We start from the raw sequence: 57,301 nt of genomic DNA, 5'->3' as shown, positions 1-57,301 counted from the left end.
ACAGCAGCAGACGCCCGAGGTGTGACCCCGGGGTTGGTGGTGGCCGGGTTGTGGGTCAGACTTCAGTCAGCACCTCCGAACGAGCCACCCCCCGAGGCTTGACCAGGACAGCGAGGAGTCGCGTCGCGTGACCGGAATGAAGCGGACCACCGAGAAGAACCTGATGGTCTTCAGCGGCCGGGCGCACCCCGACCTCGCCACGGAGGTCGCCGACCTCCTCGAGTGCGGGCTCGTGCCCCAGGACGCGCGGGCGTTCGCCAACGGCGAGCTCTACGTGCGCTACGAGGAGTCCGTCCGGGGGTGCGACGCCTTCGTGATCCAGAGCCACACCGCTCCGATCAACGAGTGGATCATGGAGCACCTGATCATGGTCGACGCGCTCAAGCGCGCGTCCGCCAAGCGGATCACCGTGGTCATGCCGTTCTACGGCTACGCCCGCCAGGACAAGAAGCACCGCGGCCGCGAGCCGATCTCGGCCCGCCTCGTCGCCGACCTGTTCAAGACCGCCGGCGCCGACCGGCTGATCACCGTCGACCTGCACGCCGACCAGATCCAGGGCTTCTTCGACGGCCCCGTCGACCACCTGATGGCGCTGCCGATCCTCACCGACTACGTCAAGCAGAAGTACGGCGACCAGCAGCTCGCCGTCGTCTCGCCCGACGCCGGCCGGATCAAGGTCGCCGAGCGCTGGTCCGCCCGCCTCGGCGGCGTCCCGCTGGCCTTCATCCACAAGACGCGACGCACCGACGTCGCCAACGAGGTCGTCGCCAACCGCGTCGTCGGCGAGGTCGAGGGCAAGATCTGCATCCTGACCGACGACATGGTCGACACCGGCGGCACGATCGTGAAGGCCGCCGAGGCGTGCGTGGAGGCAGGAGCCGCGGGCGTCATCATCGCGGCCACCCACCCGATCCTGTCCGACCCCGCCGTCGACCGGCTGAAGAACTCCTCCGCCGTCGAGGTCGTCGTCACCAACACGCTCCCGGTCCCGGCCGACAAGCAGTTCGACAAGCTGACCACGCTCTCGATCGCCCCGCTCATCGCCCGCGCGATCCGCGAGGTCTTCGAGGACGGCTCGGTTACCTCCATGTTCGACGGCCACGCCTGACCAGCGTCGCCCGTCACGCACACTGGCTGCGTTGTCGTCGGTCGACGGCCCGCTCCGCTCAAAGGCCGCCTTCCCTCCTCCGCCTTGCCATTGCACGCGCCGGACGACGCTGATACGGCGTGGTCCGCACGCAAGCGGGTGTGCGCCGAGGAAGAGCCTGACAACTTCAGGAATCCCCGGCCATCCGGCGGTTCCTGAACATGTCGGCCCGGGCACGGCCTGACATGTTCAGCGATCCCCGGCCAGCCGGGGATCGCCGAAGATGTCAGGCAGTTCAGAGCGTCCGGTCGAGGTCGTCGAGCGAGTCGTTCCACGAGCGGGCGAGGACCGTCGGGACGTCACCCTCGAGGGCGTTGGCGACCGCGGCGCGCAGCTCACGGCGTACGTCGACCGGGAGCGGCAGCACCGGGAACGCGTCGCCGATCACGTCGCCCATCGCCTGGCCGGAGCGGCGGGCGAGGTCGAGGCCGTCGGTGACGTAGCGCTGCAGGTAGGGGCGGACGAGGTCGGCCTGGCCCCAGCCCCAGAACCCGGCGCCGACCGCATCGAACTCGTGGCTGCCCAGCTCGCCGCCCATCAGCTGCGCCCAGGCGGCGGCCTTGGCCTCCGGCGTGGGGACGGCGGCGCGTGCGGTGAGCGCGGCGTGGTGGCCGGAGACCGACCTGTCGCGTTGCTCCTCGGGGCCGATCCACGAGTCGTCCCCGAGCTCGGCGAGCCGGTGAACCGCCGCCCACCGGACGGCCTGGTCGACGTCGTCCCGACCGAGCCAGCCGACCAGGAAGTCGCGGTCCGCGCTGGTCCGGGCGAGCACCCGCGAGGCGCCGGGTGCCAGCACCGGGTCCCCGCCCTCGACCGCGCCGCGGGCGATGTCCGCGACGACGGCGAGGTGGTCGGCCGCGTCGGCGGGTGAGGCGTAGCGGCGGGTGACCGACTGCAGCCCGCGCATCACGCCCTCGAAGACCAGCGGGTGGGTCTCCGGGCGCAGGTGCCGGTCGGCGAGGTCGACGAGCTCGTCGACGCCGATGACCTGCGACTCGCAGAGGTCGATCGCGGTCCACCACAGCATCGCCCGGGTCAGCTGCGACTCGACCGCCGAGAGCCCGGCGGTGATCGCGGCCCACGACTGCTCGTCGGGCCGGACGACCGCGAAGGTCTCGTCACCGGAGTTGGGCACCACGACCCTGCCGGCGAGCTCCTCGAGCCGCACCGGCTCGTCGCCGAGGTGCACGTCGCGGGAGTCCACGAGCCGCATCGCGTCGTCGTACGCCGACACGGTGAGGCGGTGCGACCGCGAGCCCTCGCGTGACAGGACGGGCACGCCGTCGTCGTCGCGCGTCACGCGCAGGGTGTCGAAGCCGGTCGAGCGCAGCCACGCCTCGGCCCAGCCGCGCACGTCCTTGTCGGTGGCCGCGTCGAGGGAGTCGAGGAAGGCGGCCAGGTCGGCGTTGCCGAAGGCGTGGGTGGTGAGGTGCTTGTTGACGCCGGCCAGGAAGTCCTCGTCGCCGAGCCAGTGGCCGAGCTGCGCGAGCGCGGCGTTGCCCTTGGCGTAGGTGATCATGTCGAAGTTGGCGAAGGCGGTGTCGACGTCGACGATCTTGTCGGTGTCCTCCGCGATCGGGTGCGTCGAGCGACGGCGGTCGGCGCGGTAGCCGGCAGGTTTGCGGGTGATGGCCGCCGAGGTCCAGGCGTCGGGGTAGCCCGCCGCGACGCCGGCGACGTCGTAGCCCATGAAGTCGGCGAACGACTCGTTGAGCCACGAGTCCTCCCACCACCTCATCGTCACCAGGTCGCCGAACCACATGTGCGCCATCTCGTGGGCGATCGTCGAGGCCAGCCACTGGCGCTCGAGCTCGGTCGGCGTGCCCTGCGTGAGCGCCTGGTCGCGGAAGACCACGCACCCGGGGAACTCCATCGCGCCCCAGTTGAGGCCGGGAGCGAAGACCTGCTGGTAGTCGGCGTAGGGGTACTCCGGCTCGAAGACCGTCGTGTAGTGCTGGAAGCAGGCGCTGGTGATGCGCCTGAGCTCGTCGGCGTCGCGCTGCAGCTCGCGGCCCTGCGACGCCCGCGCGTGCCAGCCGAACGGCAGCGTGCCGCCCGGCGCGGGCGCGTAGGGCTCGTCCCACGTGACGGAGACCCAGGGGCCGCCGACGAGGGTGAAGAGGTACGACGAGAACGGCGGGGTGGTGCCGAAGGCCCAGGTGTCGGCGCCGTCACCCGACGTGCGCCCCTCGAGCGGCCCGTTGGCCAGGACCGTCCAGTGCGACGGTGCCGTGACGCTCACGGTGAAGGTCGTCTTGATGTCGGGCTGGTCGAAGCACGGCACGACCTTCTGCGCGATGTCCATCGAGGTGTGGGCGCAGACGTAGCGCTCGCCGTCGGCCGGGTCGACGGTCACGGTCATGCCGTCGCCGTCGGTGACGTAGGGCATCCGGGCCGTGACGCGGACCGTGTTGCTCTCGCCCAGGTCGGTCAGCGCGATCCGCCCGTCGGAGTACGGCGCCGGCGTGCCGTCGAGCGTCACGTCGGTGCCGCCGTTGAGCTCGAGGAACGTCGACGCCCCGGGTTGCGTGCAGCCGAAGGAGATCGTCGCCTCGACGCCGAAGTCCTCGGTCGAGGTCAGGTCGAGGTGGAGCTCGGTGTGGACGTCGGTCAGCAGGACGGCGCGCTCGCGCGCCTCGGGGAGCATCAGGGGCACCGGGACACCCTAGTTGCCCCCTCCGTGCCGCCCGGCTGCGCAGATTCGACCTCGCGCGCCACCCAGTCTAGAGTTCACGGGTTGCCTCGGCGAGGGAGCCCGCACGACGGGACTCCGTGATCGACTGGGCCGGACCGCACCCGCTGCGCCGCGCCCCCGATCCGGAGCGCGGCGTTCGTCGTCTCCGGCCCGAGGCCCCCGAACCCCACCACGTACGGAGAAAATCATGTCTGCCCCCGAGAAGATCACCGCTGAGTCCCGCACCGAGTTCGGCAAGGGTGCCGCCCGCCGCATCCGCCGCGAGGACAAGATCCCCGCCGTCATCTACGGCCACGGCAACGAGCCGGTCCACGTCATCCTCCCCGGCCACCAGACGATGATGGCCCTCAAGCACGGCGGCGCCAACGCGCTCCTCGCGCTCGACGTCGAGGGCTCCGAGCAGCTCGCCCTCACCAAGGACGTGCAGATCGACCCGATCCGCCGCGTCATCGAGCACGTCGACTTCGTCGCGGTCACGCGCGGCGAAAAGGTCACCGTCGACGTCCCGATCCACGTCGTGGGCGAGGCCGGCCCCGACACGCTGGTCGTCAACGAGAACACCGTCGTCTCCGTCGAGGCCGAGGCCACCCACATCCCCGAGTTCTTCGAGGTCTCGGTCGAGGGCCTGCCCGCCGGCACCCAGATCCACGCCAAGGAGCTCGACCTCCCGTCGGGCACGACGCTGCTCGCCGACGAGGAGCTGCTCATCGTCAACGTGACCGAGCAGATGTCCGCCGAGGCCCTCGAGGCCGAGCTGGAGGAGGCCGAGGCCGAGGCCGGCATCGAGCACGACGTCTCCGACGAGGAGATCGCCGAGGCGCAGGAGGAGGCCAAGGCCGAGGACGCCGCTGCCGAGGGCTCCGACTCCGAGTGACCCCCTGAGCAAGACCCCTGAGCGGGCGATTCCTGCCCGTCTCCACCGCCGACCGGGCGGTTCCTGCCCGATACACGGGCAGGAACCGCCCGGTCGATGCGCGTGACGGGCAGGAAGCGCCCGATCGGCGATGGAAGGATGAGGACGTGACGACAGACCAGACCGGCGGGCCGAGCGACGTGTGGCTGGTCGTGGGCCTCGGCAACCCCGGTCCGGCCTACGCCGGTCACCGGCACAACATCGGCTACCTGGTCGCCGACGAGCTGGCGGCCCGGATGGGCTCGAAGTTCCGCGCCCACAAGACCGGCCGCGCCGACGTCGTCGAGGGTCGGCTGTCCCTCGGCGGCCCGCGCGTCGTGCTGGCCCGTGGCCGCGGCTACATGAACGAGCTGGGTGGTCCGGTCAAGGCCCTCGCCACCTTCTACAAGGTCGACCCGGCGCACATCATCGCGATCCACGACGAGCTCGACATCGCCTTCGGCACCCTGCGGATCAAGCTCGGCGGCGGCGACAACGGCCACAACGGGCTGAAGTCGATGCGGTCCTCGCTCGGCACGGGCGACTTCCACCGCGTGCGCGCCGGCATCGGCCGGCCGCCCGGACGCCAGGACGTCGCCGACTTCGTGCTGTCCAACTACTCCACCGTCGAGCGCAGGGAGCTGCCGTTCCAGGTCTCCGACGCCGCCGACGCGGTCGAGTCGCTCATCACCGACGGCCTCGAGAAGACCCAGCAGCGCTTCAACTCCTAGCCACGACCCGGCTGCACCGTCCCCCGTTTGGGGCATGAGGTCACCCCTCGAGGCCGCCTAGCGTCGGAGCACGGGACGGACGGGGGACTTCGATGGCACGTGCCGGACCTTCCGGTCTGGGCCGACGCCCGCGGTTGCGCCGCCTGCTGGCGGTCACCGCGCTGCTGGGCGCGCTCGGCGTGGCCGCGGCCGTGGGCCTCAACCTCCACCTCGTCAGCGGGATGGGACGCATCGACGGTGCCTTCGACGGCCTGGATGAGCGACCACCCCCGGCGCCGGGTGAGACGATCCTGATGGTCGGCACCCGCCCCGGTGGCAGCGGGGACGTGTCGTGGCTGCCGGGACAGCAGTCGGTCGAGTCGGTGATGCTCGTCGAGGTGGACCCCGACGGGCGCAGCGCGCGGGTGGAGTCGGTCCCGGTGCCGTACGACGACCTGGCGGACCTGGGTGCCCGGCCGGCGAGCGCCGCGGTGGCGGCGGCGGAGACGACCGCGGGTCGCCACGTCGACCACGTGCTGGCGATCGACTGGCAGACCTTCGCCGAGCTCGCCGCCGAGAACGACGTCGACGCCACCTACCGCTACGGGTCCGCGCCCGTGGACCAGCACGACTACCTCCGCCTGGTCCTGGAGGGCACGTTGCACGCCGAGCTGCGCAAGCAACCCCTCGCGCTCTACCGCGCCCTGCGTACCACCGCCTCCGGCGTCGCGATCGACGACACCTGGTCGGTGGCCGAGCTCGACCTCCTCGTCCTCCACCTGCGCGACCTGCGCTCCGCCGACATCAGCTTCGCCGCGGGCGCCCGGTAGGGCTCCCCAAAATGGGCGAAAGCCCCCGTGCACGGTCCGTCCGGGTGGTCGCGGTCCACAAGATCGGAGCGTGTCGGGCGTGGGGCCCACACGCGAGCCGGGGGAGTGAGATGGCTGTCGCCAGCGTCGTCATACCCGCCCACAACGAGGCGGCCACGATCGGGCGCAACCTGCGTGCGCTGCGCCAGGGCACCGGGGACGACCTCGACGTGGTCGTGGTCTGCAACGGCTGCACCGACCGCACCGCCGACGTGGCCCGTGCCGCCGATCCCGGTGCCCGCGTGATCGAGATCCCGCAGCCCTCGAAGGTCGAGGCCGTCCGCGTCGGCAACGCCGCCACCGACGTCTTCCCGCGCATCCACCTCGACGCCGACATCGAGCTCGACGGCGCTGCCGCGCTCCGCCTCATCGAGCCGATCGCCCGCGAGGAGGTCCTCGCCACCGCACCGCGTCGCGACGTGCCCCGCGCGGGGTGCTCGCGCTGGGTGCGGTGGTACTACGACGTCTGGGAGGCGCTGCCCCAGGTCGAGTCCGGCCTCTTCGGTCGCGGCGTCGTCGTCCTCTCCGAGCAGGGGCAGGCGCGGGTCACCGCGCTCCCGCAGATGATGAGCGACGACCTCGGCATGTCCGACTCGTTCACCCACGACGAGCGTCGCGTCGTGCCGAGCGCCGTCGCGGTCGTGCACCCGCCGCGCACCGTGCGCGACCTCGTACGCCGGCGCATCCGCATCGCGACCGGCAACACCCAGGCCGCCCAGCTCGGCGTACGCCGCCCCGCTTCGCGCACCAGTGCGCGCACCCTGCTCAGCCTCGCCGTCACCCGGCCCGGCCTGGCCCTCCGACTCCCGGTGTTCGTGGCAGTCCACGTCGCCGCCCGGCTCGGCGCCCGCGGGGCGCTGAGGTCCGGTGACTTCACCACCTGGCAACGAGACGAAAGCTCACGCACATGACCTCAGTGTCCAACGCACGTCCCCGGTCCAAGGACCGCGCCCTCGTCGCGCCCACTGCCACCGTCGAGGACGGCGCCCGCGTCGGTCCCGGTGCGCAGGTGTGGGACCAGACCGTCGTCCGCGCGGGGGCGCAGGTCGGCGACGGCACGATCCTCGGGCGCGGCGTCTACGTCGGCCCGGGCGCGCGCATCGGCGAGCGCTGCAAGGTGCAGAACCAGGCGCTGGTCTACGAGCCGGCCGTCCTGGGTGACGGCGTGTTCATCGGCCCCGCGGTCGTGCTCACCAACGACACCTACCCCCGCGCCGTCACGACCGACGGCCGGCGCAAGGGCGCTGAGGACTGGGAACCCGTCGGGGTGACCATCGAGGAGGGGGCGTCCGTCGGGGCACGCGCGGTGTGCGTCGCCCCGGTGCGGATCGGCCGGTGGGCCAGCGTGGGAGCGGGCTCGGTCGTCACCCGTGACGTGCCCGCGCACGCCCTCGTCGTCGGCTCGCCCGCGCGGCGGATCGGCTGGGTGGGCCGCAGCGGCGTCCCGCTCGTCTCGGACAACCGCGACCGGTGGATCTGCCCGGTCACCGGGGAGATCTACGTGGAGGCTGACGGCCGACTGGAGGAAGCACGATGAGCACCCGCACTCCCGGCCCGCTGGGCATCGCCGTGATCGGCGCCGGCTACTGGGGCCCCAACCTGGTCCGCAACTTCGGGGGGTCCCCCGACTGGAGCCTCGAGCTGGTCTGCGACCTCGACCTCGAGCGGGCGCGCCGCGTGGCCGGGCCGCACGTCGAGGTCACCGACAGCGTGGAGCGGGTCCTCGACGACCCGCGGATCGACGCGGTCGCCATCGCCACCCCGGCCCGGACGCACCACGGCCTGGCACTGCAGGCGCTGAGCGCGGGCAAGCACGTGCTCGTCGAGAAGCCGCTGGCCGACAGCGTGACCCGCGGTCGCACCATGGTGGACCTCGCGGACGCGCAGGGCCTGGTCCTGATGACCGACCACACCTACTGCTACACGCCGGCCGTGCAGAAGATGCGCGACCTCGTCGGCAGCGGCGAGCTCGGCCAGGTGCACTTCGTCGACTCGGTGCGCATCAACCTCGGGCTGGTGCAGCCCGACATCGACGTGCTCTGGGACCTCGCGCCGCACGACCTCGCGATCCTCGACTTCGTGCTGCCGGGTGGTCTCCCGACCACGGGCATCGGCGCGACCGGCGCCGACCCCATCGGCGCCGGCCGCGCCTGTGTCGGCCACCTGACGCTGCCGCTCCCGGACGACGGCCTCGCGCACGTGCACGTCAACTGGCTCAGCCCGACCAAGATCCGCCAGATGGTGATCGGCGGCTCGCGCCGCACGCTCGTGTGGGACGACCTCAACCCGCAGCAGCGGCTCAGCATCTACGACCGCGGCGTCGACCTGGCGCGTACGTCGGTCGCCGGGGCCGACCGCGCCGCGTCCACCGTCTCCTACCGGCTGGGCGACACCTGGTCCCCGGCGCTGCCCGAGCGCGAGGCGCTCGGGTCGATGGCCACCGAGTTCGCCGCGGCGATCCGCGAGGACCGTCCGGCGCTGACCGACGGCCGGTCCGGTCTGCGCGTCCTCGAGGTGCTCGAGGCCGCCTCGCAGCGGCTCGCCGACCGCACCCCGACGTCGTACGACGCCCCGCTGCCGGTCCCGGCCGGCCCGCCGCCGGTGCCGCGCCAGGCCGGTGCGGCCACCCCCGAGACCGTGGCCGAGCCCGTGATGGGGGGCGCGCGATGACCGCGCTGGCAGGAGCCACCGCGTTGGTGACCGGCGGTGCGGGCACGATCGGCTCGACGCTCGTCGACCAGCTCTTCGACGCCGGGGCCGCCCAGGTGCGGGTCCTCGACAACTTCGTCCGCGGGCGCGAGGCCAACCTCGCCGACGCCCTCGGGCGCGACGGGGCCGACCTGGTCCTCGTGCGCGGCGACATCCGCGACCGCGACCTGGTGCACGACCTGACCAGCGGCTGCGACGTCGTCTTCCACCAGGCCGCGATCCGGATCACCCAGTGCGCCGAGGAGCCCCGGTTGGCCCTCGAGGTGCTCGTGGACGGGACCTTCAACGTCATCGAGGCCGCGGCGACGACGTCCGGCGTCGACAAGGTGGTGGCGGCGTCCTCGGCGTCGGTCTACGGGCTGGCCGAGGAGTTCCCGACCCCCGAGCGCCAGCACCCCTACGACAACGACACGTTCTACGGCGCCGCCAAGACCTTCAACGAGGGCATGCTGCGCAGCTTCCGGGCGATGAACGGCCTCGACTACGTCGCGCTGCGCTACTTCAACGTCTACGGCCCCCGGATGGACGTGCACGGCCTCTACACCGAGGTCCTGGTCCGGTGGATGGAGCGGATCGACGACGGCCTGCCGCCGCTGATCTTCGGCGACGGCCGTCAGACCATGGACTTCGTCTTCACCACCGACATCGCGCGCGCCAACGTGCTGGCGGCGTCGAGCGGCGTGGTCGAGGGCACCTACAACGTCGCCCGCGGCGAGGAGACCAGCCTGCTGGGGCTCGCCGAGACCCTGCTGCGGGTGATGGGCTCCGACCTGCCGGTCGAGCACGGGCCCGAGCGCGGCGTCAACGGTGTCGTACGCCGCCTCGCCGACACGCGCGCCGCCGAGCGCGACCTCGGCTTCACCGCCACCACCGGCCTCGAGGACGGCCTGCGCCGGCTCGTGGAGTGGTGGCGGCCGCAGCGCGAGCAGATCGCCGCGGGACGTGCCGTGGCGGTGGCGCGATGAGCATCGACCACCGGGCGGAGCAGCAGCTCACGCGCATCAACGTGATGCAGCCGTGGCTCGGTGAGGAGGAGGTCGCGGCCGTCTCCGAGGTGCTGCGCTCCGGCTGGGTCGCGCAGGGACCGCGGGTGGCCGAGTTCGAGGCCGCCTTCGCGGAGTCCCAGCAGGTCTCCCACGCGGTCGCGCTGAGCAGCTGCACGACGGCGCTGCACCTGGCCCTCGTCGTCGCCGGCATCGGTCCCGGCGACGAGGTCGTCGTGCCGTCGTTCTCCTTCGTCGCCACCACCAACGCGCCGACCTACGTCGGAGCCACGCCGGTCTTCGCCGACGTCGATCCCGTCACCGGCAACCTCACGCCCGCCACCATCGCCACGGTGGTCACCCCGCGGACGCGCGCGGTGATCGCCGTGGACCAGGGCGGCGTCCCCCTCGACCTGCGGGCGATCCGTGCCTGGTGTGACCCGCTCGGCATCACGGTCGTCGAAGACGCGGCCTGCGCGGCCGGGTCCACGGCGCACGGCCGACCGGTCGGGGCGGAGGCGGAGATCGCCACCTGGTCCTTCCACCCCCGCAAGCTGCTCACCACCGGTGAGGGCGGGATGCTCACCACCTCACGGGCCGACTGGGCCGACCGCGCCCGCCGCCTGCGGGAGCACGCGATGAGCGTCTCGGCCGCCGACCGGCACGCGAGCGTCCTCGCGCCGCCCGAGAGCTTCGACGAGGTCGGGTTCAACTTCCGGATGACCGACCTGCAGGCCGCGGTCGGGCTGGTCCAGCTGGGCCGGCTCCCTGCGATGGTCGCGCGTCGCCGCGAGCTCGCCGCGAGGTACGCCGACGCGGTGGCCGACCTGCCCGGCCTCCGGCTGGTCGGGGACCCGGCCTGGGGGACCACCAACTTCCAGTCCTGCTGGGTCGAGGTCCTTCCCGAGCACCCTCTGGACCGCGAGCAGGTGATGGAGCACCTCGCCGCCGCCGGCATCTCGGCGCGACGCGGGATCATGGCGGCCCACCACCAGCCGGCGCACGCCGAGCGTCCCCACGCCCCGCTCCCGGTCACCGAACGGCTCACCGACACGACGCTGGTGCTGCCGCTGTTCCACCAGATGAGCGACGCCGAGCACCAGCGGGTGTGCGACGCGCTCGGGTCGGCGTGGCGGCCGTGAGCGGGCTCGTCCTGGTCGGCGCCAGCGGTCTGGCCCGGGAGGCGACCGCGGTCGCCGTCCTCGTCCAGCACGACGGGCCCGTCCAGGTCGTCGACGACGACCACGCGCGCTGGGGCACCCTGCACGGCCTCGCGCCGGTGCTCGGGGGCGTCGACCTGGTCCCCGGGCTGGTCGACCACGAGGTCGTCCTCACGCTCGGCAAGGGACGGATCCGCCGCCGGGTCGCGACGCGCCTGTCGATGCTCGGCCTCGACGCGTCGCGCTACGCCACCCTGCTCCACCCGCGCCTGGTGCTGCCCGGCAGCTGCCACGTCGGTCGTGGCTCGGTCGCCCTCGACGGGGTCGTGCTGACCGCGGACGTGGAGGTCGGCGAGCACGTGGTCCTGATGCCCCAGGTGACGCTCACGCACGGCTGCACCGTCGCCGACTACGCCACGCTCTGCGCCGGGGTGTCCCTCGGCGGCGACGTCGAGGTCGGCGAGGCCGCCTACCTCGGCATGAACGCCTCCGTGCGCGAGGGCGTGCGCATCGGGGCGGACGCCACCGTCGGGATGGGCTCGGTGGTCCTCGACGACGTACCCGCAGGAGAGACCTGGGTGGGAGTCCCCGCCCGACCCATCCGGACAGGAGTCCATGCATGAGCAGCCCGAAGAACACCCAGGTCCCCTTCGTCGACCTCGGCTCGCAGCACGCGGAGATCGCGGCCGAGGTGGAGGCCGGGATCGCCGCGGTCTTCTCGGCCACGGCGTTCGTCGACGGCCCGCCCGTCGCCGACTTCGAGCACCAGTACGCCTCGTTCGTCGGCGTGGACCACTGCGTCGGCGTCGCCAACGGCACCGACGCGCTCGAGCTCGCGCTGCGAGCGGTGGGGGTCGCGCCGGGGGGCGAGGTCGTCATCCCGGCCAACACCTTCATCGCGACCGCCGAGGCGGTCTCGCGGATCGGTGCCGTGCCGGTGCTCGTGGACTGCGACGACGAGCGGCTCCTCATCGACCCCGACCAGGTCGAGGACGCGATCACCGACCGCACCCAGGCCGTGGTGGCCGTGCACCTCTTCGGCCAGCTCGCGCCGATGGAGCGGCTCGCACGGATCTGCGGTGACGCAGGGGTCCCGCTCGTCGAGGACGCCGCCCAGTCCCAGGGTGCCCGGCTCGGCGGTCGCGGCGCCGGTGCGCTCGGCACGGTCGCGGCGACCAGCTTCTACCCCGGCAAGAACCTCGGCGCAGCCGGCGACGCCGGGGCGGTCACCACCGACGACGCGACGATCGCGGCCGAGGTGCGGCGCCTGCGCAACCACGGCTCCTCGACGCGCTACGTGCACGACGTGATCGGGATGAACTCCCGGCTCGACACCGTGCAGGCGGTCTACCTGCGCGCCAAGCTCGACCGCCTCGAGAAGTGGAACGAGCTGCGGGTGCGCGCCGCCACCCGCTACGACCGGCTGCTGGCCGACGTGGACGGCGTACGTCGCCCGCTCCTCGGTGCGGAGGGGCAGCACGTGTGGCACCTCTACGTCGTCCGCGTCGCCGAGCGCGACAGGGTGCTGGCCGAGCTCGGACGAGCCGGGGTCGGTGCGGGCATCCACTACCCCTACCCGGTCCACCGGACCGGCGCCTACGCGCACCTCGGGCTCGGCCCCGGAGCGGCGCCCGTCGCCGAGACCGCCGCCGGGGAGATCCTCTCCCTGCCGATGCACCCGCACCTGACCGAGGAGCAGCAGGACCGCGTGGTCGAGGTGCTCGCCGACGCGGTGGCGGGTGGCCGGTCGTGACCACGCTCCTCGTCGCCAACGACGGCGGCCACCTGATGCAGCTGCACACCCTGCGGCCGCGGCTCGGCGTGGGCGACGACGTGGTGTGGGTGACCCCCCGCACCCCGCAGACCGAGTCGCTGCTGGCGGGGGAGCGGGTCCACTGGGCGCAGCCGTGCCCGCCGCGCGACACCCGGGCGCTCGCGCGCAACGCGATGGCGTGCCGCACGTTGTTCACCGACCACGACGTGTCCCTGGTGGTCAGCACCGGCGCGGCGCTCGCGCTGGCGGTGCTTCCGCAGGCGCGCCTGCGCGGCATCGAGACGGTCTACATCGAGAGCGCCACCCGGCTCGACGCACCGTCCCTGTCCGGCCGCGCGCTGTCGATGGTCCCGGGCATCACCACCTTCAGCCAGTCCAGCGCGCTCGCGCGGGGGCACTGGCAGTTCCTCGCCTCACCCTGGGAGCTCTACGAGACGGCTCCGACCATCGACCGGCCGATCCGGTCGATGGTGGTGAGCCTCGGCACCCAGGACGGCTACGGCTTCCGCCGGCTGCTCGACCGGCTCGTGCCCCTGGTCCCGGCGGACGCCGAGGTGATGTGGCAGACCGGCGGCACCGACACCACCGGCCTCGGCATCGAGGGTCGCGTGCGGGTGCCGTCGGAGGAGATGGCGGCCGCGATCCGGGCGGCCGACGTCGTCGTCGCGCACGCCGGCACCGGCATCGCGCTGATGGCGCTGGAGAACGGCAAGTGCCCGATCCTGGTGCCCCGTCGCGCGATGCACGGCGAGCACGTCGACGACCACCAGCTGACGATCGCGCTCGAGCTCGCGCTGCGCGACCTCTGCGTCTCCCGCGACGCCGACAGCCTCAAGGCGCGCGACCTCGTGACCGCGGCCAGCCGCACGGTCACCAAGGTCACCGACCCGCCCCCGCTGCACATCAGCGGGATGCGGATCCCGCGCCAGCGCTCGCGCGGACTGGGAGTGGGTGCCGTGGCCGCGGAGCTCTGACGTCGTATTCCAAATGGGGGATATCGCCCCGCTCGCTGCCCACTCGGGGTGCCGCGACAACAGGATCAGGACCGTGGCGCCCCGTGGCGCTCTGTGAAGGGTGGGGTGGAGATGGCCAGCACTGCTGGAGACCGCAGGCGAGGCCTCGGGCGCAGGTGGACGTTGAAGGTCGTGGTGCTGGCGCTCGTCGCCGCACTCAACGCGCTGGTGGGGCCGGCGCTCCTGGGCGGGCCCACCGCGGCCAACGCCGCGGACCCGTGCGGTCCCTCGGGCAACAAGGTGGCCTGTGAGAACTCCAAGCCCGGCACCGACCCGGACGTCTGGGAGATCAACGGCGCGGGCGACCCCGAGATCCAGGGGTTCGCGACCGACATCTCGGTCAACGTCGGCGAGCGGATCGACTTCAAGATCGACACGGGTGCGTCGTCGTACACCATCGACATCTACCGCATGGGCTACTACCAGGGCCTCGGCGCCCGCAAGATCACCTCCGTGGCACCGAGTGCCTCCCTTCCCCAGAACCAGCCCAACTGCATCACCGACGTGCAGACCGACCTCGTCGACTGCGGCAACTGGGGCGTCTCCGCCTCGTGGAACGTCCCTTCCACGGCCGTCTCGGGCGTCTACATCGCTCACATCAAGCGCTCGTCCGGGGACGGAAGCCACATCACGTTCATCGTGCGCGACGACTCCAGCCGGTCAGATGTCGTCTTCCAGACCGCCGACCCCACCTGGCAGGCCTACAACACCTACGGCGGCGCCTACTTCTACGGCGGCGGCTCGCACGGCCGCGCCTACAAGGTCAGCTACAACCGGCCGGTGCTCACGCGTGGCCGCGAGAACGGCCGCGACTTCTTCATGTCCGCCGAGTACGCGATGGTCCGCTTCATGGAGCGCAACGGCTACGACGTCAGCTACATCGCCGGCGTCGACACCGATCGCCGCGGCCAGCTGCTCACCAACCACAAGGTCTTCCTCTCCGTCGGGCACGACGAGTACTGGAGCAAGGCGCAGCGGTCCAACGTCGAGGCCGCCCGTGACGCAGGGGTGAACCTCCAGTTCCTCAGCGGCAACGAGGTGTACTGGAAGACGCGCTACGAGCCCTCGATCGATGGGACGGGAACCGCCCACCGGACCCTGGTCTCGTACAAGGAGACGTGGGGCAACGACAAGATCGACCCGGACCCCGAGTGGACCGGGACCTGGCGCGACCCGCGGTTCGCCCCGACCTCGCGCGGTGCAGGCGTGCCGGAGAACGCGCTGGTCGGCACGCAGTACCAGGTGAACTTCAGCGACCTCGCGGTGCGCGTGAGCGCGGAGGAGGGAAAGCTCCGGCTGTGGCGCAACACCTCGCTCGCGTCCATGAGCAGCGGGTCGGCCGCCCTCGCTCCGCACACCGTGGGCTACGAGTCGAACGAGGACGTCGACAACGGGCACCGACCGGACGGACTGATCCGGCTGTCCACGACGACCGGGGCGGTCCCCGAGTACCTCCAGGACTTCGGCAACACGGTCGCTGCTGGGACCACCACGCATCACCTCACCCTCTACAAGGCGCCCAGCGGCGCGCTGGTCTTCAGCGCCGGCTCGGTCCAGTGGGCGTGGGGCCTCGACGGGGTGCACGACTCCGCCTACGCGCCCGAGCCGGCGGATGCCCGCATGCAGCAGGCACAAGTCAACCTGTTCGCCGACATGGGCGCGCAGCCAGCGACCCTGATGACCGGGTTGGTCGCGGCCGCGAAGTCCACCGACACCACCGGTCCGACGGTGTCGATCAGCAGCCCCTCGGCCGGCGTCAGCGTCTCCAATGGCCAGGCGATGACCGTCACCGGCACCGCCAGCGACACCGGAGGCGGCCGGGTCGCCGGCGTCGAGGTGTCCACCGACGAAGGACAGACCTGGCACGCCGCCACCGGCACCACGTCCTGGTCCTACTCGTTCGTCCAGCACGGCCTGGGGTCGACGCCGGTGCGGGTGCGGGCGATGGACGACTCCGCCAACATCGGGGCTGTCGCCACCCGGTCGTTCAACGTCCAGTGCCCCTGCAGCATCTTCGGGTCCGAGGCCCCGAAGATCGCCGCGGTGGACGACCCGTACGCCGTCGAGCTCGGCGTCCGATTCGTGCCCCTCAACGACGGCTTCGTGACCGGCGTCCGCTTCTACAAGGGGGCCGGCAACACCGGCACCCACGTCGGCTCCCTGTGGAGCACGAGCGGCGAGCGCCTGGCCCAGGCGACCTTCGGCACCGAGACTGCCACCGGGTGGCAGAGCGTCGCGTTCGCCACGCCCGTCGCGGTCGCCGCCGGACAGCCGTACGTCGCGTCGTACACCGCCCCCAGGGGCAGCTACGCGCTCGAGAGCTGGGGCTTCGCTGCCGGGTCGAAGGAGTCCGGACCGCTGATGGTGGAGGGCGGGTACGGCGCGCCCGCCGGGGGTCTGTTCGCGGCGCCCGGGGCCTACCCGAGCTCGAGCCACCAGAACGCCAACTACTTCGTGGACGTCTCCTTCACCACCACCGACAGCTCCGAGCTGATCGCCATGAGCCAGTCACCGCTGGCCGGTTCGTCGAGCGTACCGACGACGACCACGGTGAGCGCGCGGTACTCCAAGCCGCTGCAGCCGGGCACCGCTGCGCTGACCCTGAAGGACGCCAACGGCGCCGTCGTGGCCGGCTCCACCTCGTACGACGCCACCACCCGCACGGTGACCTTCACGCCCACTGCACCGCTCGCGGGTTTCGTGAAGCACACCGCGACGGTCACCGGCCGGGACACCAGCGGCAACCCTGTGGCCAACGGCGGCACCTGGTCGTTCACGACCGTCAGGCCGCCGAACCCGCCCGGGGTCTGCCCGTGCACGCTGTTCGACGACTCGCTCGTTCCCGCCGTCCTCGAGGCGGCGGACCGGGATGCGGTGACGCTGGGCGTCCGCGTCACCCCGGACACCAACGGCCAGGTGACCGGCATCCGGTTCTACAAGGGCGTCAACAACACCGGAAGCCACACGGGCACCCTGTGGGCCGCGGACGGCACGGTGCTGGCCACCGGTACCTTCACCGACGAGTCGACGACGGGCTGGCAGACGCTGACCTTCCCGACGCCGGTGACGGTCCGCAAGGACACCACGTACGTCGCGTCCTACCGCACGACCGTGGGTCGCTACTCCGCCACTCTGGGCGCGTTCGCGGCCGCCGACCTGTCGCGGCCCCCGCTCCGGGTGACCTCGACGGCAGGCGCGTACACCTACGGCACCGGCTTCCCGAACAACACCACATCGACCAGCTACCTCGTGGACGTGGTGTTCGAGAAGGTGCCCCCGACGATCGCCGTCGCGAGCCGCACGCCGGCGCCGGGAGCCATCGGCGTGCCGCGCGGCACCACGGTCCGCGCCGACTTCACCGCGCCGGTCGCACCTGGCTGGTCACTCGGGATCACCGCCAACGGCTCCGCCGTCACGGGCACGGCCTCGCTCAGCGGTGACGGCACGTCGCTGGTGTGGACGCCGTCGACGCTGCTGCCGCCCGACACCGATGTCGCCGTGACCTTGGCCGGTGTGGTCTCCCAGGACGGCGCCACGCTGCCCACCCAGACATGGACGTTCCGGACCAGGGGTCCGGAGACCGTGGACCAGCAGACCCTCTTCGGGGACATCGTGCCCCGGATCGAGTCGGCGGACGACGGTGCACCGGTGGAGCTCGGGATCGTCCTGGAGCCCAGCCGCAACGGGCTCGTCACCGCGATCCGCTTCTACAAGGGTCCCGGCAACGGTGGCACCCACACCGGCTCGCTGTGGAGCGCCACCGGTGCCCGCCTGGCCGAGGTGACCTTCACGGACGAGACGGCCTCCGGCTGGCAGACGGCCGTGCTGTCGACGCCTGTCGCCGTCCAGGCAGGACAGCGGTACGTCGCCTCCTACCTCGCGCCGACCGGTCACTACTCCTACACGCCGGACTTCTTCACCGGCCCGTGGACCAGCGGTGACCTCACGGCCCCGGCTGCCGGAAACGGGCGCTACCTGTACGGCGCGGCAGGCGGCTTCCCGACGTACTCGTGGGGCAGCGCGAACTACTTCGTCGACGTCGTCTTCCAGCGCACCCCGCCCACCATCGCCGTCCAGACGCGCACACCCGAACCGGGGGCGAGCGGAGTGACGGTCACGACGAGACCGTCGATCACGCTCTCGGCGCCCCTGGCATCCGGCTGGACGATGGGCGTCGAGCGCGCCGGGACTGCCGTGGCCGGTGACGCGGCCCTGGGCGGCGACGGGTCGACGATCACCTTCACCCCGACCAGCTCACTGCTGCCCGACACGGAGTACACGGTGACCGTCTCGGGCGCGACCTCGACTGAGGGTGCGGTGCTCCCGACGCAGACCTGGACCTTCCGCACGGCCGCCGTCGTGTCGGCCTCGCTCCTCGAAGGAGTCGTGCCGACCGTGTCGTCGGTGAACGACCCCGACCCGGTCGAGCTCGGCACCGTGTTCACGCCGTCGCAGAACGGCACCGTCACGGCCGTGAAGTTCTACAAGGGCGCCGGCAACACCGGCACCCACACCGGTTCGGTGTGGAGCACCGATGGCACGCGACTGGGTCAGGTGACCTTCACCGGCGAGAGCGCGAGCGGATGGCAGACCGCTGAGTTCGCGACGCCCGTGCCGGTCGCGGCCGGGACGCCGTACGTCGTGTCCTACTACGCACCGAACGGGCACTACTCCGCCACACCGGCCTACTTCAGCACTCCGCGGACCGTCGGCCCGCTGACGGCACCCGCCGGGGACAACGGTCGCTACCGGTACGGCAGCGGCGGCGGGTTCCCCAACGGGTCGTGGAACTCCACCAACTACTTCGTCGACGTCGTGTTCGCGGCATCGCCCTAGGAGGACGGAAGCACATGACGGTGCAGGGGGCGCCGCCGACGGTTGTCGGAGCAGAACCGCACGCCGAGGGGCCGGAGCAGCGGACCGACGCGCAGGCGCTGCGTCGCGACATCGGCCGTGGTGTGATCTGGGCAGCGGCCAGCAACATCCTGATGCGGATCGGTGGCATCAGCGTCACCGCCGTGGTGGCGAGGATCCTGTCACCCGAGGAGTTCGGCGTCTTCGCCATCGCCCTCGCTGTCTTCGTCGTGGTGACCAGCCTGGCCGAGCTCGGCATGGCGTCAGCGGTGGCCCGCTCGGTCCTGGAGCCCGACGACATCGCCGGCACCGTCACGTCCATCTCGCTGATCGTCAGCACGAGTCTGGCGATCCTGATGGCCCTCTCGGCCGGCCCCCTGGCGACTGTGCTCGGCGTGCCGGAGGCGGCCGGTCCGATCCGGGTGATGTCGATCTGCCTGGTGCTGACCGGCATCTTCGCCGTCCCGGGAGCCCAGCTCGTGCGCAACTTCCGGCAGGACCGGATCCTCCTGGGCACCGTCGCCGGATTCGTTCCGGCCAACGTGGTGCTCATCGTGATGGCCCTGGCCGGACAGGGGGCGATGGCGTTCTCGTGGTCGCGCGTCGTCGGTCAGGTCGTCACCGGACTCGTCTTCGTGGCCTGCGTCAACCGGCGCTACCGGCCCCAGTGGCGGCGCGAGCTGGTCGGTCCGCTTCTCCGCTTCGGCCTGCCGCTGTCGCTGGCGAACCTCATCAACTGGACCTTGCTGAACGCCGACTACCTCGTCATGGGCCGCATGGTGAGCGCCGAGCAGATCGGCGTCTACATGATCGCCTTCACCGTGGCCAACTGGTCCACCGCCGTGCTGGGCTCGGTCCTCAACGGGGTCGTGCTGCCTGCCTTCGGTCGGGTCAGCCACGACACGGAGCGATTGGTGGAGTCGCTCGTGTCCGCCACCCGGCTGGTGGGACTCGTCGCCCTCCCGATGGCAGCGACCACCGTGGCCCTCGCCCCAGGACTGGTCCGCACGGTCTTCGGCGAGACGTGGGCCGGAGCAGCGCCCGTGCTGGCGGTCCTGGCCGTCTACGGCGCCTCCTTCGCCTTCACCCTTCTCTACGTCAACGTGCTGGTCGCCATCGGTGCGACGACCAAGCTCCTCGTGGTGCAGGTCGCCTGGGTGAGCGCCCTGGTGCCAGCCATGGTCTGGGGCATCCAGGTCGGAGGTCTGGTCGGGGCTGCATGGGCGCACGTGGTCGTCGTGCTCGTGGTCTCGCTCCCTGGCTACCTGTGGGCCCTGCGTTCCCACCTGGGGCCGCTGCCGGCCACCCTCGGGACGACGCTGCTGCGGCCAGTCGGCGCGGCCGCACTGGCGGGCGGGTCCGCCTGGATCGTGGACAGGTGGATCGGCGGCGTCGTGCTCGGCTTCCTCGCTGGAGGCGTCGTGGCGGTGGTGGTCTACCTCGTCGCGGCCTGGTCGATGATCGAGCAGGACCTACCGGAGGTGGGGAGGTTGGTGCGCAAGGTGCTCCCTGGCCGACGGGGGTTCGCGTCTCTTGACGCGTCCGAGCGCCCGCTCCGCGTGGGGATCGCCCTGGAAGGGCTCGCATTGGGCGGGTGCCCCATCAACGCCATCGACCTTGCACGCACGCTCCGCTCGCGCGGTCACCACGTGGTCGTCATCGCGGTGGATGAGGTGGTGCAGGTGTCGGTGTTGCCCTACGCCGAGGCGGCCGGGTTCGATGTCGTACGCATTCCGGCCGGCGGTGGCCTGTTCCGGCGTGCGCTCCACCTGCGTCGCGAGGTACGCCGTCACGACCTCGACATCCTCCACGTGTTCGCGGCCTGGCTGGGTCGCAGTGCGGTCCTCGCCTGCGGCCCGAGTCGGCGCCGCGCGGTCGTCGTGCTGAACTGGTTGATGGACAGCGAGTTCCCCACCACGGGTCGTACGTCCCTGGTGGTGGGGACCGGCAGTCTGCACGCGGACGCGCTCGACCGGCACGGCCCTCGCTCGTACCTCCTCGAACCGCCGGTCGACCTGGCCCGTGACCGTCCCGACCAGAAGGCGGCGACGGTGTTCCGCCGTGCCCATGACCTCGCCACCGATGACATCCTCCTGGTGCTCGTCGGACGAGTCGACGTGCTGACGGCCGCCCAGGAGGTTCACGGAGTCGCGAAGCTGCCCGGGATCCTGCTCGCGATGGACGCGCTCCTCGAGCGCGACGACCCGTCGCTGCGCCTCGTCGTGGTCGGCGACGGCAGCGGGATGGCGCAGGTGCGCGAGCGTGCTGAGCAGGTCAACGCCTCGCTCGGCCGGTCGGCCGTGGTGCTCACCGGTGCGCTGGCCGACCCCCACCCGGCCTACGCGGCCGCCGACATCGGCCTGGGGATGGGCGGCTCGGCCCTGCGCGTGATGGCCCACGCCAAGCCTCTGGTGGTGCTGGGTGCCGCCGGCTTCAGCCAGCTCTGCTCGCCCGCTACCGTGGAGCAGTTCCTCGGCGACGGCTACTACGGCACGCGGGCCCCGGGTCGGCCGGTGGCCGAGCTCCTCGGCCACCTCGACTCCCTGGCCGACCCGGTCGCTCGGCGCCGGTTGGGAGACTGGGGCCTCGACTTCGTGACCGAGAGGTACGGATTGGAGGCCGGGGCCGATCGGCTGGAGACGATCTACCGCGACAGCCTGGCCCACGACGACTCCTGGTTCGAGCGTCTCGGTGACATGGGACATCTCGCCGGGCGGAGCCTCCTCGGCAGCCTCCGGCGGCGGCTCGCGCAGAGACTGCGAGCACGGTCGTGACCAGGGTGCTGCTGGTCTCGCACGAGGCCTCACTGACAGGTGCCCCGCGTATCGCGGCCCTCGTCGGCCGGGCACTGGTCGGCAGGGGATGCGAGGTCGACATCCTCCTCCAGAGGCCCGGGCCACTCGGCGAGGAGTTCGCCGAGGTCGCGCCCACGCGAGTGGCGCGGTTCTGGCGGGTGTCGCGGTGGTTGTGGGCCCACCCCGGGGTCGTGCGGTCCCGCGCTGCCGCCCTCCTCGAGCTCCTGACCGCTGTGGTCGTCGTCGCGCTGCGGCGCCCCGACCTGGTCTACGTGAACTCGAGCTCGTCGGCTGCCTTCGTGCGGGCTGCCCAGCTGCTCGGCCGCCGCTCGGTGCTGCACGTCCACGAGTCCGGGCCCGTGCTGAGCCACTTCCTCGCGCGGGTCGGCATCGAGGACGTGACCGGGACGGGCGCTCGACTCGTCGCCTGCTCCCCGAGCGTCGCGGACGATCTCGCGCTGTTGGGGACGCCACCCGACGACATCGTCCTCATCCCGTCCATTCCCGACGCTGATCGCGTGCTGGCGGGAGCGAGTGCCCGCACGTCGCACCGATCGACGCCGATCGTCGTCGGCTGCTGCGGTGCAGTCGAGTCCCGGAAGGGCGTCGATCTCTGGTTGGCTGCGGCAGCAGCGCTGGTCCGGTCGCTTCCGGAGGGACAGGTGCGCTTCGTCTGGGTAGGTGCCGGTGAACCGCCCCCGGAGGCAGCGGCCCTGCCCTGGGTGACCTTCACCGGCCCGCAGGCCGATCCGTCGAGCGCGATGGCCGACTTCGACATCATGACGCTGCCCTCGCGCGACGACCCGTTCCCCCTGGTGGTGATGGAGGCCATGCTCCTCGGCAAGCCGGTCGTGGCGTTCGACGTCGGTGGCGTGGCTCACCAGCTCGGCGACACCGGACTCGTGGTCGACGCGGGTGACGTCACCGCGTTCGCCCAGGAGGTGCGCCGACTCGTGCTCGACGAAGCGCTGCGTGCGCGGCTCGGCACGCAGGCCGCGGCCCGGGCGCGATCGCTCTTCTCCTGGGAGAAGTTCGAGGCAGGTGTCGCTGACCTCCTCGAGGACGCGCCTCCCCGGCTGGTCAACGCGAGCGGACCGACTCCTGGGTGATGCGCCGCATCGCGCCGGCGAGGCCGATGAAGAGGAAGAGGCACCCGGCGGTCTGCGGGAATGCGAACGCGTCGAAGAAGGCCAGCCCGAACCCGCCGGCCGCGACGGAGGCGAGCACGGCCTGGGCGTACTGCGCGTGCTCCTCGCGACCGCCCTCGAGCTGGAGGGTCCTGCGGGCCGTTCGGGCGCTGACCAGGCCGCAGATGATGAGCGCGAGGAGCGACAGGAGGCCGAGGAGACCGGCCTCGATCGTCATGCCGAGGTAGGCGTTGTCCAGGATCCAGTACTTCGGCAGGAACGTGCCGAATCCCTTGCCGACGAGGGGGGATTCGGCGATGAACGCGCCGGCGATGTCATAGCTGCCGGTCCGCGAGGAGATGCTCGGGTCCTGGTCGGCGTTGGAGAACAGGCCTTGGATCGCACCGAGCAGCCCCGGGACGGTGACGTACAGGACCGTGCTGACAACAGCCAGGAAGCCCAGCGCCCGGAGCCGCTGCTGCAGGTTCCAGGACAAGGCGAGCACGACCGCACCTGCCAGCGCGCAGATGTAGGCCGAGCGTGACATGGAGAAGAAGATCGAGGCGATCATCGCGACCAGCATCGCGCGGAACAGCCACCGGTAGCGCGACTGCACGGAGGCGCACACCGTGACGAGCGGGAGGGCCATCCCGAGCACGACGCCGTACTCGATCGGGCTCATCGACGTGCCGCTCGGCCGGATGCGACCGGAGCGCGTGCCGAGGCTCCACCCCTCGGTTCCTGCGGTGAGACCGGGGATCCGGATGCGGTCGACGAAGAGCTCGCCCGTGACGTACTGCGCCAGGCCGAGCAGGGCGACCAGCCCCGCGGCGAACGCCAGTCTGCGCAGGAGGACCACGAGTCGGTCGAAGTCGCTGATCCCGTCGCAGGCGAGCAGCACGACCCCGGCCAGGCTGATCAGCCGCAGCAGGCCCGAGTCGGCTGTGCTGATCTCGTCGCCGGGCAGCGGTCCGGCCATGGCGTGGGCGTAGGCCACCAGCAGCACCAGGACCAGGCCGAGCATCGCCGCCCGGACGGGACGGGCACGTCCGTCGGAGGGCTCCGAGCGGCGGACCGTGTGCCACGCCCAGTAGAGGAAGATCCCGATGCCGAAGAGGGTCGCGGGGCTGCCCGCGCTCCCCAGGGCGTTGACGACCATCGGGGACGGGATGAACCACAGCAGGCACACGTAGGCGGTCAGGAGCGCGGCGGCGTCGACCCCGCCGCTGCGGGCGATGCCGGTGCGCTCCTGGACCGCGAGCGTCACGATGCCTCGCCGCGCTGGTCGCGCCTCCCGCGCCGCTTGAGCAGGCGTGCCGTCACCTCGACCGGGGCAGCGCGATCGGGGTCGCGCCCGTCAGCGACTGGCGCGTCCACGTGGACGGGGTGCAGCGAGACCGGGGCCGGCGCGCCTGCGACGTCCTCGGCGACCAAGTCCTCCGGGCTCGGACTGCGCCGGCCGATGAGCCATCCGTCGACGAGGGCGATCAGGAGCAGGCCCAGCCCGCCGATGGCCGCCATGGTCATCAGCGCGGCGCGGATCATCGCCTTCCGGGTGGTCGCGGGCACCTCGTCGCGGGTGAGCACCACCGACGTCACCTGCTGCCCCGCCGGGAGGTCCAGCTCGCTCTGCATCTTCTCCAGCTCCACCGGAACGCGGTCGGTGAGCGTCCCCAGGGCTTCGACGGCCACGTCGGGTGCGGGTGCCTCCACCGTGAACACGATGATCGGTGCGCTGTTGGTGAAGTCGGGCGTGATCTCGAACGTCGTCCCGGTGGGGTAGGTCTCGCCGAACGTGTCCGCGACCTTCTTGGACGTCAGCGCCCGCACCACGACGTCGCGGGCCTGGCTGACCCCACCCAGCGCGAGGTAGGGGTTGTCCTGCGTCATCGCTCCCGTCGGGTCCTGGGCCTGCAAGGGCGGGAAGACCAGGACGGTGCCCGTCGCCTCATACGTCTCACCGGTGCGTTGCGCGACCAGGAACGTCGCGCCGACGGTCAGCACCGCCAGTGCGAGGACGAGGTACCAGCGGCGGCGCAGTGCCCGCCACACGACCCGCATCTCCACGACAGCTCTCCTTCCGGTGCTCTGGGGGTGCCTCAGCCGCCGGTGCGGCGGGAGTCGATGAAGTCGGCCAGCGTGCCCACGCTCTCGAACACCTCACCGGTGAAGTCCTCGTCCTCGATGGCGATGCCGAAGCGGTCCTCGAGCGCGGCCGCAAGCTCCACCACGCCGAGCGAGTCGAGCTCCGGCAGCTCGCCGAAGAGCCGCGTGTCGCGGGTGATCGCGCCCGCCCGGTCCTCGATGCCGAGGGTGCGGGTGAGCACCTCGACCACTCCGGAGAGGGTGTCAGCGGGCGTGCCGGCGAGCGTGTCTGCTGGCTGGGTCATACGAGGACCTCCGATGGTGAGGGGTGGCCGAGGAAGGCCGTGGGACTGGCGGTGAGGCCGTAGGCGCCGGCCTGGAAGACGACGACGAGGTCGCCGAGCTCGACGCCGGGCAGGGCGACCTCGTCGCCGAGCAGGTCGAGCGGCGTGCACAGGCAGCCGACGACGGTGACGGGCCCGGTGGGCTCGTCGAGGGCCCGGGTGGCGAGGGCCAGCGGGTAGTTGCGCCGGATGACCTGGCCGAAGTTGCCCGAGGCGGCGAGCTGGTGGTGCATGCCGCCGTCCACCACGGCGTAGCTGCGCCCGCGCGACTCCTTCACGTCGACGACGCGGGTGACGTAGACGCCCGCCTCTCCCACGAGGAAGCGGCCCAGCTCGACCACCACGGTGGCGTCCGGCAGCGCAGGGGAGAGCCGGCTGTCGACGAGCTCGGTGAGCCGTCGCCCGACGACGTCGAGGTCGAGGCGCTCGTCCTTCTCGAAGTAGGGGATCCCGAAGCCGCCGCCGAGGTTGACGTACTCCACGGTGCCGGGCAGGTGCTCGGACAGCTCGAGGACGAGCTCGACCGTGCGCTCCTGCGCGTCCGCGAGGATCGCCGCGCTGAGGTTCTGCGACCCCGCGAAGACGTGGAAGCCGACGACGTCGACGTCGTTCTCGCTCACCTCGCCGAGCAGTGACGGCACGGCCTCGGCGTCGACGCCGAACTGCTGCGGGCCGCCGCCCATCCGCATGCCGGAGCCCTTGACCGCGAACGGCGGGTTGACGCGTACGGCGGCGCGCGGGCGCAGGGCGAGCTCCTTGCCGGTGCGCACGAGGCGCTGCAGCTCCGTGCGCGACTCGACCTCGACCGTCACGCCTGCGGCCACCGCCCGGCGCAGCTCGGCGTCGCTCTTGCCGGGCCCGGCGAAGCTGATGGCGGCCGGGTCCTGCCCGGTGTCGAGCGCCACGGCGAGCTCGCCGGCGGAGGCGACGTCGAGGTGGTCCACGAGCCCTGCGAGGTGCTGGACGACGGCGGGCATCGGGTTGGCCTTGACGGCGTAGCCGAGTCGCATCCGCTCCGGCAGCGCGGCCTTCACCGCTGCCACCCGATCGGTGATCATCGCGCGGTCGTAGGCGAAGAACGGCGTGGCGCCGACCCGTTCGGCGAGGCGGTCGACCGGTATCCCGCCCACCAGCAGCGTCCCGTCGGCGGTGCCGTGGGCGCCCACGTGCTCGCTGGTCCTCATGCCGTCAGCTCCTCGCGCAGCAGCACCCGGTCGAACTTGCCGTTCGGGGAGCGGGGCAGCTCGGCGCGGACCACGATCTCCGCCGGCACCATGTAGCGAGGCAGCTGCCGTCGGAAGGCCGCGAGCAGCGCCTCGGTCTCGAAGTCCGCGGCGGCGGGGCTGACCACGACCACGACCCGGTGGCCCAGGGCCTCGTCGGGCAGGCCGAGCGCGGCGGCGTCGCGGACCAGGCCGCTGTCGTAGGCGACCTCCTCGATCTCGGTCGGGCTCACCCGGTAGCCCGACGTCTTGATCATGTCGTCGGTGCGTCCGACGAAGTAGAGGAACCCCTCCTCGTCGGCGACGACCCGGTCACCCGACCACACGGCCAGCTCGGGGGCGCGCCAGTCGTGGCCGCCCGGGATCGGTCGGAACCGCTCGCCGGTGCGGGCGGCGTCACCCCAGTAGCCCTGGGCGACGAGGGCGCCGCGGTGGACGAGCTCGCCCTCCTCGCCGGGCGCGCACGGCGTGCCGTCCGGCCGCAGGACCAGGATCTCGGCGTTGGGGATGGCCTTGCCGATCGAGTCGGGGCGCCGGTCGACCTCCGCCGGGTCGAGGTAGGTCGAGCGGAAGGCCTCGGTCAGTCCGTACATCAGGAACGGGCTCGCCTGCGGGAAGATCTCGCGCAACCGGGTGAGGGTCGAGCGGGGCATCCGTCCGCCGGTGTTGGCGAAGTAGCGCAGGGACGCCGTGGCCTCGGGCGGCCAGTCGGCGGCGGCGAGCTGGATCCACAGCGGTGGCACGCAGGTGAGCCCGGTGACACCGTGGCGCGCGCACAGTCGTACGACGTCGCGGGCCAGGAGGTAGTTCACCAGCACGACGTGGGCGCCCGCGGCGAACGCGGTCGTGACCTGGCTCAGCCCGGCGTCGAAGCTCAGCGGCAGCGCGGCCAGGATGACGTCGTCCCCGTCGTTGCCGAGGTAGCTCGACACGCTCTCGGCCCCGACGAGCAGGTTGCGGTGCGACAGCACGACGCCCTTGGGGCGGCCCGTGCTGCCGGAGGTGTAGAGGATCGCGGCGGTGTCGACGTCGACCGCCCGGCTCGGAGGAGGCGGCTCCACCACGTCGCCCAGGAGGGTCGGCAGGTCGTGGACCCGTACCTCGTCCTCGTCGGGCACCTCGCCCGGCTCGGCGTCGACGAGCAGCACGTGCGCGAGCTCGCGGCAGCCCTTGGCGTCGTCGCGGACCGATTCCCAGCGCTGGCGCGTCGTGATGAGCACCCGCACCTCGCAGTCGCCGAGGATGTAGGACACCTGGGGCCCCTTGAGCGCGGGGTTGACCGGCACGAACACGGCGGCCGCCACCGAGGCGCCGAAGATCCCGCCGACGGTCTCGGGCCGCTTGTCGAGGTAGAGCGCCACGCGGTCCCCGCGCCCGACGCCGAGGCCGGCCAGCACGGCGCCCGTGCGCCATGCCTGCTCCCAGGCCGAGGCGTAGTCGAGCGTCGCCTCCTGGTGGCTCAGGGCCGGGCGGTCGCCGAAGCGGACCGCGCCCTCCTCGAGCAGGTGGTGCAGGTGCGTCCGCATCAGGTCAGTGCCCCCTCGTTCCGTTGCCGGAGCCGCCCCCCGGCGACCGGCTCGGGAGCGACGCGCTTCCCACTCGTCGTCCCGGGAACCACGCTACGGACGGGCGGCCGCGGCGTGGGCCGCGTCGGGGCGCAGTACCGGATTTGGGGTAGCGAGGTCGAGCCACGCCGGACCGCGGGGGGCGCGCAGCAGGTCGGGACGGACCAGCACGCGCACGGCCGCGCGGGCGATCGCGTCGCCCCGCGCCGCCCGGCTCGACTCGCGCAGGACCAGGGCGAGCCAGTACGCAGCAGTCCGGGGTCGCGAGGAAAGCCGCGAGAACAGCCGTAACCGGTTGGCCGTGAGGAGCGCCCACAGGCGCGGTGACGTGCCGGAGTCGCCCTCGAGGTGCACGGCGCCTGCGTCGGCGACGTAGCGGACACCGAACCCGAGAGCCCCGGCGCGCAGGTGGAACTCCGTCTCCTCGGAGTAGAGGAAGTAGGACTCGTCCCACGGCCCGCACGCGTCGAGGCAGGCGCGGCTCACGAGCTGGGTCGACCCCTCGGCCCAGTCCGGGGACGCGTCGCCCGCATAGGGCGCCGGGTCGCTCACGACCTCTCCCGTCAGGGCCCAGCGACCGGCCAGGGTGGCGCCGACGAGCGCGTCGGCGAAGGCCCGCAGGAGGGTGGGGCGTCGGCGCATCGAGTGGATCAGTGCACCGTCACTGTCGGTGAGCCGCGGCACCGTGATCCCGGTGCCGGGGCGGTCGAGCGCGGCCAGCAGCGCGGGCAGGCAGCCCGGCCGCAGCCGTACGTCGGGGTTGAGCACCAGCACCGCCGGCGCGTCCGGGGTGGCCGCCAGTGCGGCGTTGACGCCCGCCGCGTAGCCCGCGTTGCGCCCGGTCTGCACGACCGTGGCGTCGGGGCACAGGCGCCGCGCCACCGCGACGGTGTCGTCGGACGAGTCGTTGTCGACCACGACCAGGCGCCAGGGCACGCCACCGGCACCCGCGGGCAGCGACGCCACCAGTCCGGGCAGCACGTCGGCGCTGTTCCAGGTAACGACGGCGATCGTCACCGGTCCCGTCGGGGCGCTCATCCCGGTGGTCATGCGAGCACCTCAACCGAGCGCGTACGCCGGCGCGCGAGCCGCCGGCGTGCGGGCACTGACGCCGGGCCCTCGGCAGCACGCCGTCGCGGGCGCCGGCGCTCCAGCCAGAAGACCGCGACTGCGGTGAGGGCGATGCCCGTCAGACCGGTGGCACCGAGTGCCCGGGAGCGGCTGCCGGCGACCGGGTAGACGATCGGGTCCGCCGAGGACGGAACCGCGTGGACCCGGAGCTGCGGGTGCACCGCTCTCTCGTCCTGGCGTTCGGCCAGCACCTGTTCCACCCGGTTCACCGTCTCGCGAGCAGCGTCCTGCACCGTCTTCGCGTCAGGACCGGCCACCTGCACGTCGAGGTGATGTGCGGGGAAGGCCGGCCGCCACTGCGTGCCGAGGTTGGGCACCCGCACCTGGACCCCGTCACGCTGTCCCATCCCGACGATCGTGGCCGCGACATCGCCCGTCAGGAGGGGGCCGTGACCGGCGTTGATGTCGTTGGCCACCACGCCGGCCATCGGCTGCAGTCCGTACAGCGGGTTGTCCAGCAGGCTTCCGTCCCTGACTCCCTGGGGCCCGACGAGCACGATGTTGTACTGCGTGAAGAACACCGGCGCCTGGCGCTGCACGACCGCGAACGCCCCGACCGTGAGCGCGGCGCCGAGCACCACGACGTACCAGCGGCGCAGCGCGGCGGCGAGGAGGTCACGCGCGGTCATGCCGCTCCCCGGTTGGTGCAGGCCCTCATCCGATCTCCTGCACCGGCTCGACCAGCTGCGGCGGCAGGTGGAGGTAGGCGGTGGTCTTGCGCTTCTGTTCGATGTCGCCGTAGACCCGCTCGACCTGGGTGGTCGTGAGGCCGGTCGCCTCCGCGACCTGCTCGATCGGGGCGCCGGTGTTCTTGCCGTGCAGGCACAGGTCCATCAGGTTCCAGGGCAGGGAGAAGTAGAACTCCTCCTGCGACTGCGGCAGCGAGTAGGTGTCGGTCGTTGACGGACGGGTCCGGACCTCCTCAGGCACACCGAGGAAGTCGGCCAGCGCGTAGACCTGGGTCTTGTAGAGGTGGGCGATCGGCTTCACGTCGGCCGCTCCGTCGCCGAGCTTCACGAAGAACCCCTGGTCATACTCCAGGCGGTTGGGCGTGCCGGTGACGACGTAGTTCAGACGGTCGGCGTGGTAGTACTCCGTCATCCGGCGGGCGCGCTGCTTGAAGTTCGTCGCCGCCACGATGCCGAGGTAGGACTCGGTCGTCAGCCGGTGGCGCGTGGTGGTGCCGTCGGGTGCCTGCACGACGACGGAGTAGAGCCGCAGGCTCTCCGACTCGACGACGCTGGGCAGCACGATCTTGGACTTGTGGTCGGGACCGTAGTCGGGGCACACCATGCGGATCGCGTCGTCGCGACGCTCGTAGCAGCGGACCGCCTCGAGCACCGGGGTGATGTCCTCGACCACTGAGTCGATGCCGAGCGAGTCGGAGACCAGCGTGCTGAACGCGAGCGTGTCCTCGGAGGAGTCGCGCTCGGGCATGTGCAGACCGAAGACGCGCTCCTTGCCCAGCGCAGCGACGCACAGCGCTGCGACCACGCTGGAGTCGATCCCACCCGACAGCGCGACGACTGCGCCCTTGCGTCGGGCACGGGTGAGGTAGCCGCGCAGCGACGCGCTGATCCTGGCGACCTCCGCCTCGAGGTCGATCGCGAGCACGTCGGTGTGGCTGGGGCTGTCGCTCTGGACGGTGGTCATGCGGTGCTCCTCGCGTGCTGGACCCGGTCGATGACGGTCATCGGGGCGGGTGGTGGGGCGTCGCTCGCGGCGCCCCCGTCGACCACGAGCTGCTGGTGGAGCAGCTGGGTCGAGAGGACCGCGAGCAGGCGCATGTTGTCGGTGTTGCCGGTTCGTACGCCGGCGGTGCGGGCGGCCTTCTCGAGCAGCCCGGCGACCGGGCGCGGCTCGAAGACGCCGGCGTCGGCGAGGGCCGCGGGCGAGGTGACCTCGGTGAGCCATTCCGGCGGCGGGCCGCTGAAGAAGCTGGCGGTGTCGGGGGAGCGGTAGGGCTGCTTGGGCCGGGAGCGGATCTGCTCGGGGACGAGGTCGGCGAAAGCGATCTTGAGCAGGTGCTTCTCGTCGAGTCCGCACAGCTTGTGGCGCGCCGGGAGTCGGTTGGCGAGCTCGACGACGTCCTTGTCCAGGAACGGGAAGCGACCCTCCACCGAGTTGGCCATCAGCATCCGGTCGCCCTGGCTGGACAGGATGTAGCCCGGCAGCAGGGTGGTCATCTCGAGCCACTGGGCGCGCGACAACGGATCCCAGGCGTCGCTGCCGGCCGGCATCCGGGTGACCACGTCAGGACCCCGGTCGAGCTCGGCCCGGACGTCGGGGGACAGCAGCGTCTTGACCGCACTCGTCGAGGCCCACCGCGGCCGGTGCGAGAGCGCGGGGTCGTCGGCGTCGAGGTCGCGGCCGAAGAAGCTGCGCGCGAAGGCCGGGGCGCTGCCGGGGTTGCGCTCCATCCACGGGTAGAGCAGCTCGACGGCGCGGTCGCGGGTGGCCGAGCCCGGGTCGCGGGCCCAGAAGGCACGGACCCGGCCCTCGCGGAAGATGTCGTAGCCGCCGAGCACCTCGTCGGCGCCCTCGCCCGTCACGACGACCTTGTAGCCGTTGTCGCGCACGAGTCGCGACAGCAGGAACAACGGTGCGGGTGCGGTGCGCAGCACGGGCGTCTCGGTGTGCCGCACCACGTCCGGGAAGACCTCGGCGACGTCGGCCGCAGAGACGACGACCTCCTCGTGCTGGGCGCCGAGCTCGGCGACCATCTTGTGCTGGTGGACGCCCTCGTCGAACTCCGCGTCGGTGAACCGCAGCGAGAAGGTGTGCAGGGGTGCGTCGGTGTACCTCGCGAGGACCGCGGCGGTGACCGCGGAGTCGATGCCGCCGGAGAGGTAGGCGCCGACGGGCACGTCGCTGCGCACGAAGCGCAACCGGGCCGCTTCCACCAGGCGCTCGCGCAGCTCGACGGCATTGGCCTCGATGTCCTGGTCGGGCTCGGCGCCCCGGTCGGGGAAGTCGATGCTGAAGTAGGGGTGGCGGCGGAAGCCCTCGCGGTCCAGCACGGCGACGTAGCCGGGCTCGAGCTGGTCGATGCCGCGGAAGATCGTGCGCGGCGCCACCGTCGACCAGTAGGTCAGCACCTCGTCGATCCCGACGGGGTCGAGGGCGCGCGGCACCGACGGGTCGGCCATCAGCGCCTTGACCTCGGAGGCGAAGGCGATCCGGTGCCGGTCACGGGTGTAGAAGAGCGGACGCACGCCCATCCGGTCGCGCGAGAGGACGAGGCGCTGCTCCCGGGCGTCCCACAAGGCCACCGCCCACTGCCCGTTGAAGCGGGTGAAGCACTGCTCGCCCCATTCCTCCCAGGCGTGCACGACCACCTCGGTGTCGCTGGCGGTGCGGAAGCGGTGACCGCAGCGGCGCAGCTCCTCGCCGAGCTCGACGTAGTTGAAGATCTCGCCGTTGAAGGAGACCCACACCGTCTCGTCCTCGTTGCACAGCGGCTGGGCGCCGCCAACGGTGTCGATGATGGCCAGCCGGGTGTGTCCCAGCGCGGCGTGGTCGTCGCGGTAGAGACCGCTGCCGTCCGGACCGCGGTGCCGCAGCCTCCCGATCATCCGGGTCACCAGCTCGCGGTCCGGTGGCGGGCCGTCGAGGACGACCACGCCGCAGATGCCGCACATCAGGTCGTCCCGCCGGCCTGGGCGAGGACCGCACGCATGCCCTCGGCGGTGCCGAGCAGGTCGGGGTCGATCTGCTCCTCGCGCAGCACGACGTGGAAGACGTCCTCGAGGAAGATCGCGGCCTTGACCGCCTCGAGGTGCCGGTCACCGTGCGGGTCGCGCAGCCGCGCGTACTCGCTCAGGGCGCGGTCCACCTGGGCGGCGTCGGCGCGCCCGGAATCAGGCGGCTCGGGCTCGGGCTCCGGCTCGTGCTCGGGCGCGGCGGCCTCCGGGGCCCGCGCCGGGCGGCGTACGCGGTAGTTGAGCATCGAGGCGTTGTCGTAGTCGGAGGCGATGACGCGCCCCGGGTTGCCGGCCACGAGCGCGCGCGCGGGTACGTCACGTGAGACGACGCTGCCGGCGGAGATGGTCGCGCCGTCCCCGATCGTCACGTCGCCGGTGATCGTCGCGCCCGGCCCGATCCACACGTCGTCACCGAGCCTGGGCACGCCGTGGTCGCCCGAGGCGACCCGTTGGCCGATGGTGACGTTGTGGTGCAGCACGCAGTTGTCGCCGATCGTGACCGACCCGATGAACACGCCGGTGTGGTGCATCAGGAACAGCCCCGGCCCGATCTGGGCGCGGTGGTCGATGTCGGCGTGGTGGACGTTCATCACCCGCCGGCGCCAGATGGCGGCGAAGACGCGGGGCGGCAGGCCGGCGAGCCGGTGCTCGGCCTGGTAGCGCCGCGCGGCGCGATCGAAGCGATAGCACGCGACGACCCGGAAGTCGGCGTTCCACAGCCAGAGGCGCAGTCGCTGCGCCGGGCCGCGCCGGCCCTCGGCCGAGATCGTGTAGTACTTGTCGACGTCCGTGCGGAACGGACGGACGTCCGGGTCCTCGTCGACCCGGTCGCGGATGTCCCCCATGACCATGTCCCCCGACGCGCGGGCTTCAGCCCACGGGCTGGCCGGCCATGGTCTTGCCGGCGACGAACCGGGTGAGACCGCCGATGCTCCCGAGGTTGTCGAACACCGTCTCGGACTCACCGACGACGATCCCGAAGTGGTCCTCGAGGAACTCGATCAGCTCGAGGACGCCCGTGGAGTCCACGATGCCCTCCTCGAGCAAGGACGCCTCGTCCTCGGGCAACCTGTCGTGGTCGCCGAAGAGGTAGTTGTCGCCGATGAACTCACGCAGGTCGTTCCTGATCTGGTCGTGCATGTGTGCCTCCCCTGGCCGTTTCACGGGCCGCACACCCCCGTCGACCCACCCCTGAGTGTGGGAGAGGCAGGAGGTCGCGGAGCCGCGGGACGGGCACACTCCCCAATAGTGGTGAGGGCCCCGGTGAGGCCCCCTCCGACGCGGGCCGGGTCCCTACTGTCGGAGTGGTGAGGACGGGCGCCAGCGCACAGAAATCGGGCACGGTCGGCACGGGCACCGACATCGTGTCGGTGGCTCGCATCGAGGCGCTGGTGCGGACGGCCGGCGACCGGTTCCTCCAGCGCTGGTTCACCGAGGACGAGATCGCCTACTGCACCTCGCGTGCCCGTCCGGAGCTGCACCTCGCCGCGCGCATGGCGGCCAAGGAGGCGGTCCTCAAGGCGCTGCGCCCGACGGGCGACGCCCCGCTGGCGTGGCGCTCGATCGAGATCGGCCGTGACGCCGACGGGGCGCCCAGCGTGCACCTCGGCGGTGACGTCCGCGCCCTCGCCGAGCACCGCGGGGCGGGGCCGATCCACGTGTCGCTGTCCCACTGCGACGAGTACGCGGTGGCGGTGGCGGTCGCGGACGCCGCACGCAGCTGAGCGACCGAGGCGTCTCCTCGCTCAGCCGCGGGACAGGCTCGCGCCCAGCGGGACCGCCCGCGGACGCGTCCACTCCGCCGGTCGCTGCCGGGCCGACTGCCCGCGCACGAGCCAGACCTCGTCCCACTGCACGCCCGCGAGCCAGTCGCCACCACTGACGTCGAGGCCGAGGTCGGCGAGGTCGCCCACCGCGAGCCCCGTGACCAGGACGTGCGGGGCCCGGTTGAGGGAGTGCAACGCCTCGCGCAGGTGCTGAGGCGCGACGGCGGACATCACGACCGGGCGGCCGGCACGCTCGATGACGACGGCGGCGCCCGCATCGGCCGCGAAGCCGCCGCGGCGGTCGGCGTTGAGGAGGTGGAGGGGCTCCGCGGGCGAGTAGCCGAGGAGGTCCACCTCGTGGGCGATGTCGGCGAGCACGACCTCGATGCCGATCTCCGACCGCACGCGGGCCGCGATCCGGGACTGCTGCAGCCAGCGTCGCCGCCAGCCGTGGTCGCGGATGAGCGGCAGGTTCCCCCAGTCCCGGGCGCCGGGGTCGACCGTTCCGCAGGTGGTGTGGATCGGGACCAGCGCGGGGTAGAGGTCGCCGACGTGGCGGTGGGCCTCGTCGAGGCGCGCCAGGTTGGTCGTCATGCTGTTGTGCGTGATGGCGGTGTCGATCGCGCCGGCGAGCAGTCCCATGCTCCGCACCCGCAACGAGTACTCCACGGCGTAGGCGTGCCAGGCCAGCTCCGGGTCCTCGCTGAGCGGCTCGCGCAGCAGGTCGTCGCGACGTGCGATCACCAGCACCTCGTCGAGGGTGTCGACGGGCACCGGCTCGGGTGCGGACTCGCCGATCAGGATGACGCGGTCGCGCAGCCGGCCCACGGACGTGTGGTCGGCGGTGACGCCGTTGGCGCCGAGGATGCCCCATCGCTCGTCGTCCAGGGTGGCGGCGCAGGCAGCCAACCGGTCGAGGTCGTGCAGGTAGACGTCCTGGTGCACGAGCACCACGACGTCGTGGCTGGCCTGCCGGACCGCGTGGTTGAGCGCTGCGCCGGCGGACGTGTGGGCGTGCTCGGTGTTGTCCACCGGCAGGTACTCCACCTCCACCGGGCCGTCGTACGCCCGGATCGAGCGGTCGAGGCAGTGCTGCCTGACGGCAGGGTCGTTGTACACGCATACGATCGTCATCCCCACGGCGCGAGTCGACCACGCGCGGTCGCCGATCGCCGGACGGTGCGCCTCGACATCCCCCGGTTGGGGTACGCGCCTGCGTCGCACGCGGAGCGATGATGGGGGTGGCCGAGGAGCCGACAGAGGGTCGACGGCCGGTCGACGGGGGAGGGGCGCCGATGGCACGCACCTGGTCGCGTGCGGTGCTGGCTGCCGCTGTCGTCCTGCTCGTGGTCGTCCTCGCGGTGGTCGCCGTCCGGCTGCTCGACGATGAGGCCCCGACCGCCGACGCGACCGACGGCGCCACGACGAGCGAGTCGCCCGCACCGGTCGGCGAGAACGGCGTCACGTCCGATGGTCACCCGGACGCGGACAGCACCGGCGTCCCGCCGGGAACCGAGCTCGTCCCCTACACGGGACCCTGCACCCTCGTGGAGACCGCTGTGCTCTCAGGGGTCGACGCCACCGGGGTGTGCCCGGCGATCGTGGTGCAGGCGCCGGGGGTGCGGATCGAGGCGTCGCGCGTGCCGCGGGTGGAGTCCACGGCCACCCAGGTCGACCCGACGTACTCGGTCGAGGTCGTCGACTCCGAGGTCGTCGCCGGGAAGTGGATCGGCGGCGCGGTCTGGGGCAGCAACCTGACGGTGCGCCGCAGCGAGGTCACCGGCGGGCAGCACAGCGTTCACTGCGGCAGCCGCTGCCTGGTCGAGGACTCCTGGCTCCACGACCAGTTCAACCCCGAGGGCGAGGCCGCCCACAACAATGCCTTCATCTCCAACGGTGGCACCGACATGGTCGTGCGGCACAACACGCTCCACTGCACCGCGACGCTCAACGCCACGGGCGGCGGGTGCACCGCCGACCTCTCGCTGTTCGGCGACTTCGAGCCGATCACCGACGTGCTGGTCGAGGACAACCTGCTCAAGGCCAACGACTCGTCGGCCTCCTACTGCGCCTACGGCGGCGACGCCCCGGGCAAGCCGTTCCCCGAGGCCGCGGGCGTCGTCTTCACCGGCAACGTCTTCGAGCGCGGCGCCAACGGGATGTGCGGCGTCTACGGCCCGATCACCTCCTTCAAGGCCGATGCCAAGGGCAACCTCTGGCGCGACAACACCTGGGACGACGGCAGCGAGCTCGTGCCCGAGTGACGGGCTGCTGGTCCGCTGCGGAGGCAGCAGTCAGCGCAGTCGCTTGACCGTGCCGACGAGTGCGCCGCGGGCGCGGGAGGCGACCGGGGGAAGACGGAGCACGTCACGCTCCACCGACTCGACCGTGTCCCCGTTGCGGATGCTGTAGCGAGGCTGGAGCCAGCGGTCGGTGTGCGCCCAGCGGCGGTCGCTCGTCTGGACGGAGCGGTACCCCAGGGGGCGCAGCTCGTGCAGGACGGCGCGGTCGTAGCGACCCAGCGGCAGGGCGGCGTCGTGCACGCGGCTGCCGGTCACGTCCTGCAGCACCGTGCGCGCCGTGACGAGCTCCTCGCGGCGGCGGGCCGGGTCCAGTCCGCGCCAGGGTCGGTGCGACATGCCGTGGTTGCCGATCGTCATGCCGGCGTCGTGCAGCCGACGTACGTCGTCGCGACTGAGGCTGCCCGGGCGGTCCAGGCGACCGGCCACCACGAAGAAGCTCGCGCGCAGGCCCCGCTCGAGGAGCGCCGGAAGCGCGATCTCCACGTCCGAGGAGTTGCCGTCGTCGAAGCTCAGGCGCACGTCGCCCCGCCCGACCACCCGGTCGAGCACGCCGAGGAACACGTCCCGGCTGATCCAGTAGGCGTCCTCGCCGGGCTCGAGTCGGCGCTGCGGCGCGCCGATGCCATGGAAGCAGACATTCACCACGCGCATGCCTCGAACCGTAGGGGCGGGCTCTTCCACGGCTCCGGGCGTCCGTCGAAGGCTCACAAAATATGGGTATGTGCCCCGGTGCCACCCGTTCGGCACCGAACCCCTTCCTACGGTGGGCGCATGTCAGGGGGATCCGTGGGGGTGGACCTGGCACCGATCACCGACGAGGACGTCGGTGCGGTCGCCGCGTTCCTGCACCAGCACCTCAACGCCAGGTTGAGTGCCGATGAGTGGGCCCGGTGCGCCGTGCCGCCGTGGAGCGTCGACGCACCCAACCACGGGTTCCTGCTGCGGCAGGGTGAGGAGGTGGTCGGCGCCTACCTCGCCTTCTACTCCGAGCGGGAGGTGGACGGCGCGCTTCGCCGACGCTGCAACCTCGCCGCCTGGTGCGTGCTCGAGGAGCACCGCGCGCATGGCGTACGCCTGGCGCGGGCGATGCTGCGCCAGCGCGACTACGACTTCGTCGACCTCTCGCCCAGCGGCAACGTCGTCAGCCTCAACGAGCGCCTGGGGTTCACCAGCCTCGACACCACCACCGCGCTGGTGCCGAACCTCCCGCTGCCGTCGCGCCGCGGTGTCCGGGTGCTCACCGCGGCGACGGAGATCGAGGCAGCGCTGACCGGGGCCGACCTGCGTGTCTACCGGGACCACCGTGGCGCCGCGGCCGCGCTGCACTTCGTGGTGTGCGTCGGGCAGGACACCTGCTACGTGATCGCCCGCCGTGACCGTCGCAGGGGCCTGCCGCTCTTCGCGTCGCTCGTCCACGTCTCTGATCCGGCGGTCCTGGCACGCGCAGGGCACGCGCCCTACCGCCACCTGCTGCTGCGTCACCGCGCGCTGGTGACGCTCGCCGAGCGGCGCGTGGCGGGCCGACCCCCGCGGCTGTCGCGGATGCAGTCCGCGCCGCGGCCACGCATGTTCCGCAGCCCTGCGCTGGAGCCGCGCTCGGTCGACTACCTCTACAGCGAGCTGACCTGCGTGCCGTGGTGAGCGGCGCGCAGACGACGAAGGGATCTCTCATGACGGCGAACGGCGGAGTCGCAGGGCGGCTGCGACACACCCTGGTGGACGCACCCGGGTCGGCGGGCGCGCGGATGCGGGCCCGCCGCTGGGACCTGGTCGAGCGGGCCTTCCCCGACCTCGCGACGATGTCGGTCCTCGACCTCGGCGGCACCGTTGAGTGGTGGCGCCGGGCACCCGTGCGACCGAAGGACGTGACCGTCCTCAACCTCTTCGAGCCCGGCGAGTCCGACGACGCGTCGATGCTTCCCGTGACCGGCGACGCGTGCCGCGCCCGCGAGGCGCTCAGCGCGGCGGGCGCGCCGACGTCGTACGACGTGGTGTTCAGCAACTCGCTGCTCGAGCACGTCGGCGGCCACGCCCAGCGGGCGGCGCTCGCGCGAGAGGTCCGCGCGCTCGCGCCGCGCCACTGGGTGCAGACGCCCTACCGCTACTTCCCGCTCGAGCCGCACTGGCTCTTCCCGGGCCTTCAGTTCATGCCGATGGCCGCCCGCGCGCGGCTCGCGGCCGCCTGGCCGCTCGCGCACAGCCGCCCGGACTCACCCGAGGACGCGATGTCGGAGGTGCAGTGGACCGAGCTGGTCGGGGTCGCCGAGCTCCGCTCGTACTTCCCCGACTCGCACATCCACCACGAGCGATTCGCCGGCCTGACGAAGTCGCTCGTGGCGATCGCGCGGGGCTAGCCGGGGTTCACCGCCTCGCCGGAGTCCCACACGTTGCCGGTCCACACGTTTCCGGCCGCGTTGCGGTCGAACGACGTCACCGGTCCGTAGACGCCGCACCTGCGGTTGGGGCCGCGCTCGAAGACGTTGTTGGTGAAGCGCACGTTGGTGGCCGTGTAGGGCTTCGAGTCGGAGTCACCGCCGTAGGCGCAGTAGGAGATCGACGAGTTGTTGGCGCGCAGGAAGTTGTTGTCGATCGTGACGTTGTCGATGGGACCGAAGTCGCCGAAGAGGGAGACGTCAGCCGTGCAGCCACCGTCCGTGCTGTTGAGGGTCGCCGTGCAGTGGAGCGTGTTGTGCCGCACCACCATGTTGCGGCCGCCGTTGGAGATGAAGGCGTTGTTGTGGAAGCTCCCACCGTCGGGGTTGTGCTGGTCGTGCAGCCAGGAGTCGGTGACCTCGCAGTTGTCGTTGCAGTGGAAGCTGTGCTGCCCACCGGTGACGTCGACCCGGCGTGCGGTGATGTTGTAGCCCCACAGGCCGCCCGTCGAGGTGGCGCCGGCGCGGACGTCGGAGTCGGTGATGGTGACCGAGCTGTCACCGTCGCCGTAGATCGACCACACGCCCGGGACCAAGGACTTGTCGATGACGACGCCGGTGGTCTGGATCACCAGTGCGTCGCTGCACTTGGACAGGACGTCCGCACCCGAGATGGTGCGCGCCGAGGTGATCGTGCACGGGCCGGTGTACGGCGTGAGCGCGGTGCCGGCCGGTACGCCGGTGTTGTCGGGGCCGGGCCACCCGCCGGGCGGCGGCGTGGTGGGCGTCGCAGTCGGGGTCGGGGTCGGCGCGGTCTCTGCGTCCGCCGGGACGAAGCGCACGTCGACCCAGTAGTTGGTGTTGCGCGGAGCCTCGTAGCGCGGGAACCGCGCTTTGCTGCCGGGCCGCGTCATGCCGTTGCGGCCGGCCGGGGCACGGAGGTGGGCGTTGCTCCGGGCCTTGCTGAAGCCACCCGGGGTGGCGGGGTGGATCCCCTTGGGGCCGGTGTGCACCGAGACCACGTACTTCTTGCCGGCGGCGAGCTGCACGCCGGAGTCGAAGCCGACCTTCTTCCAGCCCTTGCCCTTGACCGGGCGCAGCGTGGTCCGGGCCAGGAGCTTGCCGCCCTTCGACCACAGGGTGGCGGACTCGGGGGTGGAGGCCTTCGACTTCCGCGGCTTGAAGTAGCGCACGCCGACCGCCGTGCCGGCGACCTTGGCCTTGAAGCGCATGCCGACCTCGCGCTCGGGCCCGCGGCGCACGGCCGCGTCCGGGGCGCGCCGGGGGAGCAGTCCGACCTCGGTGGCCCGCGCCCGCTCGGCGGTCTCGCCGTGGGCGGACGGGGTGGGGCGCTCGACGAGCGCGAGGGCGGTGAGGACGGCTGCGAGGACGAAGACGGGGATGAGGCGGCGGCGGCCTCGGGGGATGACGGGACTGGACGGGGACGACATGGGGGAACCTCGATGACACGGGGGCAGGGACGAGGCCGCGCGGTGGGGGTGGGTGGGGTGGGGGTGCGCGCGGTCCCCGGCATCCTCCACAGGCGCTCGCGTGTCGACAAGCCCACGGAACAACATCCCCAAAATGTGCCGTAACACCTCGGGCTACGCCTCAGCGCACGACGGTGGCCGACCACGCCTGTTCGATGAGCAGGCGCGGCGTCGCCTCCGGGGTGGTGTCGACCGCCCAGGTGTCGGTCACGCCGGGCTCGTCGGCCCGCGGCAACCCGTAGATCAGCGTGTCGTCGTCGAGCCACTCGACCTGGTCGTCGAGCCCGCGCGGGCCGGCCTCGAGCAGCGTGCGGTCTCCCGTCGCGAGGTCCTGCACGGCGACCTGCCACACGACGCGGCGTCCGGGGTCGACGTCGACCTTGAAGGCGACACGGGTGCCGTCGGGTGACAGGGCGGGGCACTCGGCGTCGGGGGACACCGAGGTGAGGGTGCGCTCGGTGAGGTCGCCCTCGACCAGCCACGTGCGGCCACCGGTGGCGACGGTGGCGTAGAAGGTCTCGTCGTCGACGAAGGTCACGCCCCACACGTTGCGGTCGACCGGGTTCACCTCGCGGCCGTCGATGACCAGCTGGAACTCCTCGAGGTTGCCCCACCGCTCGCCGCCGCCGAACTCGTGCACCTCGGTCGCGGTCGAGAAGCCGGTGGACATGTAGGAGTGGCCGGCCACGAAGACGGTCGTGGCTGCGAGCGTCCCGTCCGGGCTCAGCCGCGTGCGGCTCGGGATGCCGGGGAGGTCGACGCTGTCGACCTGCTGCCAGTCGGCGTCGAGCTCGAGTCCCTTGTACGACGCCGCGACGCCGAGGTCGCTGACCAGGCAGGAGGCACCCTCGGCGCGGGCTGCGACGCGGTCGCAGGTGACGCCGGTGAACGCTCGGGGTCCGCCCGGGTCGTCGAGCGGCACCACGGCCACGACGCCGTACTCGCTGTCGAGCCCGGTGTGCCGGAACACGATGCGCGGCCCGTCGGTCACCTCCGTGATGGGCGCCTGCTCGGCAGCGGGCTCGGCGGCCCGCTCGGCGCGCACCTCGCGACGCTCGGCGACGACGTAGGTGGTCGCTGCGACGGCGATCGCCACGACCACCGCGACGAAGGCCAGGACCCGGGCGCGGCTGCTCACTGGCTGCTCATGACGTGACCGCGGCGCCGTCGAGGCGCGCGATCCGGGTCGCAGCCACGAGGACGGCGATCACGAGGAGCGCAGCGACGGTGGCCATGGCCGTCGTGGGCCCGAGCAGTAGCCACAGCACGCCGAACCCGGCCGACGCGAGCATCCGCGCGAGCGCCACCACGGTCTGCGCGGCGGCGATGCCGCTGGAGCGGGCCTGCACCGGCACGAGGCGGCCGGCGATGGCGGCGATCACCCCGTCGGTCGCGGCGTAGAAGGTGCCCAGGAGGAGCAGCGTGCCGACGGTGGCGGCGGCCGTCGAGGTGGGGAGCACGGCGCACAGGTAGGCGCCGACGAGCGCCAGGTGGCCCACGACCAGGGTGCGCGCCCGCCCGACCCGGTCGGCCAGACGACCGATCGGCACCGCCAGGACCAGGTAGGCGACGTTGGTGCCGACGTAGAAGAGGGGGAACCAGGCCACGTTGACCCCACCGTGGTCGAGCAGGGCGAGGTAGATGAACCCGTCGCCGATGGTCAGCAGGCCGAGCACGCCCGCGACGACGAGCAGCGGTCGCAGTCGCGCGTCGGTCAGGTCGCGCCAGCGGAACGGCGGGGGCGTGGGTCCGCTCCGGGCCGCTGCCTCGCGCCGGGTCCGCACGTCCGGCCCGAGCAGGCCGAGGAGGGCCACCCCGGCGATCGCGAAGGCGAGCGAGACCACGAGCACGACGGAGTAGCCACCGGGCACGAGCCACAGCAGGCCGAAGGCGATCAGCGGACCGAGGGCGGCACCGATCGTGTCGAGCATCCGGTGCACGCCGAAGGCGCGGCCGAGGTGCTCGGTCGGTGTCGCGGTGCTGATCATCGCGTCGCGCGGGGCCGTCCGGATGCCCTTGCCGATCCGGTCGGCGGTGACCACGGCGGCGATCCCGGCGGCGCCGGAGGCGAACAGCAGGAACACGCGCGCGACGGCCGACAGCCCGTAGCCGAGGAACGCCACCCACTTGGGGCGGTCCGAGGCGTCGGCCAGCCACCCGCCGCCGAGGCGGACCAGGGCGCTGACCCCTTGGTAGAGGCCGTCGATGAGGCCGTACGCCACCGGCGTGAGGCCGACGACCGCGGTGAGGTAGAGCGGCAGGATCGCGGAGACCGACTCCGACGAGACGTCGGTCAGGAGCGACACCACGCCGAGCGTGAGGACGACCCACCCGACGGGGGGCCGGGTCGAGGTCGAGCCGTGCGCGGTGGTGCCGCCGGCGGGCCGGTCGCGGACGGAGATGTACACCCGCGCTCACCCGCGCTCGGCGCGCAGCGAGGCGTGGACGGAGTAGCTCGTCCCGGAGCCTCGCGGGGTGACCGTGACGGTCACGACGCTGCCGTCCCGCCGGAAGGCGGCCGCCTGGGAGCCCGCGACGCTCGGCGGGGTCGCCGTCTCCGTCATGCCCCGACGGGCCAGGCGGGTGCGGTAGGCGAGCAGCACCTGCGCCGGCGATTGGGACGACGTCGCCACCAGCCCGACCTGCAACCGGTCGTCCGACGGCGAGACGCTGCTGCTCTGCACCCGCGTGGCCCGGGTCGGGCGCAGCGCGGCCGGGAACCCGCTCAGGAGCCGACCCTGCGCGCTCGCGGCACGGGGGAGCGGCGTCGCGACGAGCGGAGCAGGATTGGACGGCGGGAGGAGCTCCGAGAGGCTGCTGACCGTCGCCTCGGGGGCCTCCGGCATCTCGAGCGCGGGAGCCGAGCCGGGGCTCGGCGAGGCACCCGGGGCGGGCGCCGGCTCCTCGGTCGAGTCGGTCGGGGCGTCGGGCTCGTCGTCGGTCCGGTCGGAGGTCTGGCCCCGACCGGCGGCCCGATCCTCGCCGCTGCGGTCCTTGCGGTCCTTCGCCTGCTTCGAGGCGGACGGCGCCACGGCAGCGGACTCCGGCGGCGCAGCACCCGGTGGTGCGGTGTCCGGGGACGCCCCGTCGGCGCCGCAACCGCCCAGGAGGAGGCTGGCCACGACGCCGATCACGGCGACCGTCACAGGTCTGGTGTTCATCAGGTGCTCGACCCCCACGGTCGTCGACGAGACTGGTGCTGCGCGCTCAGTACGCGCCGCGGTGGCTGAGCACGGCACGCACCGTGCGGAAGAGGATCGAGACGTCGGAGCGCAGCGACCAGTTCTCGACGTACTTGAGGTCCAGGCGGACCGACTCGGCCCAGGTGAGGTCGGAGCGGCCCGACACCTGCCACAGGCCGGTCACCCCCGGCTTGACCACGAGCCGCCGGCGCGGGTCGACGTCGTAGCGGGCGACCTCGCACGGCAGGGCCGGACGGGGGCCGACGAGGGACATGTCGCCCCGGACCACGTTCCACAGCTGCGGCAGCTCGTCGAGCGAGTAGCGGCGCAGCTTGCTGCCCAGCGGAGTGATCCGCGGGTCCTGCGCGATCTTGAACAGGACGCCGTCCTTCTCGTTCTCGTCGGTCAGCCCCAGTCGTGCCGTCTCGGCGTCGACGCCCATCGAGCGCAGCTTGAGCATCGTGAACGGGACGCCGTCACGGCCGATGCGCTCCTGGCGGAAGAACGCGGGACCGGGGGTCTCCATCCGGACGGCCACGGCGAGCGCGGCGAGGACCGGCAGGGCCATGACGAGTGCGACGACGGCGAGGGCACGCTCCACGAGGTCCTTCAGGAGGCGGCGCGGTCCGCGGAGGGCGGGCTTGCCGACGTGCAGCACGCCGAGACCGGCCGTCGACATCACCCGGGTCCGCTGCGGCTCCACGTCCAGCAGCCCCGTGCCGAGGAAGAGCTCGGTGCCCATCCCGGACAGCGACCAGTGCAGTCGCCGCACCTCGACGGGCGAGAGCTTCGCGCCCGGCAGCACGACGAGCGCGTCGGCGCCGTGGTCGTGGGCCGCGGTCGAGGACGCCTCGAGCCCGACGTAGACCGGGACGTCGCCCTCGACCGGGGTCTTGGAGGAGCGGGTGAGGCACGCGGCCACCACCTCGTGGGACCCGCTGGCCCGGAGCTGCGCCACGGCATCACGCACGTCGCGCGGCCGGCCGGCCAGGACCACCCGGGGACGCGGACGACGTACGCCGGCGACGAACGGCAGGCCGCTCGTGACGGTCAGGGCGGCCACGAAAGCAGCGAGCGGCAGCGGGTCGGCGTGCCACAGCAGGGGCGAGAGCGCGAGCGTGAGCACCGCCGTGCGGGCGCCGGCGCCGAGCACCACGGCGGCCCGGGCCGCCCGGGACTGGCCCAGGGCCTGTCGCCGGTAGCGACCGGACACCGCGAGCAGCGGCGGCCACGCCAGGGCGGTCGCGAGGGCGACAGGGAGCTCGAGCCAGCCCTGTGCGACCGAGCCGGCGGCGAGCGCCAGCGCGAGCAGCAGGTCGAGCGCGGGCGCCGGCCACGTCGGGGCCGGCCGGGCGACGGTCCGACGCGCTCGCGGTTCGGCAGGGACCGGCTCCACCACCGGCTCGAGGACGGGGGCAGGGACGGGAGCGAGGACCGGCTCGGGAGAGAGCGCGACGGGTGCCACGAGCGGCAGCGTGGTGACCCCACGTGGGCGGGGAACCTGCCTGTCGAGCAGGCCGCCTTCCGCGGTGGCCGCCTCGGCGACGATGTCGGGCACCAGCCCGGCCGCCACCTCGGAGACCACCTCGGCGACCCTGTCGCTCACGACCTGCGTCATCTCATCAACCCCCCTCCGGGACACCGCCCAAGGCACCCCGTTGCTGACCTTGCAGCGAGCCTAGGAACGCCCGTCCGTGCGGGCATGCCGCAAATGAGCGAAAGCCGTGCAGGCCCGGGAGATACCCATTCGAAGGGATGGGCAGGTCAGGTCGGGCGGACCTACTCTCGAAGAGGTGCACCACACACTGGTTCGCTCTTCTCGGGCCAGCCCCGCACTGGCCGCCTCCTGGTGGCCGCTGGCGTGACGCGGAACCCCACGCTTCGTCACCCGGAACCGATGTGAACCAGTGGGCGGCGGTCGAGGTCCCCCTCCTCGACCGCCGCGTTCCGTGCGCGCACGACGTCCACGACGGTCCGGGTTCGCGCAGGGGCGGGCGGGAGCTGACGGAGCTGGCGAGCCGGTCGGCTCAGGCGCCGACCTTCCAGCCGACCTGGTTGGCCATGCCGACGGCAGCGAGCTGCGAGGACACCTCGAGCTTGCCGAGGATCGACTTCACCTGCGTCCGGACCGTGGCCTCGGACACCACGCTGTCCTGGGCGATCGCACGCACCGTGCGGCCCTCGATGAGCGCGCCGAGGACCTGGCGCTCGCGCGGGGTGAGCAGGTCGAGCCGACGGCGTACGTCGTCGTGGGCCTGGCGGTCGCGGGCCCACGCCTCGAGCAGCGACTCCAGCTCCTCGCGGGTGACGACGGGCAACCCCTGGTGCAGCCGCCGCACCGTGGCGAGCGCCTGCTGGAGCGCGCCGGTCTTGGACAGCACCTTGCGCGCGCCCAGCCGCATGCACGCGCCCCAGCGGCCGACGTCCTCCGACGCGGTCAGCACGACCACGTTGGCGTTGGCCCGGGCGAGGGGCGCGACGAGGTTCATCCCGTCGCCGAAGCGGCCGAGGTCGAGGTCGAGCAGCACCGTGCGGGGGTTGGCCCGCAGCGCCAGCGACCTCAGCGTGGCCATCGACCCACCCTCGTCGGGCGGCTCCAGACGTCGTACGTCGTAGCCCTCCAGGGAGAGGGCGAGCTCGAGCGACTCCGCGAAGAGCACGTGGTCGTCGATGATCAGGACGCGGTGCTCACCCCGTGACGCGCCAGGCACGGCCGTCCTCCATCGTCAGGCGGGGCGTGACCAGGCCGGGCTTCACGAGCCGCGGCGGTTCCGGGTCGTTCTCCGGCGAGCGGCGGGCCGCGGGCAGGGAGATCACGAACGACGACCCCGCACCGTCGCGGTCGGCGAGCCGCAGCGACCCGCCGGCCTCGGTCACGAGGCGCCGGGCGACGTTGAGGCCGATTCCCTCGCCCCGCGACTCGGTGCCGCGCTTGCCCCACTCGAAGATCTGGGGCCGCTGCTCGTGGGGGATGCCGCGCCCGAAGTCGGTCACCGTGATGTCGACCGTCTCCTCGTCGCGCCGCATCACCTCCACCAGGCTCTCGTCGGTGCCGCCGTGCTTGGCGGCGTTGTCCACGAGGATGTTGAGCACCTCGGCAAGGGCGTCGAAGGGAGCCCGGACGACGTCACCGGTGGAGTGCAGCTCGACGCGACGGCCCTTGAGCCGCTGCAGGTCGAGGATCTGGCCCAGCGCGTCGTCGAGGCGCAGGTCGGTGACCTGCGGACCGGCACCGGCGAGCATCCGCTCCATGCGGTCGAGCTCGCGGCGCATCGACGCCCACAGTCGCTCGCGCGCCTCGCTGGTGAGGTCGTCGCGGTCGAGCAGCGACGAACCGGTGACCAGGCCGGAGATCGTGCTGCGCAGCTCGTGGAGCCGCTCGCGCTGCTCGCGGGTGGCGTCGACGAGCACGTGCTCGAAGGAGTCGATGCGCTGCCGCTCCTCCTCGAGGGTGCGGCGCAGGGCCGCCCAGGCGAGGCCGAGCCATGCGGCTCCGGCGGCCGTGCGCGCCAGCCACAGGCCGGCGTCGATGCCGCCGCCGGCGAGGCCGGTCGGCGGGACCAGCTGGCCCAGGACGACCACGCCCACCGTGGCGAGGAGCAACGCGCTGATCGGTCGCGACGCCGTGCGCTGCTGCAGCACGAGGACCGCGGCCAGCAGATGGGTCGAGAGGAGCACCCCGACGAGCAGCTGCATCGCCGGTGACGGCGGGTGCACCCGCGGGAACTGCAGCAGGAGGTGGCCTGCCGCCACCAGGCCGAGCCCAAGCCCGATGACGAAGGTCTCGTCGACGACGCGTCGAGCGCGCTCCGGTGCGAGCAGCGGGACCACCACGCCGATCATCCCGAGCATCCCCACCGAGAGGAGCAGCGCCTGGGTGAGCGAACCTCGAGGTGGCTCGCTGTGCAGCGCGATGAGTGTGACGACGAGCGCCTGCGCGGCCACGAGTGCCCCGGTCGCGACCGTCCACCCCGCCACCGCGCCGGCGTGCTTGCGCCACATGACCAGCGCAGTGCACCCGGCGGCGGCGACGAAGACCCCGCTCACGACGCCCTCCCCGAGCGTGGGGACCGTCGACGCCGTCGGCGGTGCCCACCACGCGCCCTCTGTCCCCGAACCGATCCAGACCAGGACCAGGAACGAGGCGAGCCCCGTGATCCCCGTCCGGCACCGGTGGCGCAGTTCCCCCTTGCAGAACCCCAGCATCCCTCTGTCCCCCCTGCGGTACAGCTCTCGTGTCGTCGAGACGTGTCGGCTGCCTCCCAAAGCTGCCGATCCCGTCGTGCTCTCCGTCGTGCGTGTGGTGCGTCGTGCCGTTCGTGGTGTGAGCACGGCTCTCGGCTGAGAGTGCAACTCACGGTGCGGGGGGTCCATTGATTGTGTGGTCGTACCCCATATGGGGCAAAGGCGGTCTGGTCCGAAGTTCGCAGGAGTCGTGGAGGCTTCGTCAAGGAGCCCCTCAGGTCGCCTTCAGCGCGGTGTCAGCCCGGTGCGATTTCCCCTCAAGGGGGTAATCACGGGTCCTCGGGGGGCTGGCCGGGACAGGCGAGGTCGGGTCGCGTCCCCAAATAGGTGCACGTTCGCCGAAGGGTCGACGCGCGGTGGCGTGTGGCGGACAGGCTTGCTCACGCCAGCAGGCGGAGGGAGGGCTCATGAGCGTGGCAGGTCCTGTGTGGGTGCTGTCCCCGCACCTCTTGGTCGCCCAGGCGGTCACGGCCGCGCTGCGCTCGGCCGGGGTGCCGGCCGAGACCCGGAGGTGGGAGTCGGTGGCCGACGAGGACGGCTCGGGGGTGTCCGCACCGGCGCGACCGGCGGTGGTCGTCGCCATCGTGGACGGGGTTGACAACTCGACGGTGGTCGGCCATGTGGAGGCGCTCGCCCGACCCGGGGACGTACGCGTCGTCGTGGTCAGCTCGCCCGATGCCGCCGCCCGGTGGGGAGGGCTCCTGGCCAACGACGCCGTCGACGTGGTGACCGTGACGACCTCGGTCTCGCAGCTCGCCGACGTGGTCCAGCGCCTCATCAGCGGTGTCTCGTCGATGGACCCGGAGGAACGACTCGCCCTGCGCACCTCATGGGCCCTGGACCGGGACCGGCGCCGCCACGTGCGCGACCAGCTCGACTCGCTGTCCCCGCAGCAACGACGGGTGCTCGAGCTCCTGGCGTCGGGGCGGCGGGTCTCGGAGGTCGGGGTCGAGATGGGGGTCGCCGAGGGCACGGTCCGCAGCCACGTCAAGGCGCTGCGCGCCAAGCTGGGCGCCTCGACGCAGCTCAAGGCCGTCGCGCTCTTCCACCAGGCCTACGAGGCGACGGGGGGCGCCGACCTGGTGCCACGACCCCGGGGGGCGGGTGAGGACCCGGGCGACGACCCGGGGGAGCACCCCGGCCGCGACCGGCGGGGCGAGGAGGTGGGCGCCGGCCGTCGATAGGCTGCGCCCATGATGGATCCCACCACGCTCGACGACCACTCCTTCGCCGTCTGGGCGGCCGAACGGGCCGGCTCGGTGCTCCTCGACGTACGCGCGGGGGCGGAGGCCGACGGCCTGGAGGGCAAGGCACTGAAGGACGCCGGCGACGCCGCCGCCCAGGCCGAGCTCGACCGGATCCTCACCCAGCACCGCCCCGACGACGCCGTGCTCTCCGAGGAGGCGGCCGACGACAAGTCGAGGCTGACCGCCCGTCGGGTGTGGATCATCGACCCCCTCGACGGCACGCGGGAGTTCTCCGAGCCGCCCCGCGACGACTGGGCGGTGCACGTGGCCCTGTGGGCGGACGGCGAGCTCGTCGCCGGTGCGGTCGCCCAGCCCGCCCTGGGGGAGACCTTCAGCACCGGACGCCCCAGCGCGGTGCCGCCGCGGACCTCGCAGCGCCCCCGCATCGCGGTCTCGCGCAGCCGTCCGCCGGCCTTCGTCGAGGCCCTCGCCGCCGAGCTCGACGCCGAGCTCGTGCCGATGGGCAGCGCAGGGGTGAAGGTGATGAGCGTGGTGCGTGACCTCGCCGACGCCTACGTCCACGCCGGCGGGCAGTACCAGTGGGACAACGCCGCCCCGGTCGCGGTCGCCCGCGCGGCCGGCCTGCACTGCAGCCGCGTCGACGGCTCACCGCTGGTCTACAACGAGGACGACACCTCGCTCCCCGACCTCATCGTGTGCCGTCCCGAGCTCGCCGAGCAGATCGTCGACTTCGTCAGGCGCCACGGGACCGCCTGAGCCGGCTCGTCAGTGGACGAGCTTGAGCCCGATGATGCAGCCGACGAGGCCGGTCAGCAGCAGGGCCTTGACGACCGAGAACGCCTCGGTGCCGGTCACCATCGCGACCACCACGGTCAGCACGGCGCCGATGCCGACCCAGACGGCGTACGACGTCCCGACCGGCAGGGTGCGCATGGCGTAGCCGAGCCCGCCCATGCTGAGCGCCAGCGCGACCAGGAAGGTCGCGGTCGGGACGGGGCGGGTGAGTCCCTCGGAACGGCCGAGGGCGGTGGCCCACACGGCCTCCAGCACTCCCGACAGGACGAGCACGATCCACGACATGGCCATCTCCTCGACGGCCGTCTTGTCGCTGTCCTGGTACGGCTCCCTCGTCAGGTGGCCCCGGTGCGGGGCAGGTCCGACCCTATCCGGTTGCGGGTGGCGTCGCGCCTTGCGAGCGTGGGCCCATGACCTCCTTCGTCTCGCACACGACCGTCGACTGCCACGACGCCTACGCGCTCTCCGAGTGGTGGAAGGCCCTGCTCGGCTACGTCGACGTCGAGGGCGACCCCAACGAGCCGGGGCACGAGGAGTGCATGATCCTCGACCGAGACACCGGCCACAGCATCCTGTTCATCGAGGTGCCCGACGCGGACCTGCCCGCCAAGCGCATCCACTTCGACCTGCGCCCGCGCGAGGGCACCCGCGACGACGAGGTCGAGCGGGTCCGCGGACTCGGCGCCACCGAGGTCGGCGACCAGCGCGGCCAGTACGGGCCCGGCACCGGGTGGGTCGTCTTCGCCGACCCGGAGGGCAACCAGTTCTGCATCCTCCGCTCGCAGGCGGAGGTCGACGCCTGACGTACGACGGCCCGGCAGAGCGATGCTCTGCCGGGCCGTGCGTGAGGTGCGTGTGGGTCAGGAGACCCAGGTGCGCCAACCGAAGCCGTTGGCGAGGTACTTGGAGTCACCCTTGGTGGTGAAGGTCCAGTACCAGGTGCCGCCGCGGCGGGGCAGCCGCACCTTGTACTTGCCCTTCTTGTTGGTCTTGATCGTCTTCCACTTCTTGTAGCCCTTCTTCTCCTTCTTGGAGACCTTGATGACGATCTTCTTCTTGGCGTACTTGGGGGTGACCTTGCCCTTGATCACGAAGCCCGAGCTGGGCGCGGTGATCTTGCGGGCGACGCCGATCGTGAAGGGGGCGGACTCGCTCGGCGTGTAGGTGTCCTCGTACTGGGTGGCGGCGGTGTAACCGCTGTAGACCACCTTGTAGCTGGAGTTCATCTGGGGCTTCACGTCGAAGAAGTCGGCGCCGGCCGAGGTGTTGGTCGCGACCGGGACCCAGGCGGACGAGCCGGCCTCCATCACGTAGAGCGTCGAGGTGCCGCGGTAGGCGGACGAGCCGTCGGAGCTCGGGACGTCGACGGAGACGTAGAAGTCGTCGCCGTACTCCACCTTGTCGGTGCTCGGCGTGGCGGTGGTGGTGGTCGACCAGGTGTCGGCCGCCTGGCTGGGCGCGGCGATGGCGATCGGCGTGAGGCCGAGCAGTCCGGCACTGACGGTGCCCGCGATGAGACGAGTGGTGCGCATGTCCCCGTTGTTCCTCTCAGGAGAAGTTCTGGCCGCCCGGCAACGCCGGGCGTTGAGGTGGTTGCTACCCCTGTGGCGCACGGGACAAACCCCCTGTCCCCACGAACCCCGTCCGGGCAGCCCCCGTAGACTTTCATCCTCCCCCACCCCCGCCTGATGTGGGGGCTCTTCCGCGTGCTCTCGAAGGGATCCCCGGTGCCGTCCACGCCCCTCGCCGCCGTCGCTCGGCGCATCGTCGCCGCCCCCACCCTGGGCGGCGCCCTCACCGACGCCGCGGTGCAGTCCTCGCTCGACCTGACCGGGCCGGGCGCGGTCCGTCCCTTCGTGGTCCACGGACTCGTCGAGCGCGGGCGCACGGTCCTCGCGGTCACCGCGACCTCGCGCGAGGCCGAGGACCTCGTGGAGGAGCTCGCCGACCTCGTCGACCCCGACGCGGTCGCCTACTACCCGAGCTGGGAGACCCTGCCCCACGAGCGCCTCAGCCCGCGCAGCGACACCGTCGGTCGCCGGCTCGCCGTCCTGCGGCGCCTGCGGCACCCCGGCACCGACGCCGCCAACGGCCCGCTGAAGGTGGTCGTCGCCCCGATCCGCAGCCTCCTGCAGCCCCAGGTCACCGGGCTCGCCGACATCCAGCCGGTCGAGCTGGCACCGGGCGACAGGCGGCCGCTCGACGAGGTCGTGCGCGGGCTGGCCGAGGCGGCGTACTCCCGCGTCGACATGGTCGAGCGCCGTGGTGAGTTCGCGGTCCGCGGCGGCATCGTCGACGTCTTCCCGCCGACCGAGGAGCACCCGCTGCGCGTGGAGTTCTGGGGTGACGACGTGGAGGAGATCCGCGCCTTCTCCGTCGCCGACCAGCGCACCCTCGAGAGCGTCGAGCGGCTCTGGGCGCCGCCGTGCCGCGAGCTGCTGCTCACCGACGACGTACGACGCCGCGCCGCCGAGCTCGGCCAGGAGCATCCGCAGCTGCTCGAGCTCACCGACAAGATGGCCGCCGGCATCGCCGTCGAGGGCATGGAGTCGCTCGCGCCCGCCCTGGTCGACTCGATGGAGCTGCTCGTCGACCTCGTGCCGGCGGACACCACCGTCCTCGTCCTCGACCCCGAGCGCGCCCGCACCCGCGCGCACGACCTCGTCGCGACCAGCGAGGAGTTCCTCGGCGCGTCGTGGGCCGCGGCGGCCGGCGGTGGCACCGCGCCGATCGACCTCGGCGCCGCGTCCTACCGCGAGATCGCCGACGTCCGCCTCCACGCGCTCGGTCGCGGTCTGGCGTGGTGGACGGTCAGCCCCTTCGGCATCGACACCGCCGACGTGCCTGCCGACGCGGGTCTCGATACAACCGCGCTCGTCCCTCGCGACGGCCACTCGACCACCGAAAGCAGCGCGGTGCCGAGCCGCACGTTGCCGACGCACCCCGCCGAGGCCTACCGCGGCGACCTGCAGCAGGCGGTGGACGACATCCGCGGCTGGGTCACCGACGGCGTCGACGTCGTGGTCGTGCACGCCGGCCACGGACCGGCCCAGCGCTTCGTCGAGCTGCTGGGCGAGAACGACGTCGCCGCCCGGCTCGTCGAGGAGGGCGAGAGCGCCGGGGCCAACGTGGTGACCGTGACGTGCGGCCACCTGGTGCACGGCGTCGTCGACGACGAGGCAAAGGTCGCCGTCGTCACCGGCGACGACCTGTCGGGCCAGAAGGCCTCGACCCGCGACATGCGGAAGATGCCCGCGCGGCGCAAGAAGCAGATCGACCCTCTGGAGCTCTCGGCCGGCGACTACGTCGTGCACGAGCAGCACGGCGTCGGCCGCTTCGTGGAGATGAAGCAGCGCGAGATCGGCGGCGCGGTGCGCGAGTACCTCGTGCTGGAGTACGGCCCCAGCAAGCGCGGCGGACCCAACGACATGCTCTACGTCCCGGCCGACACCCTCGACCAGGTCACCCGCTACGTCGGCGGGGAGAACCCCAGCCTCGACCGCCTCGGCGGCGGCGACTGGACCAAGCGCAAGAACAAGGCCCGCCGCGCGGTCCGCGAGATCGCGGCCGAGCTGATCAAGCTCTACGCCGCCCGGCAGGCGACGAAGGGCCACGCCTACGGTCCCGACACCCCCTGGCAGCGCGAGCTCGAGGACGCGTTCCCCTTCACCGAGACCGTCGACCAGCTGACGACGGTGGACGAGGTCAAGGCCGACATGCGCCAGGTCGTCCCGATGGACCGGCTCGTGTGCGGTGACGTCGGCTACGGCAAGACCGAGATCGCGGTCCGCGCCGCGTTCAAGGCCGTGCAGGACGGCAAGCAGGTGGCCGTGCTGGTGCCGACCACCCTGCTCGTCACCCAGCACCTGTCGACGTTCTCGGAGCGGATGAGCGGCTTCCCGGTCGTCATCAAGGGCCTCTCGCGCTTCCAGACCGACAAGGAGGCCAAGGAGGTCGTCGCCGGCCTGGCCGACGGCTCGATCGACATCGTCGTGGGCACCCACCGCCTGCTCAACCCCGAGATCAAGGTCAAGGACCTCGGCCTGATCATCGTCGACGAGGAGCAGCGCTTCGGTGTCGAGCACAAGGAGCAGATGAAGCGGATGCGCACGTCGGTCGACGTGCTGTCGATGAGCGCGACGCCGATCCCGCGCACGCTCGAGATGGCGGTGACCGGCATCCGCGAGATGTCGACCATCACCACCCCGCCCGAGGAGCGGCACCCCGTCCTCACCTACGTCGGCGCCTACGAGGACCGTCAGGTCGTCGCGGCGGTGCGCCGCGAGCTGCTCCGCGAGGGCCAGGTCTTCTACATCCACAACCGGGTGCAGTCGATTGAGAAGGCCGCCGCCCGCATCAAGGAGCTCGTGCCCGAGGCGCGCGTGGCGACCGCCCACGGCCAGATGAACGAGCGCCAGCTCGAGCAGGTGATGCTCGACTTCTGGGAGAAGCGCTTCGACGTGCTCGTCTGCACGACCCTCGTCGAGTCGGGCCTCGACGTCTCCAACGCCAACACGATGATCATCGAGCGCTCCGACACCCTCGGCCTCTCCCAGCTGCACCAGCTGCGCGGTCGCGTCGGCCGCTCCCGCGAGCGCGCCTACGCCTACTTCCTCTACCCGGCGGAGAAGCCGCTGACCGAGACCGCCCACGAGCGGCTGGCGACGCTGGCCCAGCACTCGGACCTCGGCGGCGGCATGGCGATCGCGATGAAGGACCTCGAGATCCGCGGTGCGGGCAACCTGCTCGGCGGCGAGCAGTCCGGCCACATCGCCGACGTCGGCTTCGACCTCTACGTCCGGCTCGTCGGCGAGGCGGTCGCCGACTTCAAGGGCGGCGGCGAGGACGACCAGCTCCAGGAGGTCCGCATCGAGCTGCCGGTCGACGCCCACCTGCCCCACGACTACATCCCCAGCGAGCGGCTGCGGCTCGAGATCTACAAGCGGCTGGCCGAGGTGCGCACCGACGCCGACGTCGACGAGGTCCGCGCCGAGCTGCTCGACCGCTACGGCAACCCTCCCGAGGTCGTGGAGTCGCTGCTCGTCGTCGCCCGCTTCCGCGCGCGGTGCCGCCAGGTCGGCGTGAAGGAGGTGACGCTGGCCGGCAAGTACGTCCGGTTCGCCCCGGTCGACCTGCCCGAGTCGCGCGTCGTACGCCTCCAGCGGCTGCACCCCAAGAGCGTCGTCAAGGCACCGACGAGCACGATCCTGGTGCCGCGTCCGCAGCCGACCGGCTTCCCCGTACGCCCCGTGGCGGGCGTGGCCCTGCTTGAATGGGCCCGCGGCGTGATCGACGACGTCATCGCCGCCCCGGCGCCCGTCGCCGCCTCGACCGTCTCGACCAAGGAGTGACCCCGTGAGCAAGACCCGCCGGATGACGGCCGCGCCCACCTGGGTGATGGTGGCCCTCGCAGGACTGCTGCTGACCGGTTGCGGCAGCGCCAGCCCCGGCGTCGCGGTCAAGGTCGGCGACGAGCAGATCTCGACGCGCCACGTGGACCAGGTGACGTCCCACTACTGCACGGCGGTGGGCGAGCTCGAGTCGGCGGTGCCGATGGGCTTCGTGCGCCAGTACGTCGTCCAGCTGCTGACGCTGCGCTCCCAGGCCTCGCAGATCGCCGACGACTACGGCGTGGAGCCGGGCTCGACCTACTACAACGACGTCGCGCAGCGCCAGGCCACCGCGGAGACCCAGCCCGAGGAGGTCCGCGACGACTACGTCGAGCTGGCGTCCACCTCGGCCTACGCCCAGGACATCCTCGACCAGGTCGGTCGCATCATCCTGGAGGAGCAGGGCGTCGCCGACCCGACCGCCGAGCAGACCACCCAGGCGGGCATCGACGTGTTCAACCAGTGGCCCAACACCCACGACCTCGAGATCGACCCGCGCTTCGGCCTCCGCAACGTCGACGGCGTGCTGTCCCCGGTGGACACCAACACGTCCGTGGCGGTCGGCGAGACCGCCAAGTCCGGCATGGCGACCGAGCCCGACCCGGCCTTCGCCGAGACGCTGCCGGTCAGCCACCGCTGCGGCTGAGCCGGTGACCGCCACGCCCGGGGGCTCGGCCCTGGAGGAGTTCGCCGACCAGATGCGGGTCCTGCAGCGCGAGTGCGCGTGGAAGCGGGAGCAGACCCACACCTCGCTCATCCCGTACGTCCGGGAGGAGGCCGAGGAGGTCGTCGAGGCGATCGAGTCCGGTGACCCGGCCGCGCTCTGCGACGAGCTGGGCGACCTGCTGCTGCAGGTGGTCATCCACGCGGTGATCGCCGAGGAGGCGGGGGAGTTCACCCTCGACGACGTCGCGCGCGGCGTGATCGCCAAGATGGAGCGGCGCAACCCCCACGTCTTCGGCGACGCGGTCGCCACCGACGTGGCCGAGGTGATGGAGCTGTGGAACGCCGCCAAGGCCGCCGAGAAGACCAAGAAGGCCGCGAAGGCGACCACGTCGGAGGGCCCCGACCGGACGTCATGAGAATCGTCGGTTCGAACCGCCGTTTCCCATGACCTCAGCGACCGGTCAGGTACGACGTCGCAGCGCCGCCGCACGACCGAGGATCCCGACCGCGAGGACCACGAGCCCGGCGAGCACCGAAGCGGTGGGCAGCGCGGCTGCCATCGCCAGGCAGCCGACCAGGCCCAGCACCTGCAGCGCCCGCGGCCACCGCCGCTGCTCAACGGGCTGGCGCAGGGCGGAGAGGTTGGCGACGGCGTAGTAGACGAGCACCCCGAACGACGAGAAGCCGATCGCACCGCGCAGGTCGGCGAGCAGCACCAGCGCCACCACGGCGACGCCGATGACGACCTGGGCGGTGTCGGGGACCCGGTGCCGCTCGTCGACGGAGGCGAGGGGGCCCGGCAGGTCGCGCTCGCGCGCCATCGCGAGCGTCGTACGCCCGCCGCCGGCGAGCCGGGCCAGCCGGGCGCCGCGGGCGGCCGCGGCCGCCCCGACCCGGACGAGCGGGACCGCCCAGTCGGCGCCGAGCGCCGCCGTCGCGTCGGCGACCGGGACGGTGGAGCCGGGGAGGTCGTCGCCGAGGACCTGCACCAGGGCCAGCGCGACGAGGAGGTAGAGGACGACGGCGGTGCCGAGCGCCACGAGGATGGCGCGTCCGAGGACCTCGGGGCGGCGGACCTCCTCGGCCAGGGTGGCGATCCTGGCG

Annotated in this window: 50 protein-coding genes and 1 riboswitch (2 of these 51 running past the window's edge); of the genes, 26 read left to right on the top strand and 24 right to left on the bottom strand. The window is 72.3% G+C overall.

Annotated elements, in window-relative coordinates; translation table 11 throughout:
- Positions 1–25, top strand: the 3' portion of a protein-coding gene (glmU, locus tag ACNKF0_RS17840; protein WP_299925774.1) for a bifunctional UDP-N-acetylglucosamine diphosphorylase/glucosamine-1-phosphate N-acetyltransferase GlmU. It extends 1,412 nt beyond the left edge of the window; the window shows 25 of its 1,437 coding nt (coding positions 1,413–1,437); its start codon lies off the left edge, out of view; the stop codon is at positions 23–25.
- A 111-nt stretch (positions 26–136) separates the two neighbouring features.
- Positions 137–1,108: a ribose-phosphate diphosphokinase gene (locus ACNKF0_RS17835; RefSeq protein WP_299925771.1), complete on the top strand. Its 972-nt coding sequence runs from the start codon at positions 137–139 to the stop codon at positions 1,106–1,108.
- 274 nt (positions 1,109–1,382) lie between these two features.
- Here the strand turns inward: ACNKF0_RS17835 and pepN are convergent, their stop codons facing one another.
- Positions 1,383–3,794, bottom strand: coding sequence for an aminopeptidase N (gene pepN / locus ACNKF0_RS17830; RefSeq protein WP_416958577.1), 2,412 nt, complete (start codon positions 3,792–3,794; stop codon positions 1,383–1,385).
- 235 nt (positions 3,795–4,029) lie between these two features.
- Here pepN and ACNKF0_RS17825 point away from each other — a divergent pair, with 235 nt between their 5' ends.
- The 14 genes from ACNKF0_RS17825 to ACNKF0_RS17760 all read left to right on the top strand — a co-directional run bounded on the left by ACNKF0_RS17825 (position 4,030) and on the right by ACNKF0_RS17760 (position 22,710).
- Complete coding sequence (locus tag ACNKF0_RS17825) at positions 4,030–4,716, top strand: 50S ribosomal protein L25/general stress protein Ctc (protein WP_416954191.1); 687 nt, start codon at positions 4,030–4,032, stop codon at positions 4,714–4,716.
- A 146-nt stretch (positions 4,717–4,862) separates the two neighbouring features.
- Positions 4,863–5,465 (top strand): aminoacyl-tRNA hydrolase, encoded by a 603-nt coding sequence (gene pth / locus ACNKF0_RS17820; protein ID WP_416954190.1) that lies wholly within the window; start codon positions 4,863–4,865, stop codon positions 5,463–5,465.
- 92 nt (positions 5,466–5,557) lie between these two features.
- Positions 5,558–6,274, top strand: a complete 717-nt coding sequence (locus ACNKF0_RS17815) for a hypothetical protein (protein WP_416954189.1) — start codon at positions 5,558–5,560, stop codon at positions 6,272–6,274.
- 110 nt (positions 6,275–6,384) lie between these two features.
- Positions 6,385–7,224 carry a glycosyltransferase gene (locus tag ACNKF0_RS17810; RefSeq protein ID WP_416954188.1) on the top strand — a complete coding sequence of 280 codons (840 nt, stop codon included), beginning with the start codon at positions 6,385–6,387 and terminating at the stop codon, positions 7,222–7,224.
- On the top strand, positions 7,221–7,850 hold the full coding sequence (locus ACNKF0_RS17805) for an acyltransferase (RefSeq protein WP_416954187.1): 630 nt from the start codon (positions 7,221–7,223) through the stop codon (positions 7,848–7,850). Before ACNKF0_RS17810 ends, ACNKF0_RS17805 begins: the two co-directional genes overlap by 4 nt.
- Positions 7,847–8,983, top strand: a complete 1,137-nt coding sequence (locus ACNKF0_RS17800; protein WP_416954186.1) for a Gfo/Idh/MocA family protein — start codon at positions 7,847–7,849, stop codon at positions 8,981–8,983. The genes ACNKF0_RS17805 and ACNKF0_RS17800 overlap by 4 nt, the downstream gene beginning before the upstream one ends.
- Complete coding sequence (locus ACNKF0_RS17795; RefSeq protein WP_416954185.1) at positions 8,980–9,987, top strand: NAD-dependent epimerase/dehydratase family protein; 1,008 nt, start codon at positions 8,980–8,982, stop codon at positions 9,985–9,987. Before ACNKF0_RS17800 ends, ACNKF0_RS17795 begins: the two co-directional genes overlap by 4 nt.
- Entirely contained in the window at positions 9,984–11,147 is a 1,164-nt protein-coding gene (locus ACNKF0_RS17790) for a DegT/DnrJ/EryC1/StrS family aminotransferase (RefSeq protein WP_416954184.1), read from the top strand. The genes ACNKF0_RS17795 and ACNKF0_RS17790 overlap by 4 nt, the downstream gene beginning before the upstream one ends.
- Positions 11,144–11,788, top strand: coding sequence for a NeuD/PglB/VioB family sugar acetyltransferase (locus tag ACNKF0_RS17785; RefSeq protein ID WP_299925739.1), 645 nt, complete (start codon positions 11,144–11,146; stop codon positions 11,786–11,788). Before ACNKF0_RS17790 ends, ACNKF0_RS17785 begins: the two co-directional genes overlap by 4 nt.
- Complete coding sequence (locus ACNKF0_RS17780; protein ID WP_299925736.1) at positions 11,785–12,918, top strand: DegT/DnrJ/EryC1/StrS family aminotransferase; 1,134 nt, start codon at positions 11,785–11,787, stop codon at positions 12,916–12,918. Before ACNKF0_RS17785 ends, ACNKF0_RS17780 begins: the two co-directional genes overlap by 4 nt.
- A complete protein-coding gene (locus ACNKF0_RS17775) occupies positions 12,915–13,913 on the top strand; it encodes a glycosyltransferase (RefSeq protein ID WP_416954183.1) in 999 nt (332 codons plus the stop codon). Before ACNKF0_RS17780 ends, ACNKF0_RS17775 begins: the two co-directional genes overlap by 4 nt.
- A 111-nt stretch (positions 13,914–14,024) precedes the next feature.
- Positions 14,025–18,788, top strand: coding sequence for a DUF4082 domain-containing protein (locus ACNKF0_RS17770; RefSeq protein ID WP_416954182.1), 4,764 nt, complete (start codon positions 14,025–14,027; stop codon positions 18,786–18,788).
- A 14-nt stretch (positions 18,789–18,802) separates the two neighbouring features.
- The gene (locus ACNKF0_RS17765) at positions 18,803–21,580 is read left to right on the top strand and encodes an oligosaccharide flippase family protein (RefSeq protein ID WP_416954181.1); all 2,778 of its coding nucleotides are present in this window, start codon (positions 18,803–18,805) and stop codon (positions 21,578–21,580) included.
- Positions 21,577–22,710, top strand: a complete 1,134-nt coding sequence (locus ACNKF0_RS17760) for a glycosyltransferase family 4 protein (RefSeq protein WP_299925724.1) — start codon at positions 21,577–21,579, stop codon at positions 22,708–22,710. The genes ACNKF0_RS17765 and ACNKF0_RS17760 overlap by 4 nt, the downstream gene beginning before the upstream one ends.
- Here the strand turns inward: ACNKF0_RS17760 and ACNKF0_RS17755 are convergent.
- From ACNKF0_RS17755 to ACNKF0_RS17705, 11 genes are all read right to left on the bottom strand, one after another.
- Positions 22,682–23,995: an O-antigen ligase family protein gene (locus ACNKF0_RS17755; RefSeq protein ID WP_299925722.1), complete on the bottom strand. Its 1,314-nt coding sequence runs from the start codon at positions 23,993–23,995 to the stop codon at positions 22,682–22,684. The two genes, ACNKF0_RS17760 and ACNKF0_RS17755, sit on opposite strands and share 29 nt — an antisense overlap.
- On the bottom strand, positions 23,992–24,795 hold the full coding sequence (locus ACNKF0_RS17750; protein ID WP_299925719.1) for a hypothetical protein: 804 nt from the start codon (positions 24,793–24,795) through the stop codon (positions 23,992–23,994). Before ACNKF0_RS17750 ends, ACNKF0_RS17755 begins: the two co-directional genes overlap by 4 nt.
- Positions 24,796–24,827: 32 nt before the next feature.
- On the bottom strand, positions 24,828–25,118 hold the full coding sequence (locus ACNKF0_RS17745; RefSeq protein ID WP_299925716.1) for an acyl carrier protein: 291 nt from the start codon (positions 25,116–25,118) through the stop codon (positions 24,828–24,830).
- Positions 25,115–26,341 (bottom strand): pyridoxal-dependent decarboxylase, exosortase A system-associated, encoded by a 1,227-nt coding sequence (locus ACNKF0_RS17740; RefSeq protein ID WP_299925713.1) that lies wholly within the window; start codon positions 26,339–26,341, stop codon positions 25,115–25,117. The genes ACNKF0_RS17745 and ACNKF0_RS17740 overlap by 4 nt, the downstream gene beginning before the upstream one ends.
- The gene (locus tag ACNKF0_RS17735; RefSeq protein ID WP_416954180.1) at positions 26,338–27,906 is read right to left on the bottom strand and encodes an acyl-CoA ligase (AMP-forming), exosortase A system-associated; all 1,569 of its coding nucleotides are present in this window, start codon (positions 27,904–27,906) and stop codon (positions 26,338–26,340) included. The genes ACNKF0_RS17740 and ACNKF0_RS17735 overlap by 4 nt, the downstream gene beginning before the upstream one ends.
- Before the next feature lie 93 nt (positions 27,907–27,999).
- Positions 28,000–28,995, bottom strand: coding sequence for a glycosyltransferase (locus ACNKF0_RS17730; RefSeq protein ID WP_416954179.1), 996 nt, complete (start codon positions 28,993–28,995; stop codon positions 28,000–28,002).
- Positions 28,992–29,705, bottom strand: coding sequence for a hypothetical protein (locus ACNKF0_RS17725; RefSeq protein ID WP_416954178.1), 714 nt, complete (start codon positions 29,703–29,705; stop codon positions 28,992–28,994). Before ACNKF0_RS17725 ends, ACNKF0_RS17730 begins: the two co-directional genes overlap by 4 nt.
- 25 nt (positions 29,706–29,730) lie before the next feature.
- Positions 29,731–30,729 (bottom strand): NAD(+) synthase, encoded by a 999-nt coding sequence (gene nadE, locus ACNKF0_RS17720; RefSeq protein WP_416954177.1) that lies wholly within the window; start codon positions 30,727–30,729, stop codon positions 29,731–29,733.
- The gene (gene asnB, locus ACNKF0_RS17715) at positions 30,726–32,717 is read right to left on the bottom strand and encodes an asparagine synthase (glutamine-hydrolyzing) (RefSeq protein ID WP_416954176.1); all 1,992 of its coding nucleotides are present in this window, start codon (positions 32,715–32,717) and stop codon (positions 30,726–30,728) included. The genes nadE and asnB overlap by 4 nt, the downstream gene beginning before the upstream one ends.
- Complete coding sequence (locus tag ACNKF0_RS17710) at positions 32,717–33,625, bottom strand: serine O-acetyltransferase (RefSeq protein ID WP_416954175.1); 909 nt, start codon at positions 33,623–33,625, stop codon at positions 32,717–32,719. Before ACNKF0_RS17710 ends, asnB begins: the two co-directional genes overlap by 1 nt.
- A 25-nt stretch (positions 33,626–33,650) precedes the next feature.
- On the bottom strand, positions 33,651–33,920 hold the full coding sequence (locus ACNKF0_RS17705) for an acyl carrier protein (RefSeq protein ID WP_299925690.1): 270 nt from the start codon (positions 33,918–33,920) through the stop codon (positions 33,651–33,653).
- 230 nt (positions 33,921–34,150) lie between these two features.
- Here ACNKF0_RS17705 and acpS point away from each other — a divergent pair, with 230 nt between their 5' ends.
- A complete protein-coding gene (gene acpS / locus ACNKF0_RS17700; RefSeq protein WP_416954174.1) occupies positions 34,151–34,504 on the top strand; it encodes a holo-ACP synthase in 354 nt (117 codons plus the stop codon).
- A gap of 21 nt (positions 34,505–34,525) precedes the next feature.
- On the opposite strand, the gene ACNKF0_RS17695 is transcribed toward acpS, so the two are convergent.
- The gene (locus ACNKF0_RS17695; RefSeq protein ID WP_416954173.1) at positions 34,526–35,665 is read right to left on the bottom strand and encodes a hypothetical protein; all 1,140 of its coding nucleotides are present in this window, start codon (positions 35,663–35,665) and stop codon (positions 34,526–34,528) included.
- A gap of 176 nt (positions 35,666–35,841) precedes the next feature.
- Here ACNKF0_RS17695 and ACNKF0_RS17690 point away from each other — a divergent pair, with 176 nt between their 5' ends.
- The gene (locus ACNKF0_RS17690; protein ID WP_416954172.1) at positions 35,842–36,810 is read left to right on the top strand and encodes a hypothetical protein; all 969 of its coding nucleotides are present in this window, start codon (positions 35,842–35,844) and stop codon (positions 36,808–36,810) included.
- 30 nt (positions 36,811–36,840) lie between these two features.
- Here the strand turns inward: ACNKF0_RS17690 and ACNKF0_RS17685 are convergent, their stop codons facing one another.
- Positions 36,841–37,500: a polysaccharide deacetylase family protein gene (locus ACNKF0_RS17685; RefSeq protein ID WP_416954171.1), complete on the bottom strand. Its 660-nt coding sequence runs from the start codon at positions 37,498–37,500 to the stop codon at positions 36,841–36,843.
- Positions 37,501–37,620: 120 nt separating this feature from the next.
- On the opposite strand from ACNKF0_RS17685, the gene ACNKF0_RS17680 reads away from it, so the two are divergent.
- A complete protein-coding gene (locus ACNKF0_RS17680; RefSeq protein WP_416954170.1) occupies positions 37,621–38,490 on the top strand; it encodes a hypothetical protein in 870 nt (289 codons plus the stop codon).
- Between the two features lie 29 nt (positions 38,491–38,519).
- The gene (locus ACNKF0_RS17675) at positions 38,520–39,203 is read left to right on the top strand and encodes a hypothetical protein (RefSeq protein ID WP_416954169.1); all 684 of its coding nucleotides are present in this window, start codon (positions 38,520–38,522) and stop codon (positions 39,201–39,203) included.
- Here the strand turns inward: ACNKF0_RS17675 and ACNKF0_RS17670 are convergent.
- The 7 genes from ACNKF0_RS17670 to ACNKF0_RS17640 form a co-directional block, all read right to left on the bottom strand.
- Positions 39,200–40,672, bottom strand: a complete 1,473-nt coding sequence (locus tag ACNKF0_RS17670) for a DUF4082 domain-containing protein (RefSeq protein ID WP_416954168.1) — start codon at positions 40,670–40,672, stop codon at positions 39,200–39,202. The two genes, ACNKF0_RS17675 and ACNKF0_RS17670, sit on opposite strands and share 4 nt — an antisense overlap.
- A gap of 160 nt (positions 40,673–40,832) precedes the next feature.
- Positions 40,833–41,849 carry a hypothetical protein gene (locus ACNKF0_RS17665; RefSeq protein ID WP_416954167.1) on the bottom strand — a complete coding sequence of 339 codons (1,017 nt, stop codon included), beginning with the start codon at positions 41,847–41,849 and terminating at the stop codon, positions 40,833–40,835.
- A 7-nt stretch (positions 41,850–41,856) separates the two neighbouring features.
- Positions 41,857–43,119: an MFS transporter gene (locus ACNKF0_RS17660; protein ID WP_416954166.1), complete on the bottom strand. Its 1,263-nt coding sequence runs from the start codon at positions 43,117–43,119 to the stop codon at positions 41,857–41,859.
- Positions 43,120–43,125: 6 nt separating this feature from the next.
- Positions 43,126–43,872, bottom strand: coding sequence for a hypothetical protein (locus ACNKF0_RS17655; protein WP_416954165.1), 747 nt, complete (start codon positions 43,870–43,872; stop codon positions 43,126–43,128).
- A 46-nt stretch (positions 43,873–43,918) separates the two neighbouring features.
- A complete protein-coding gene (locus ACNKF0_RS17650) occupies positions 43,919–45,499 on the bottom strand; it encodes an exopolysaccharide biosynthesis polyprenyl glycosylphosphotransferase (RefSeq protein ID WP_416954164.1) in 1,581 nt (526 codons plus the stop codon).
- 421 nt (positions 45,500–45,920) lie between these two features.
- Positions 45,921–46,604, bottom strand: coding sequence for a LuxR C-terminal-related transcriptional regulator (locus ACNKF0_RS17645; protein WP_416954163.1), 684 nt, complete (start codon positions 46,602–46,604; stop codon positions 45,921–45,923).
- Complete coding sequence (locus tag ACNKF0_RS17640; RefSeq protein ID WP_416954162.1) at positions 46,582–47,940, bottom strand: sensor histidine kinase; 1,359 nt, start codon at positions 47,938–47,940, stop codon at positions 46,582–46,584. The genes ACNKF0_RS17645 and ACNKF0_RS17640 overlap by 23 nt, the downstream gene beginning before the upstream one ends.
- A gap of 605 nt (positions 47,941–48,545) precedes the next feature.
- Here ACNKF0_RS17640 and ACNKF0_RS17635 point away from each other — a divergent pair.
- Positions 48,546–49,322, top strand: a complete 777-nt coding sequence (locus ACNKF0_RS17635; RefSeq protein WP_416954161.1) for a helix-turn-helix transcriptional regulator — start codon at positions 48,546–48,548, stop codon at positions 49,320–49,322.
- 9 nt (positions 49,323–49,331) lie between these two features.
- The gene (locus ACNKF0_RS17630; protein WP_299925645.1) at positions 49,332–50,102 is read left to right on the top strand and encodes a 3'(2'),5'-bisphosphate nucleotidase CysQ; all 771 of its coding nucleotides are present in this window, start codon (positions 49,332–49,334) and stop codon (positions 50,100–50,102) included.
- A 9-nt stretch (positions 50,103–50,111) separates the two neighbouring features.
- Here ACNKF0_RS17630 and ACNKF0_RS17625 read toward each other — a convergent pair whose 3' ends face one another.
- Positions 50,112–50,426, bottom strand: a complete 315-nt coding sequence (locus ACNKF0_RS17625) for a DMT family transporter (RefSeq protein WP_299925642.1) — start codon at positions 50,424–50,426, stop codon at positions 50,112–50,114.
- A gap of 12 nt (positions 50,427–50,438) precedes the next feature.
- A riboswitch (guanidine-III (ykkC-III) riboswitch) is annotated at positions 50,439–50,503 on the bottom strand.
- A gap of 48 nt (positions 50,504–50,551) precedes the next feature.
- Here ACNKF0_RS17625 and ACNKF0_RS17620 point away from each other — a divergent pair.
- The gene (locus tag ACNKF0_RS17620) at positions 50,552–50,944 is read left to right on the top strand and encodes a VOC family protein (RefSeq protein ID WP_299925639.1); all 393 of its coding nucleotides are present in this window, start codon (positions 50,552–50,554) and stop codon (positions 50,942–50,944) included.
- A 57-nt stretch (positions 50,945–51,001) separates the two neighbouring features.
- Here ACNKF0_RS17620 and ACNKF0_RS17615 read toward each other — a convergent pair whose 3' ends face one another.
- The gene (locus tag ACNKF0_RS17615; RefSeq protein WP_299925636.1) at positions 51,002–51,673 is read right to left on the bottom strand and encodes a hypothetical protein; all 672 of its coding nucleotides are present in this window, start codon (positions 51,671–51,673) and stop codon (positions 51,002–51,004) included.
- 156 nt (positions 51,674–51,829) lie between these two features.
- On the opposite strand from ACNKF0_RS17615, the gene mfd reads away from it, so the two are divergent.
- From mfd to ACNKF0_RS17600, 3 genes are read left to right on the top strand one after another with little or no spacing between them, the layout of a single operon-like run.
- A complete protein-coding gene (gene mfd, locus ACNKF0_RS17610) occupies positions 51,830–55,492 on the top strand; it encodes a transcription-repair coupling factor (protein ID WP_416954160.1) in 3,663 nt (1,220 codons plus the stop codon).
- A gap of 4 nt (positions 55,493–55,496) precedes the next feature.
- Positions 55,497–56,177 carry a hypothetical protein gene (locus ACNKF0_RS17605; RefSeq protein WP_416954159.1) on the top strand — a complete coding sequence of 227 codons (681 nt, stop codon included), beginning with the start codon at positions 55,497–55,499 and terminating at the stop codon, positions 56,175–56,177.
- Positions 56,178–56,181: 4 nt separating this feature from the next.
- The gene (locus ACNKF0_RS17600; RefSeq protein ID WP_416954158.1) at positions 56,182–56,613 is read left to right on the top strand and encodes a MazG nucleotide pyrophosphohydrolase domain-containing protein; all 432 of its coding nucleotides are present in this window, start codon (positions 56,182–56,184) and stop codon (positions 56,611–56,613) included.
- A gap of 45 nt (positions 56,614–56,658) precedes the next feature.
- On the opposite strand, the gene ACNKF0_RS17595 is transcribed toward ACNKF0_RS17600, so the two are convergent.
- Positions 56,659–57,301, bottom strand: the 3' portion of a protein-coding gene (locus tag ACNKF0_RS17595) for an APC family permease (RefSeq protein ID WP_416954157.1). The gene runs 599 nt beyond the window's last position; only the last 643 of its 1,242 coding nucleotides appear in the window; its start codon lies beyond the right edge, outside the window — the gene reads right to left on this strand; it ends in the stop codon at positions 56,659–56,661.

This window comes from Nocardioides sp. T5 (genome assembly GCF_048161455.1).
GTDB lineage: Bacteria > Actinomycetota > Actinomycetes > Propionibacteriales > Nocardioidaceae > Nocardioides.
This window is presented reverse-complemented; position numbering and strand designations above follow the sequence as displayed.

Coding starts and splice junctions, on each gene's coding strand:
- ACNKF0_RS17730 (WP_416954179.1), bottom strand. CDS start 28,995: ATGACCACCGGGATGAGCGCCCCGACGGGACCGGTGACGATCGCCGTC.
- ACNKF0_RS17770 (WP_416954182.1), top strand. CDS start 14,025: ATGGCCAGCACTGCTGGAGACCGCAGGCGAGGCCTCGGGCGCAGGTGG.
- ACNKF0_RS17740 (WP_299925713.1), bottom strand. CDS start 26,341: ATGAGGACCAGCGAGCACGTGGGCGCCCACGGCACCGCCGACGGGACG.
- ACNKF0_RS17795 (WP_416954185.1), top strand. CDS start 8,980: ATGACCGCGCTGGCAGGAGCCACCGCGTTGGTGACCGGCGGTGCGGGC.
- ACNKF0_RS17745 (WP_299925716.1), bottom strand. CDS start 25,118: ATGACCCAGCCAGCAGACACGCTCGCCGGCACGCCCGCTGACACCCTC.
- ACNKF0_RS17725 (WP_416954178.1), bottom strand. CDS start 29,705: ATGACCGCGCGTGACCTCCTCGCCGCCGCGCTGCGCCGCTGGTACGTC.
- ACNKF0_RS17625 (WP_299925642.1), bottom strand. CDS start 50,426: ATGTCGTGGATCGTGCTCGTCCTGTCGGGAGTGCTGGAGGCCGTGTGG.
- pepN (WP_416958577.1), bottom strand. CDS start 3,794: ATGCTCCCCGAGGCGCGCGAGCGCGCCGTCCTGCTGACCGACGTCCAC.
- nadE (WP_416954177.1), bottom strand. CDS start 30,729: ATGACCACCGTCCAGAGCGACAGCCCCAGCCACACCGACGTGCTCGCG.
- ACNKF0_RS17685 (WP_416954171.1), bottom strand. CDS start 37,500: ATGCGCGTGGTGAATGTCTGCTTCCATGGCATCGGCGCGCCGCAGCGC.
- ACNKF0_RS17630 (WP_299925645.1), top strand. CDS start 49,332: ATGATGGATCCCACCACGCTCGACGACCACTCCTTCGCCGTCTGGGCG.
- ACNKF0_RS17710 (WP_416954175.1), bottom strand. CDS start 33,625: ATGGGGGACATCCGCGACCGGGTCGACGAGGACCCGGACGTCCGTCCG.
- ACNKF0_RS17735 (WP_416954180.1), bottom strand. CDS start 27,906: ATGCGGACGCACCTGCACCACCTGCTCGAGGAGGGCGCGGTCCGCTTC.
- mfd (WP_416954160.1), top strand. CDS start 51,830: ATGTGGGGGCTCTTCCGCGTGCTCTCGAAGGGATCCCCGGTGCCGTCC.
- ACNKF0_RS17825 (WP_416954191.1), top strand. CDS start 4,030: ATGTCTGCCCCCGAGAAGATCACCGCTGAGTCCCGCACCGAGTTCGGC.
- ACNKF0_RS17670 (WP_416954168.1), bottom strand. CDS start 40,672: ATGTCGTCCCCGTCCAGTCCCGTCATCCCCCGAGGCCGCCGCCGCCTC.
- ACNKF0_RS17680 (WP_416954170.1), top strand. CDS start 37,621: ATGTCAGGGGGATCCGTGGGGGTGGACCTGGCACCGATCACCGACGAG.
- ACNKF0_RS17705 (WP_299925690.1), bottom strand. CDS start 33,920: ATGCACGACCAGATCAGGAACGACCTGCGTGAGTTCATCGGCGACAAC.
- ACNKF0_RS17765 (WP_416954181.1), top strand. CDS start 18,803: ATGACGGTGCAGGGGGCGCCGCCGACGGTTGTCGGAGCAGAACCGCAC.
- ACNKF0_RS17635 (WP_416954161.1), top strand. CDS start 48,546: ATGAGCGTGGCAGGTCCTGTGTGGGTGCTGTCCCCGCACCTCTTGGTC.
- ACNKF0_RS17675 (WP_416954169.1), top strand. CDS start 38,520: ATGACGGCGAACGGCGGAGTCGCAGGGCGGCTGCGACACACCCTGGTG.
- ACNKF0_RS17655 (WP_416954165.1), bottom strand. CDS start 43,872: ATGAACACCAGACCTGTGACGGTCGCCGTGATCGGCGTCGTGGCCAGC.
- ACNKF0_RS17790 (WP_416954184.1), top strand. CDS start 9,984: ATGAGCATCGACCACCGGGCGGAGCAGCAGCTCACGCGCATCAACGTG.
- ACNKF0_RS17805 (WP_416954187.1), top strand. CDS start 7,221: ATGACCTCAGTGTCCAACGCACGTCCCCGGTCCAAGGACCGCGCCCTC.
- ACNKF0_RS17800 (WP_416954186.1), top strand. CDS start 7,847: ATGAGCACCCGCACTCCCGGCCCGCTGGGCATCGCCGTGATCGGCGCC.
- ACNKF0_RS17690 (WP_416954172.1), top strand. CDS start 35,842: ATGGCACGCACCTGGTCGCGTGCGGTGCTGGCTGCCGCTGTCGTCCTG.
- ACNKF0_RS17620 (WP_299925639.1), top strand. CDS start 50,552: ATGACCTCCTTCGTCTCGCACACGACCGTCGACTGCCACGACGCCTAC.
- ACNKF0_RS17615 (WP_299925636.1), bottom strand. CDS start 51,673: ATGCGCACCACTCGTCTCATCGCGGGCACCGTCAGTGCCGGACTGCTC.
- ACNKF0_RS17780 (WP_299925736.1), top strand. CDS start 11,785: ATGAGCAGCCCGAAGAACACCCAGGTCCCCTTCGTCGACCTCGGCTCG.
- ACNKF0_RS17815 (WP_416954189.1), top strand. CDS start 5,558: ATGGCACGTGCCGGACCTTCCGGTCTGGGCCGACGCCCGCGGTTGCGC.
- ACNKF0_RS17810 (WP_416954188.1), top strand. CDS start 6,385: ATGGCTGTCGCCAGCGTCGTCATACCCGCCCACAACGAGGCGGCCACG.
- asnB (WP_416954176.1), bottom strand. CDS start 32,717: ATGTGCGGCATCTGCGGCGTGGTCGTCCTCGACGGCCCGCCACCGGAC.
- ACNKF0_RS17835 (WP_299925771.1), top strand. CDS start 137: ATGAAGCGGACCACCGAGAAGAACCTGATGGTCTTCAGCGGCCGGGCG.